General features: G+C 32.0%; 34 protein-coding genes, 6 tRNA genes and 2 pseudogenes (1 of these 42 running past the window's edge). 20 read left to right on the top strand and 22 right to left on the bottom strand.

Going from position 1 to position 43,751, the window contains the following annotated elements; translation table 4 throughout:
* From cysS to ABWU82_RS02125, 9 genes are all read left to right on the top strand, one after another.
* Nucleotides 1-151 carry the 3' end of a cysteine--tRNA ligase gene (cysS, locus tag ABWU82_RS02085; protein ID WP_353289849.1) on the top strand. It extends 1,160 nt beyond the left edge of the window, so only the last 151 of its 1,311 coding nucleotides appear in the window; its start codon lies off the left edge, out of view; its stop codon occupies nucleotides 149-151.
* Nucleotides 151-873 carry a 23S rRNA (guanosine(2251)-2'-O)-methyltransferase RlmB gene (gene rlmB, locus ABWU82_RS02090; protein ID WP_353289850.1) on the top strand — a complete coding sequence of 241 codons (723 nt, stop codon included), beginning with the start codon at nucleotides 151-153 and terminating at the stop codon, nucleotides 871-873. Before cysS ends, rlmB begins: the two co-directional genes overlap by 1 nt.
* 88 nt (nucleotides 874-961) lie before the next feature.
* The gene (locus ABWU82_RS02095; RefSeq protein ID WP_353289851.1) at nucleotides 962-1,555 is read left to right on the top strand and encodes a hypothetical protein; all 594 of its coding nucleotides are present in this window, start codon (nucleotides 962-964) and stop codon (nucleotides 1,553-1,555) included.
* Nucleotides 1,556-1,703: 148 nt separating this feature from the next.
* Entirely contained in the window at nucleotides 1,704-3,200 is a 1,497-nt protein-coding gene (locus tag ABWU82_RS02100) for an APC family permease (protein WP_353289852.1), read from the top strand.
* Nucleotide 3,201: 1 nt separating this feature from the next.
* Nucleotides 3,202-3,348 carry a 50S ribosomal protein L33 gene (gene rpmG, locus ABWU82_RS02105; RefSeq protein ID WP_353289853.1) on the top strand — a complete coding sequence of 49 codons (147 nt, stop codon included), beginning with the start codon at nucleotides 3,202-3,204 and terminating at the stop codon, nucleotides 3,346-3,348.
* Between the two features lie 40 nt (nucleotides 3,349-3,388).
* Entirely contained in the window at nucleotides 3,389-3,928 is a 540-nt protein-coding gene (gene secE / locus ABWU82_RS02110) for a preprotein translocase subunit SecE (protein WP_353289854.1), read from the top strand.
* A 20-nt stretch (nucleotides 3,929-3,948) separates the two neighbouring features.
* The gene (nusG, locus tag ABWU82_RS02115; RefSeq protein ID WP_353289855.1) at nucleotides 3,949-4,689 is read left to right on the top strand and encodes a transcription termination/antitermination protein NusG; all 741 of its coding nucleotides are present in this window, start codon (nucleotides 3,949-3,951) and stop codon (nucleotides 4,687-4,689) included.
* Between the two features lie 6 nt (nucleotides 4,690-4,695).
* Nucleotides 4,696-5,583: a ZIP family metal transporter gene (locus ABWU82_RS02120; protein ID WP_353289856.1), complete on the top strand. Its 888-nt coding sequence runs from the start codon at nucleotides 4,696-4,698 to the stop codon at nucleotides 5,581-5,583.
* A gap of 4 nt (nucleotides 5,584-5,587) precedes the next feature.
* Entirely contained in the window at nucleotides 5,588-7,735 is a 2,148-nt protein-coding gene (locus ABWU82_RS02125) for a Tex-like N-terminal domain-containing protein (protein WP_353289857.1), read from the top strand.
* Between the two features lie 66 nt (nucleotides 7,736-7,801).
* Here the strand turns inward: ABWU82_RS02125 and ABWU82_RS03645 are convergent.
* The 4 genes and pseudogenes from ABWU82_RS03645 to smpB form a co-directional block, all read right to left on the bottom strand.
* Nucleotides 7,802-8,542 (bottom strand): annotated as a pseudogene (locus ABWU82_RS03645) (ABC transporter ATP-binding protein); the annotation flags it as partial.
* 468 nt (nucleotides 8,543-9,010) lie between these two features.
* Nucleotides 9,011-10,042 (bottom strand): annotated as a pseudogene (locus ABWU82_RS03650) (ABC transporter permease); the annotation flags it as partial.
* Entirely contained in the window at nucleotides 10,026-11,855 is a 1,830-nt protein-coding gene (locus ABWU82_RS02135) for an ABC transporter ATP-binding protein (RefSeq protein ID WP_353289859.1), read from the bottom strand. The gene ABWU82_RS02135 and the pseudogene ABWU82_RS03650, both read right to left, overlap by 17 nt.
* A gap of 25 nt (nucleotides 11,856-11,880) precedes the next feature.
* Nucleotides 11,881-12,309, bottom strand: coding sequence for an SsrA-binding protein SmpB (smpB, locus tag ABWU82_RS02140; RefSeq protein ID WP_353289860.1), 429 nt, complete (start codon nucleotides 12,307-12,309; stop codon nucleotides 11,881-11,883).
* 239 nt (nucleotides 12,310-12,548) lie between these two features.
* Here smpB and ABWU82_RS02145 point away from each other — a divergent pair, with 239 nt between their 5' ends.
* Nucleotides 12,549-13,082, top strand: coding sequence for a hypothetical protein (locus ABWU82_RS02145; RefSeq protein ID WP_353289861.1), 534 nt, complete (start codon nucleotides 12,549-12,551; stop codon nucleotides 13,080-13,082).
* Nucleotides 13,083-13,190: 108 nt separating this feature from the next.
* Nucleotides 13,191-14,372 carry an iron-containing alcohol dehydrogenase gene (locus ABWU82_RS02150; protein WP_353289862.1) on the top strand — a complete coding sequence of 394 codons (1,182 nt, stop codon included), beginning with the start codon at nucleotides 13,191-13,193 and terminating at the stop codon, nucleotides 14,370-14,372.
* 58 nt (nucleotides 14,373-14,430) lie between these two features.
* On the opposite strand, the gene rnr is transcribed toward ABWU82_RS02150, so the two are convergent.
* On the bottom strand, nucleotides 14,431-16,590 hold the full coding sequence (rnr, locus tag ABWU82_RS02155; protein WP_353289863.1) for a ribonuclease R: 2,160 nt from the start codon (nucleotides 16,588-16,590) through the stop codon (nucleotides 14,431-14,433).
* A complete protein-coding gene (gene secG, locus ABWU82_RS02160) occupies nucleotides 16,590-16,823 on the bottom strand; it encodes a preprotein translocase subunit SecG (RefSeq protein ID WP_353289864.1) in 234 nt (77 codons plus the stop codon). The genes rnr and secG overlap by 1 nt, the downstream gene beginning before the upstream one ends.
* A 311-nt stretch (nucleotides 16,824-17,134) precedes the next feature.
* On the opposite strand from secG, the gene ABWU82_RS02165 reads away from it, so the two are divergent.
* From ABWU82_RS02165 to ABWU82_RS02180, 4 genes are all read left to right on the top strand, one after another.
* Nucleotides 17,135-18,610, top strand: a complete 1,476-nt coding sequence (locus ABWU82_RS02165) for a hypothetical protein (protein ID WP_353289865.1) — start codon at nucleotides 17,135-17,137, stop codon at nucleotides 18,608-18,610.
* A 105-nt stretch (nucleotides 18,611-18,715) separates the two neighbouring features.
* Nucleotides 18,716-19,429: a hypothetical protein gene (locus tag ABWU82_RS02170; protein ID WP_353289866.1), complete on the top strand. Its 714-nt coding sequence runs from the start codon at nucleotides 18,716-18,718 to the stop codon at nucleotides 19,427-19,429.
* 223 nt (nucleotides 19,430-19,652) lie between these two features.
* On the top strand, nucleotides 19,653-20,357 hold the full coding sequence (locus ABWU82_RS02175) for a hypothetical protein (protein ID WP_353289867.1): 705 nt from the start codon (nucleotides 19,653-19,655) through the stop codon (nucleotides 20,355-20,357).
* Nucleotides 20,358-20,430: 73 nt separating this feature from the next.
* A complete protein-coding gene (locus ABWU82_RS02180; protein WP_353289868.1) occupies nucleotides 20,431-20,991 on the top strand; it encodes a hypothetical protein in 561 nt (186 codons plus the stop codon).
* Between the two features lie 98 nt (nucleotides 20,992-21,089).
* On the opposite strand, the gene ABWU82_RS02185 is transcribed toward ABWU82_RS02180, so the two are convergent.
* The 16 genes from ABWU82_RS02185 to ABWU82_RS02260 all read right to left on the bottom strand — a co-directional run bounded on the left by ABWU82_RS02185 (nucleotide 21,090) and on the right by ABWU82_RS02260 (nucleotide 37,515).
* Nucleotides 21,090-25,403, bottom strand: coding sequence for a PolC-type DNA polymerase III (locus tag ABWU82_RS02185; RefSeq protein ID WP_353289869.1), 4,314 nt, complete (start codon nucleotides 25,401-25,403; stop codon nucleotides 21,090-21,092).
* 15 nt (nucleotides 25,404-25,418) lie between these two features.
* On the bottom strand, nucleotides 25,419-26,507 hold the full coding sequence (locus ABWU82_RS02190) for a 1-deoxy-D-xylulose 5-phosphate reductoisomerase (RefSeq protein ID WP_353289870.1): 1,089 nt from the start codon (nucleotides 26,505-26,507) through the stop codon (nucleotides 25,419-25,421).
* A gap of 3 nt (nucleotides 26,508-26,510) precedes the next feature.
* Entirely contained in the window at nucleotides 26,511-27,548 is a 1,038-nt protein-coding gene (locus ABWU82_RS02195; protein WP_353289871.1) for a phosphatidate cytidylyltransferase, read from the bottom strand.
* Nucleotides 27,549-27,598: 50 nt separating this feature from the next.
* Nucleotides 27,599-28,288 carry a polyprenyl diphosphate synthase gene (gene uppS, locus ABWU82_RS02200; protein ID WP_353289872.1) on the bottom strand — a complete coding sequence of 230 codons (690 nt, stop codon included), beginning with the start codon at nucleotides 28,286-28,288 and terminating at the stop codon, nucleotides 27,599-27,601.
* A gap of 18 nt (nucleotides 28,289-28,306) precedes the next feature.
* Nucleotides 28,307-28,861: a ribosome recycling factor gene (gene frr, locus ABWU82_RS02205; RefSeq protein WP_353289873.1), complete on the bottom strand. Its 555-nt coding sequence runs from the start codon at nucleotides 28,859-28,861 to the stop codon at nucleotides 28,307-28,309.
* A 20-nt stretch (nucleotides 28,862-28,881) separates the two neighbouring features.
* Nucleotides 28,882-29,583 carry a UMP kinase gene (gene pyrH / locus ABWU82_RS02210; protein ID WP_353289874.1) on the bottom strand — a complete coding sequence of 234 codons (702 nt, stop codon included), beginning with the start codon at nucleotides 29,581-29,583 and terminating at the stop codon, nucleotides 28,882-28,884.
* Between the two features lie 74 nt (nucleotides 29,584-29,657).
* The gene (tsf, locus tag ABWU82_RS02215; protein WP_353289875.1) at nucleotides 29,658-30,545 is read right to left on the bottom strand and encodes a translation elongation factor Ts; all 888 of its coding nucleotides are present in this window, start codon (nucleotides 30,543-30,545) and stop codon (nucleotides 29,658-29,660) included.
* A gap of 254 nt (nucleotides 30,546-30,799) precedes the next feature.
* On the bottom strand, nucleotides 30,800-33,568 hold the full coding sequence (locus tag ABWU82_RS02220; RefSeq protein WP_353289876.1) for a transglutaminase domain-containing protein: 2,769 nt from the start codon (nucleotides 33,566-33,568) through the stop codon (nucleotides 30,800-30,802).
* Between the two features lie 10 nt (nucleotides 33,569-33,578).
* On the bottom strand, nucleotides 33,579-36,062 hold the full coding sequence (locus ABWU82_RS02225; protein WP_353289877.1) for a hypothetical protein: 2,484 nt from the start codon (nucleotides 36,060-36,062) through the stop codon (nucleotides 33,579-33,581).
* 51 nt (nucleotides 36,063-36,113) lie between these two features.
* Nucleotides 36,114-36,821: a hypothetical protein gene (locus ABWU82_RS02230; protein ID WP_353289878.1), complete on the bottom strand. Its 708-nt coding sequence runs from the start codon at nucleotides 36,819-36,821 to the stop codon at nucleotides 36,114-36,116.
* A 94-nt stretch (nucleotides 36,822-36,915) separates the two neighbouring features.
* Nucleotides 36,916-37,000: transfer RNA gene (locus ABWU82_RS02235), tRNA-Leu, on the bottom strand.
* A gap of 1 nt (nucleotide 37,001) precedes the next feature.
* A tRNA-Lys gene (locus ABWU82_RS02240) sits at nucleotides 37,002-37,077 on the bottom strand.
* 91 nt (nucleotides 37,078-37,168) lie between these two features.
* Nucleotides 37,169-37,244: transfer RNA gene (locus tag ABWU82_RS02245), tRNA-Thr, on the bottom strand.
* A gap of 3 nt (nucleotides 37,245-37,247) precedes the next feature.
* Nucleotides 37,248-37,323, bottom strand: a tRNA-Val gene (locus ABWU82_RS02250).
* A 36-nt stretch (nucleotides 37,324-37,359) separates the two neighbouring features.
* Nucleotides 37,360-37,436, bottom strand: a tRNA-Glu gene (locus ABWU82_RS02255).
* Between the two features lie 4 nt (nucleotides 37,437-37,440).
* Nucleotides 37,441-37,515, bottom strand: a tRNA-Asn gene (locus ABWU82_RS02260).
* 491 nt (nucleotides 37,516-38,006) lie between these two features.
* Between ABWU82_RS02260 and ABWU82_RS02265 the strand changes: the two genes are divergently transcribed.
* The 5 genes from ABWU82_RS02265 (at nucleotide 38,007) to ABWU82_RS02285 (ending at nucleotide 43,334) form a co-directional block, all read left to right on the top strand.
* A complete protein-coding gene (locus tag ABWU82_RS02265; protein WP_353289879.1) occupies nucleotides 38,007-39,746 on the top strand; it encodes a hypothetical protein in 1,740 nt (579 codons plus the stop codon).
* Between the two features lie 18 nt (nucleotides 39,747-39,764).
* Nucleotides 39,765-40,862, top strand: coding sequence for an iron ABC transporter permease (locus tag ABWU82_RS02270; protein WP_353289880.1), 1,098 nt, complete (start codon nucleotides 39,765-39,767; stop codon nucleotides 40,860-40,862).
* Complete coding sequence (locus ABWU82_RS02275; RefSeq protein WP_353289881.1) at nucleotides 40,862-41,950, top strand: iron chelate uptake ABC transporter family permease subunit; 1,089 nt, start codon at nucleotides 40,862-40,864, stop codon at nucleotides 41,948-41,950. The genes ABWU82_RS02270 and ABWU82_RS02275 overlap by 1 nt, the downstream gene beginning before the upstream one ends.
* A 5-nt stretch (nucleotides 41,951-41,955) precedes the next feature.
* On the top strand, nucleotides 41,956-43,032 hold the full coding sequence (locus tag ABWU82_RS02280) for an ABC transporter ATP-binding protein (protein WP_353289882.1): 1,077 nt from the start codon (nucleotides 41,956-41,958) through the stop codon (nucleotides 43,030-43,032).
* Nucleotides 43,033-43,106: 74 nt separating this feature from the next.
* Nucleotides 43,107-43,334: a hypothetical protein gene (locus tag ABWU82_RS02285; RefSeq protein WP_353289883.1), complete on the top strand. Its 228-nt coding sequence runs from the start codon at nucleotides 43,107-43,109 to the stop codon at nucleotides 43,332-43,334.
* The last annotated feature ends 417 nt before the right edge of the window (nucleotides 43,335-43,751 follow it).

Raw genomic sequence — 43,751 nt, forward strand, 5'->3', positions numbered from 1 at the left:
CGGTTTAGATCTTTTAGGTATTAATTTCCCTAACTTACATACAGCAGAAGTTAACGAATTAGTTTTAGCTTGAAACACAGAAATGAAAGCTAAAAATTACAGTAAGTCTGATGAAATCAGACAAGAATTAATCAAAAAAGGTGTTATGTAATGAATCAGAATTACTACTTTGGTAAAAAGGCGTTGTTAGACGCTTTAAACCATAACCAAGAAATTATCCAAGTTTACTTATCTAAAGCTAACGCTAACTTGCTAAGAGAACTGCAAGTTAAAAACATTAAGGTGGAATTCAAAGATGCCAAATTCTTTAGTCAATTCAACACTGAATTAAACCACCAAGGTATTGCTTTTTTAATTAAACAAAAAGCTAAATTAAACTTCAAACAGTTAATGAACCATTTAGAAGCGCAAACTTCTTCTATCGTGTTAATTTTAGATAGTATTGAAGACCCAAGAAACTTCGGGGCTATCTTAAGAACTTGCGATGCGTTCAAAGTAGATGCTATTTTCTACAAAAAGAACAACCAAGTCGGTATTACTGATTTAGTTAATAAAGTTAGTATGGGTGCCAGTAACTATTTAAATACATGTGAAGTTGCTAACTTAACACAAACTATTGAAAGCTTACAAAAACAAGGTTACTGAGTGTATGCCACTACTTTAAATGACAAAGCAATTCCGTACTTCAAAGAAAAGTACCCAGCCAAAGTGGCAGTAGTTGTCGGTAACGAAGATAAAGGCGTGAGTCCATTAGTGATTAAAAACTCAGACATGAGCATTTACATTCCAATGTTCGGACACGTACAATCTTTAAATGTATCTGTGGCAACAGCGATTGTATTAAGCCACTTATCAATGCTTAAAAATAACTAACCACATTAGGAAAACAAATTAAATAAATTGAGACTCACCGCTCAATTTATTTTTTTATACTGATGGTAGAAATAAGGAGGTACCACCCATGACCCTTATCACATTATCAGAACCCTATACATCCGCTTGAGAACAAGAAATAAACCGGTTGTATAGTTTATACCATGATAGCTTAGTCAATTTAGCCCACTATATTATTAGGCACAATTTGTATTACTTAAACTTCCACGCCGATGATTTAGAGTGTGAGGTGTTAGCTTCAATTAAGCAGCTGAGAAAAATTAACCCTACCACTTTAGAAAAATATGGCACTTATAATGTTTTAAAGAAAATTTTTGTCAGAAACATTATTGGCCTAAACCGGCATTACTTAACTTATAAACACCGTATTTTAACCACCTGTTATAACGAAGGTGATTGTAACCACAGTAACTTAATGGCGCAAAGTATCTGCCCTCATGAACATTTCAATCTCCACTTTGATTATGAAATGGTGATGCATAAATTACAGCAACAGTTAAAAAATACTAAAGCATTTCAAACTTTTGAATTATATCTACATGGTAAAAAAGTGCAAGAGATTACTCAATTAACCCATCTCAACAAAAAACAAGTTTATAACCACTTAGCTAATATCAAAAGATATTTGCAAACGAAATTTAAAAGAGAATTCTTTAATTAACAAATTATCTTAATTTAGAATGTTCTTTTTTTCCGTTTATAAAGATTGAGAAAACGACTGATTAAATTTCTATCGTTCATAAAATCATATATAATTTTTAAAAAAGGGGCTTGGCTCCTTTTTTTTAAATGTAAAAGGAGGTTCATTCATGTCGTCGGTAAGCATGAAAACCGCTAAAAAAATTGGCCTTTTTGCTGCTATCAGCGTTTTAATTGGTTCAATTATTGGAATTGGTATCTTTTTTAAAAATGGTACCGTATTCGCAAATAACGATAATAACGGAATCGGAGTTTTAATTTCTTGAATCTTAGCTTCCGTTATTGCTCTGACCACTGCGTTCTCATTTGCAGAAATCGGTTTTAACCACAGAGATGGAGCTGGGTTAGCTGGTTGTGTTGGTAGAATGTACGGTCACAAATTTGAAAGATTTATTTCGTTTAATAATAGTTTCTTTTATTTTGCTATTTTAAACCTTTCAATCGCTATTTTTAGTGCCGAAGCTATCGTTAATATCTTTGATAATAGCGGTAGTATCAAAATGCACATGGGTTGAGTGATGTTAATCGCTCTAGCCTTAATTGTCATCTTTGTCTTATTTAACTATTTATCACTTAAGTGATCAAACAGATTCCAAATGGCTACAACTATATTAAAGTTCATTCCTTTAATTATGGTTGCTGTTGCCGGAATCGCTTACGGGGCAATGCACCCAACTGCTTCATTATTTACAAATGGTAAAGCTGGTCCTTTATCAGTGAACGGAATTCTTTCTTCAATTCCAGCCATTTTATTTGCATACGACAGTTTCTTAGGAGTTGCTTCTCTTCAAGGAGAAATGGAAAATCCTAAGAAAAAAGTTCCTTTAACTATTATTTTAGGGATGGGGATTTGTATCGCATTCTACTTATTAGTTACAGTCGGTCAAATCATGGTATCTCAAGGTTCAGCTTACGCTGTCTTTGAAAAGGTACTAGAACATAACCAAAAAGCTGCTTATGCTTTACGGGTTATTATTTCAGTCTTCATCCTAATTTGTGTTTTAGGAGTATTAAACTCTCTTGTTTTAGTAGGTTTAAGAACCTACCAATACAGTATCCAATACAGAATTTTCTACGGATACTGATGATTTAATAGATTTAGTAATAAAAACATGAAAGCCGGAATGTTAATTGCATTACTTATTTACGGCTTCTGGTGAACAGTCTTCTTAATTCCATCTGCAATTTTAAATACAGATGCCTTTGTCGACGGTTTCAGTAACTTCCCAACACTATTCATGTTCGCGATTTACGGAACTGTAATTTTAAAAGGTTGAATTAACAGATTCTCTAAAAAAGTTCACGTTACTAAAATGCCTGGATTTATTTGAATTGCACCAATCGCAGTGTTAGGTTGTTACTTAGCCTTCGGTTACCAATTCTTCTACTTCTTTAGTATTAAAGCTTTCATTGATCCAATGGCTATTGTTAACTGAGGATTATTCTCACAAGGCGGCTTTGTGACAAGAGCATACATGTCAGCAATTTGCTTCTTTGTGATGATTGCTGTCTTCGTACTAACACCGTTCATCAACGACGCTTTCTTAAAATTAAAGTACAATAAAATAGATCAACACAAAATTCTTTCAAAGGAATTACTAGTTTAATATGGCTAAAAAAGTTACATTAGTTTGTGAAATTTGTTTAGGACGTAATTACCATACATCTAAAAATCAGTACAAAACTGAACGTTTAGAATTAAAAAAATTCTGTCCCAACTGTAACGCAGTTACTTTACACAAAGAAACGCGTTAATCCATAAAACTATTTTTATCAGGAGACTTAGAAGACTTACATGAAAGATAAAGTTAAACGTCGTCGTATCTTAGAAGAAAGAAAAAATCGTCATTCTAAAAAAGTTGATGAAAAACAACTTAAAGAAGAAGAGATTGAAGCAAACAGACAAAGACAAGAATACGAAGAAAGAAAATTAGATTTCGAAGCGTTAGAAATTTTAAGAAAAAAAATTGAGCTAGCGAAAGAACACAACAGTGAATTAGATAAAAAATTCCAAACAAGGGAACATGAGTTTCAAGACCATAAGGCCTTTGTGGAAGCATTTAAAGAAAACAAAGCTAAAAGACAGTTGGTTATTGACAAGTTAGAACTTGACTATGAACAACAAAAAGAAGCTTATAACTTTAAATGAGAAGTCGGTAGCTTTAAATTTAAAAGATGATTCTTCGGAATGGGAAAAGAATTTAGTCGGGTAAGTTGAGCTAATAAAAGAGAAGTGTGAGAGGGATTCTTAATTGTAGTCTCTATTGTCATCTTCTTAGCGTTAGTCTTCTTAGCTATTGAGGCTATTTTCTCTGTCGGATTATTCCACAGTTAATTAAAATCGAGGTAAAAATTATGTCTAAATTAGAAATTAGCCCGATTACTGGGCCGCAATGATACATTATTACAGCAGTAAGTGGAAACGAAGATTCTGTAGTAAACAACTTAAAAGGTAAAATTGCATCTTACGGTTACTCTGATAGAGTTGAAGATATTAAAATTATCAAAGAAAAAGTTGTAACCATTGAAGAATTTAACGTTGACAATGCACCTGCTAGCTTAGGTAGAAAACAAAAAAACGTTATTTGAAAAACAATTGAAAAAAATGGTAAAACTGTTTACCAAAAAATTAAAACCGAAGAAAAGAACAAATTTAACGGTTATATTTTTATCAAAATGTTAATGGATGATGAAATTTGATTTATTATCCGTAACACTCAAATGGTCACAGGGATTATTGGTTCTTCTGGTAAGAACACTAAACCAATTCCAGTGTCATCTGAAGAAATTGAAAGAATTCTAAATGCTAACTCTGAAAATGCAGCTGAAATTATTGAAGCTGAAAAAGAACGTGGCAAAAACGTTATGAACGTTTACCAAGAAGCAGATGCAGTTATTTTAGAAACAAGTTTATATGAAGCGCCATTTGGTGTTGGCGCTCAAGTCAAAGTCATCGGTCAACACATGACTGGTGATGTCGGTTACGTTAGATCATTAAACGACAACAAAGGGATTGCTACTGTAGAACTAGAAATGTTCGGTAGAAACTCTTTAGTCGACTTTGACTATTCTGATCTAGAAGAAATCGAAGAATAAAAATAAATGATAACAAATCAACTAAATGTATTTATCAATATTCTGATACTTTTAGCTATTAGTGTAGGAGCGCCCACAATTGCGGTGGGAATTCTGGCGCTTTTCAAAATTAAAATTACAAAAAATAGTCGGATTTTCCTATACTCATTTGCTGCTGGAATTATTTTAATTCTAGGAACTATCGGCTTCATTGCTGAAGCTATTCATCATTCTAAAGAACACTTCTCTGATCCATCGAAGGCAATAAATATCCTTCAAGTTGTCGGTATCGTTGGTGGAGGTATGGCCCTTGGGCTAGGTGGTGTCTTGGGAATTAGATACCTAATCACTCGCAATAAACACGAGATTCATGAACATCATGAAATGCACGATCACAACGACCATATTTTCAACAGTAGTGACGTGGATAATAAAAAAATCAAATGACTTCCAATTCTATTACTTATCACGCATAGATGTGTGGATGGTATTACTTTAGGATTCATGGCTAATACTCACAGTGGTGCTATTGGCACCTTTGATAACTGGGGTATGATTATTGTTTTTGCGATTCATTTAATTCCGACAACAATTATTATTTACTTAATTCAATTAGATATTCAAGATGGTAAGAGATGAAAAGCCTTTTTAGTAACAGTCGGAATGCTGTTATTAATGGTACCGTTCACATTAATCGGGGGCTTCTTAATTACCAACATTCAAAAAATTTGATGATTAATGCCGTTACTATTCTCTATTTCTGGAGCAATCTTAACAATTATGTCAATTATGGAATTACTTCCAGAATTCATTCACTTCAGAAACAGTAAAACTAAAACCTGAATTGGGTCAATTGGTTTATTTGTAACAGGTATTCTTCTCGCAGTTATTTTAATTTGTATTCATACGCACTAAAATTATGACAGAACAAGAATTAATTTTAAGAACGAGCAAATTATTGAACTTATCAGAAAAACAGGTAACGGTTACTCTTTCCTTATTAAAGGACGGGGCAACCGTTCCTTTTATCTCTCGTTACAGAAAAGAGTTAACACACAACTTAAACGAAGACCAAGTTCAAGCAATTTACGAAGTTTTTCAATACCAAAATAATTTACAAACTCGCAAAGAAGCGATTTTAAAAGCTTTAGACACTAAAGGAATATTAACTCCTGAACTTAGTCAAAATATCAATCAAGCTGAACGTTTAAGTGAGTTGGAAGCTATTTATAAACCTTATAAAGATAACAAAAAAACAAGAGCTTCCATGGCGATTGCAAAAGGTTTAGAACCATTAGCACAATGAATCTTACATTACGACTCTAAAGCAGGCGACTTATCAATTTATGCTAAAAAGTTTTTAAACGCTGAAGTCACTTCTGTTCAAGAAGCTATTAACGGAGCTTTAGATATTATTGCACAGATGGTAGCTTTAAATTCTCAGTTAAGAGAAACGTTAAAAACTACTATTACGAAATATGCCGTACTAGAAACTAAGCTGAAACCGAAAGCTGAAGACGAAAACGAAACTTATAAAGTTTATTATGACTTCAGAAAAAAATTAACTAGCCTATCTAGTTATCAAGTAATGGCGATTAATCGTGGGGAAAAAGAAAAAATCTTAGCAGTAAAACTAAACTATAAATATGATTTTTGTTTAGCAAAAGCGCAAAGAATTTTCTGTAGACCTTTTAAACATTCCATCAATGATTACATTAACCAAGCAATCGAAGATGGCTTTAAGAGATTATTGATTCCCTCTATCGAAAATGCGGTAATGAACGAAATTACTGAACAAGCTGAAGAAATTTGCGTTAACCGTTTCGGTCAAAACTTACAACAACTCCTATTACAAGCACCAATTAAAAATAAAAATGTTTTAGGCTGAGACCCAGGTTTTAGAACTGGTTGTAAGTTAGCTGTGGTTTTACAAAATAACGAAATGCAAACTGTCGATGTGGTTTATCCGTTTGAAAAAAACCATATTTCTGCAGACGAAACTGTGGTTAATTTAATCACAAAATACCAAATCGAAATCATTGCAATTGGTAACGGTACTGCTTCTAGAGAAAGTGTTGATTATATTTCTCAACTTATTAAACAATACCATTTAAACGTGGAATACTGTGTAGTAAGTGAAGCCGGCGCTTCTGTGTATTCAGCCAGTAAAATAGCCCAAACAGAGTTCCCGGACTTACCGTTAGAAAAACGTTCAGCTATTTCTATTGCTAGAAGAATTATTGATCCGCTAGCAGAATTAATTAAAATCCCTAGCTTATCAATTGGTGTGGGCCAATACCAACATGATTTGCCTGAAAAATCTTTAAATAACAAAATTGATTATGTGGTTGAAAAAACTGTCAACTTAGTCGGCGTTGACGTTAATACTGCCTCAGAAATCTTGTTAACTCATATTTCAGGTTTAAACGCTAGCTTAGCTAAAAATATTGTGGCTTACCGTAATAAGCAACAAAAAATTACTACTCGTCAGGAGTTAAGTAAGATTAAAGGTTTCAGTGACCAAAAGTTCTTGCTTTCTGCTGGTTTCTTAAGAATCGTAGGTTCAGAACCATTAGACATGACTAGCATTCACCCTGAAAGTTATAGTGTCGCTTACCAGTTATTAAACTTATTAGGTTTAAGAATTCAAGATATCAACACTAAAGCCTTTAAAGATAGTTTAAAGAGCGTTAATCCCGAAGTATATCTAAATACCTTAAAGACTGATATTTTTACGTTAAAAGATATCATTAAAGCGTTATTAGAGCCGTTAAGAGACTACCGTGACAGTTATGATCAACCGATTTTAAGAAAAGATATTTTAAAACTAGAAGATTTACAAGTGGGCACTAAATTACAAGGTGTCGTGAGAAATATTTTAGAATTTGGTGCATTTATTGATTTAGGCATTAAAGAATCAGGCTTATTACACGTGTCTCAAATCCCACAATTAAAAGCAAATAATAATTTAACAATTTACGATGTTTTAGAGGTGGGACAAATTATCAATGTGAGCGTTTTAAGTATTGATTTAAAAACTAGAAAAATTCAATTAGCTCGTGACTAATCAACCAAATTAGATAAAAAAATACCGAACCAATTTAACCTGGTTCGGTATTTGTATTGTGCAAAATTAGATGTCTTGTTCTCCGTAGAATTGTGAGTTAAATAATTGTGCATAGAAGCCTTCGGCATCTAATAATTCTTGGTGAGTACCTCTTTCAATAATGTGACCGTCTTTTAAAACTAAAATTTGGTCAGCGTTTTGAATTGTTGATAATCTGTGGGCAATAACAAATGAAGTTTTGTTTTTCATTAATCTTAACATTGCGTTTTGAATTTCTAATTCAGTCTTAGTATCGATTGATGAAGTAGCTTCATCTAAGATTAAAACGTTAGATGGTGCTAAAGCTGCTCTAGCAATTGCTAGTAATTGTCTTTGACCTTGAGATAAACTTTCACCGTTATCAGTTAAGACAGTATCATAACCGTGCGGTAATTGCATGATGAAGTTATGTGCGTTAGCAATTTTAGCTGCTTGAATAATTTCTTCATCAGTGGCTTTCATATTACCGTAGCCGATGTTAGTCTTGATTGATTCATTAAATAAGTAAGTATCTTGTAACACGATAGAAACATTATTTCTCATTGATTCTTTTGTCACTGATTTAATTGATGTTGAACCACCCATTAAGATGTCACCATCTTCAATGTCATAGAACTTTGTTAACAAGTTAATAAATGTTGATTTACCTGAACCGGTTGGACCAACGATGGCAATAGTTTGACCTTGTTTTACATCGATGTTAATGTCATGTAAAATTTGTTTGTCTTTAACATAGCTAAAGTTTAAGTTTTCTACTTTAACTGAACCATCTGTTTCAATATATTCTGGTTTTTGGAATGGTTTAATATTAATACCATCCATTAATTCAGAAACTTTTTTATTAGAAATATCTTCAGCTTCAGTTTCTTTAGATCAAGCATCTGATAATTCATTTAAGTCAGCTTGACGTTTAGCGTCATGTTGTCCTTCTAAAGCAATTGATAAAATAACGTGTTCGTATGGTGTTACTTCATCCATTTCTTTGAATACAGTAAAGGCACGGTTTGCACCTGCTAAAGCCATTTGTAATAAGTTACTAATGTTACCTACTTGAGCAAATGGTCTTAGGAAGGCTGAAGCCATAATTGTAAATGTTGCAATTACAGCAATCCCTGACATGTAATGAATCATTTGTGCGTTGTGTGCTTGCATTGGCGCTAATTGACTTGCCGGTGGCATGTGTGCACCTTGAACGTTTGGTAATGTTACTCCAGCAAATGAAATTCCTTTAATTACAAACACAATACCAATAACTGTTACAGCCATTGTAACAAGGTTAGTAAAGAAGTTTGTGTAAGGGAAAATAATTGATGACATTCCTTGAGAACGTTTAGTAACATTGTTTAATTTTTTGTTGATTTGTTCAAATTTTTCGTTAGCTAATTCTTCTTCATTAAATAATGTAATGATGTTTTGTCCTGAAACCATTTCTTCAACAAACCCATTCATTTCTCCAAGAGTTGATTGTGTTTGTTTAAATAATGGTTGTGATTTTCTTGTAATAAACATAATTGGCACAAAAATTAATGGTAATAAAGCCAATGTAATTAAAGCTAAGTAAGCACTCATTAAGAACATTGAAATTAGCATTGAAACTGCCATGAACATAGCATTTAATAATGTTGCAATATTTTGTGATAATCCGTTTGTAACGTTGTTAATATCGTTAGTAAACTTAGACATTAAATCACCTGATGAATTTTGGTCAAAATATTTAACAGGTAATTTTTGAATTTTTTTGAATAATTTTTGTCTAATCTTATAACCGATGTTTTGTGATAATTTAATGCAGTATCTATTTTGTAATCACATTAAGAATGCCATCACTAAATAGAACACTAATAAAACAATTGCATAAACTGATAATACGTTAAAGTTTGATCAATCAATATCTACAACATGTGGATTATGTGGGTCTGGAATTTGTGATAAAGCCACTAATTGCGTTAAGGATTTTAAACCAAATGTAGCAAGTGAGTTTAACACAGTAATACAGATTGTAGAAATAATTAAGAAAATTAAGATCGCTTTGTAATCTCTGATGAAACTAAAGATAGTTCTAATGGCTTCTCTAGCTTCTTTTTTGTTGTACATTCTTCTTCTTCTCTTAATAATTTTTTCCATCTTTGGACTCAAACAATTTGTTTGAATTTGGTTATGGTCTAATAAATAGAAGAATTTTTCTGGATTATTTTGAATTAATTCGTTATATTGATCACTTAGTTGTTGGTTAGGTGATACGAACGGTTGTCTATTGCGCAAGCTCATTTCTTACCCCTTCTTCACCTAATTGTGATAAGGCGATGTCTAAGTATTCTTTACAGTTGTTTAATAATTCTTTATGTGAACCATCACCAACGATTTGTCCCTTAGATAATACTAAGATTCTGTCGGCATCTTTTACTCCAGAAATTCTTTGACCTACAACAATTGTAGTTCTGTTGTGGTTTGTTTTTTTGATGTATTCGTTAACTTTTCTTTCAGTAATCATATCTAATGCTGAAGTTGATGAGTCCAAGATTAAAATCTTTGGCTTACCAATTAAAGCTCTAGCAATTGCTAATCTTTGTTTTTGACCACCAGAGAAGTTTCTTGCACGTTGTTCTACAACTGAATCGAAACCAGCTTCTTTTGAGTTAACAAATTCCATCGCTTGTGCACCTTCACAAGCTTCAATCATGTCTGCTTCTGTAGCATCATGTTTACCATATTTCAAGTTGCTACCGATGGTACCTGAGAATAAAGTTACTTGTTGTGGTGACATTGAAATATCTTTTCTTAAACTTTTTTGGTTGATGTCTTTTACGTTTTCGTCAGAGACAATAATTTCTCCTTCTTTAACGTCATACATTCTTGCAATCAATGAAACAAAAGTTGATTTACCTGAACCAGTTTCACCGATAATACCAATAGTTTGGTTTGGATCAATTTTTAAGTTGATGTCTTTTAAGACATATTCAGAAGTGTCTGAATATCTGAAATTTACATGTTTAAATTCGATTGATGGATTTTCAATTGAAGCTCCATCTTCTTTGTAAGTGATTGATGATTTATGTAACATCACTTCTTTAATTCTGTGAGCTGATGATAACGCGATACCCATTTGTAAAATTACGTTAATCAATAAAACCATTCCTAATAAAATGAATGATGAAATTGACATTAAAGTACCGACGTTAGCTACTGTAATCGCTTTAGTTGGTGTCCCAACTCAAAGAATCGCTACAATCGCTCCGCTCATTACGAAGTTAATAATTGGCACTAAAATCATGCCGATTAAATAACCTTTTTCAGTAATTTTGTACATCTTAGTGTTAACTTTTTCAAATCTTTCAATTTGGTTTTCACTCAAGTTGAATGATTTCACAACTCTAACACCTAAAACGTTTTCTCTCATGACTGAGTTTACATCATCGGTTGCATATTTAGCTTGTCTAAAGTATTTAGCAGCGTAAACTACGATGATAATCAGTGTTACTAATAACACTAAACTTAAGATAACCATTAATACTGGTACTGATCATGGTTGTGAATTAAATGAATGGTTTGTGCAAACAACAACGATTGTTCCAATAATACCACCCACGTATAACATAGTTGCTCTTACCCCAATTCTGAAAATTGAGTTGAAAGAGGCTTGTAAGGTTTGTGTATCAGTTGTAAATCTAGTAATTAAAGATGAAGTCTTAAATTGTTCTAAATCAGCAAAAGATAAACCTTGGACTTTTCTGTATAAGTCACTTCTAATTTTAGTTGTCATCATTACTGCTAATCTAGCAGCAACAGAAGCAGCTAACATACCAGCAACTACTTCGATTAAACAAGCCGCAAACATTAAGGCCATAACGATTAATGTATAGTGAATTCCACCGGTATATAAATCCGAATAATGAACACCTTCAATTATTCCAGGACCATGTACATTCGGACTTGCTGCCATATCAACTAACACATTGTTCATTGACGTTAATAATAATGGAATGATAACATCCATCGCCACTTGAGCAATCATTAGGAAAATTGATAGGAAGAACCAACCTAAAATTTTACCTTTTAGGGAGTTCCTAATCAGATATCTCATGTTTTTTCCTTTCTAAAGTTATTAACTAATACTTATTAATCTCTCTGGAAAGGTCCCGTTTTTTCATATCTTCTCTCTTATCAAATAATTTTTTACCACGTGCCAAAGCAATTTCAATTTTAATCTTTTGGTGGTTTCAATACACTTTGGTCGGAATCATTGTTAAACCCGCTTTTTGTGATTGGAATACCAACTTTTGAATTTCTTTTTTATGCAAGAGTAGTTTTCTTGTCCGATAAGGATCGACATTGAATTGGTTACCCTCTTCAAAAGGCGAAACATGCATATTGATTACAAATAGTTCGCCCTTAGAATAAGTAATGTATGCTTCGTTAATCGAAGCTTGCGAATGAGAAATTGATTTAACCTCAGTTCCTGACAAAACCATTCCGGCCTCATATGTATCTAAAATTTCATAATTTCTGAACGCATTTTTATTTGTAATTAATGACATAAAATTCGCTTCCATTTCTATGATTAAGTATTGTCAAACTACCTAACTCGTCTAGTAGATAATTTAACTAATTATTCTACTTGAATTAATAGTTATTTCCCCAAAGAAACACTATTTTTTAAAATAAAAAATATTTATAAAAAACGTCTTTTTTACACTTACACAAAATAAAAAGATAGGTCTCTTACTTGGAGTTTTGTGTTAGGACTGATATAACTTAAAGGAAGGTTAACAAACTTATGAAAAGTTGAAAAGAATTTTTTATTAATTATTATGAATCTAACGAAGATTACTATTTAAACAACGAATGAGATAAATGTTACTTATTAAAAACGCATACAGATAAGCAATTATTGAATTACATTAAACAACAAATAGATGATAGTAGAGTCTATTATCGTCGGTTAGTTAAGGCACGTGCTAACTGCTTGTACGCTTTAGTACTTACCTTATTTTCAGTAGCGATTGGTTCTGTTTTAGTGAGTGATAATAACAACTTTGGATTTTTCTTTATCGCTTTAGGTTGTTTAATTTTTGTACTTGCACCATTTTTTTATATCTTGTACTTAATATTGTTGTCTAAACAACTGTTTCTAAAAAATGATGTGCAAGACATCAATGTTTTATTGAACAAGATTTTAGCAGTCACTGACCAAATTCCACCCACACAATTAGCCAGTCCTTTAGTTTCTTTTTGAAAAATGAAAAATACTTTTCAATTTAATCAACAAATTAATTCATTGTTCTTTATAATCAATTCATGCGATTATTAACTGTTACAGATGGTTAACTTAAGTCTTTAGTGATTTAGTCACTAGAGACTTTTATTTACCGTTTAAACCTTAAAATATAAGTAACGTTATATTAAAGGACTAAAAAATATGCAAAAATTATCATTAAAAACAGAATATGCTTTTGGCATCGATTCTTTACAAACTTTAAGCGATTATTTACTAAAGCACGAACATAAAAAAGTATTGCTAGTTTGTGGCAAACATTCCATTAAAGTAAGTGGACTATTTGATGAAATTAGTAACTTATTAGCTCAAAACCACATTGAAATGGTAACTTATTTCGGCATTAAAGGTAACCCTGAAGATACTGATGTAATGAAAGCGGCTGAACTTGGCTTCAACGAACAAGTAACCGCAATTATTGCTGCCGGTGGAGGCTCTGTTATGGACTCCGCTAAAATTATTGGTATTATGATTGCTAACAGAAATATTCCTAGCGTAAGAGCCTTAAATGATAATTATCAATTAGCTCAAAATCCGTGTTTACCAATTGTTGCTATTCCCACAACCGCTGCAACAGCTAGTGAAAATAACGGTAATTCAGTAATTAATTTAACTGATGGAGCTAAAGTGGAAAAAATGCCTTTCTGATTTGCATCCGGTATTCCACAATTAGCAATTGAAAATAGTCAATATATTGGTAGCAATAGTGATTGAAACTTAGCTTCAGGTATGTTTGATATCGTAGCCCATATCATAGACCAATATTTAGGTGTAAAAACTTTTGGTTGAACTCAAGAATACTTATTCGCTAATTTAAGAAACTTATTAAAATACGCAAGAAGATATTTAAACGACCGTCACGATACAGAAGCTGCTGATAACGTTTTATGAACATCTACTATGGCATTAAACGCATTCACTTCTTTTGGTGGTCAACAAGACTGAAACCTACACTGTATGGAACATGAATTATCAGCCAAATGAGATGTAACTCATGGAGCTGGTTTAGCTTTATTAACACCAACCTATTTAAGGGTTTGTTTAGAATTAGGTGATAAATATCGTGTTAAACTAACCACTATGGCTCAAGAAGTCTTTAAAGTAGACACACCAGAAGCTATGATCACAGCATTAGAACAATTTATCCGTGATTTAGGTTTACCAATTAATTGACTAGAATTGAACAATATGGACCATAATCCAACTAATGCTGAAATGCGCGAAATTGCTCATTATGTTGGAACTATGCCAAGAAATAAAGAGTTATACGTAAACTTAACTGAAGATTTAATCTACGAAATCTTAACTAGAGTACCAAGAAACTAAGAAAAAAATACTAACGACTTTCTGAGTAATTCAGAAAATCAGTTAGTATTTTTCTTTATTAATTTACTAATTTAAAGTCAATCTTACGGTCTTGTTTACTTGCAGAAACCACTTTAATTCTTACTTCTTGGCCTAAAGTGAATTTTCTACCAGTACGGTTACCAATTAACATCATTGTTTCTTCGTTGTATTTGTAGAAGTCATCAGTGATGTTTTTAATTGAAACTAAACCTTCGATTGTGTTTTCAAGTTCCACAAAGAATCCAAATGAAGTTACAGCAGAGATTACCCCGTTGTATTCTTCACCAATTCTAAACGACATGTATTCTGCAAATTTAGCAGCGTTTACATCTCTTTCAGTAGTGACTTGTCTAGCTTCACACAAGTTACATCTGTCAGCAATTTCGTTTAAACTTGATTTTAATTCAGCTCTTTGAGCGTCAGTATAACGTTCTTTATCAAACATGTACATTCAGAATAATCTATGCACGATTAAGTCAGAATATCTTCTAATTGGTGAGGTAAAGTGTGTATAGTTTTCTAACGCTAAACCAAAGTGACCGATGTTTTCAGTTGAGTATTTTGCCTTTTGCATTGAACGTAACAATAACTTATTTAACAATGATAATTTTGGTGAATCTTTATTAGCTTCAATTCAACCAGCAATTTGTTTTGAATTTAAGTTATCGTAGTCGATATCAATTTTGAAACCTAATTTCTTCGTTTCGATTAAGAACATACCAATTTTCTTTAAATCAGGTTTATCGTGAGTTCTGTAAATGAATGGTAAGTCATTTTCTTGTGCGTAACGAGTGACTGTTTCGTTCGCAGCTACCATGAAGTCTTCAATCATTTTTTGAGCAGTACCAGTTGTTTTGATTACGATGTCTACTGGCACACCTTTTTCATCTTGTACGATTGAAGCTTCTTTAATATCAAACTCAATGTAACCTTGTTGTTCTTTTCTGTGTCTTAAGATTTCGTGTAGTTGTTTAGCTTCTGATAATTGTTGGTAAACATCAGAAGGAATACTTGGATTAGTTTTTGCATTATTAAAGAAATCGTTTACTTCATCGTAACTGAATCTGTAGTGGTTTCTCATAATTGCTGGATAAACATCTCATCACATGATCCGTCCATCAATGTCCACAATCATGTCACAAGTAATACACATCTTATCTTCATTAGGGTTTAATGAACATAAGTTATCTGAAATATTATGCGGTAACATTGGAATTACCCGGTCCACTAAGTAAACAGATGTTCCTCTGTCAAACGCTGAATCGTTTAACGGAGTGTCTGGTTGAACATAAGCTGATACGTCAGCAATCGATACTCCTAAGAAGTATTTACCATTTGCTAATCTTTCTACATAAACAGCGTCATCTAAGTCTTTAGAAGAAGCTGGGTCAATTGACACAATCTTTCTATCTGTAATATCACGTCTTACTTGTCTGTCGTGATCAGTGATTTCAAATTTTAATGTTTTGGATTGAGCCACTGCTGTTTTGTCGAAGTCAATTGGAACACCGTTATCGTATACGATTGATTCAATGTCGACCCCGATATCATTTGCGTGTCCTAAAATTCTAGACACAGTTCCGTAAGCTTTTTTGTCATCGAAGTGTGCGAACTTAATTAAGATTTTTTCGCCATCCACTAAGCCTGAAATTGAATCTAATTCAATTTCTAAATGGAACTTAGCGTCGTCAGGAATAACTTCATAACTGTTATCTGCGTAGTTAATTTTAATCGTTCCGACAATAAAGTCTTTACTTCTTTCACAAACTTCTAGAACCGCTGCTTCTAAATGTCCTCTCGGAGTTGGTTCTTTTTGTAATAAAGCAAATTTAACAATGTCGTTTCTTAAAGCACTACCTACATGTCTTTTATTAACGTAATAATCTACTTCAGAATCATCTTCTAAAATTCTTTTGATAAAACCATCACCGACTGAATTGATGGAAATTACACCTTCATAAACAACAGACATATCAATTGGTGCATCAATGTACCCTAAGACATATTTGTCGTCGTAAAGTTTTTTCAACTCTTCGTTTTTTTCCATTAAATCAATACAAGTATAAATTTCTCTTTTGTTTACACCGTAATGGTTATTCATTACGTTTCTTACAATAATTCCTGCAGGAATTTTGCGATTACCATCATCTTTAATTGTTTGGATGATGTATTCTCTAATTTTCTCTAAATTTGCCATTATTTCACCGTAAAGTGAACCACGATTGCAATAATGATTAGTACTACTGTCATAATAAACATCAGTACTTGGAACCATTTAATTCAACCACGGTCCTTCGTCTTCTTAAAAATTTCTAAATCTTGACCAGCCAAAGTAGCTAAGCCACCACTTGAACCAGATTTAGACAGTAATAATCCGATAATTAAGCATAAAACCGCCATTATCGAACAAACAATTACAATTGCTAACATCTTGTGATAGTCTAAACCTTTCCTTGATAAAGTCTTACATTTTATTAATTATATATAAAAAAATAATCTACTATAATACGCGCGAAAAAAAGTGTATTTTTTTCTTTAAGATTCTTTTTGTGTTTTTGTGTTCTAAATACCTAATTTACTTACAGATATGGGAACTATTTTTTAAATCTCATTCAAGACAAATTCACTTTTTATTGGTATTTTCAACCAGTTGAAAGTGTGTGTAATTTTTCAAAAAAATGAAATTTATTTATTATAAATAAATTACTCCAAGGTTTTCAAAAGAAAAGGTATAAATATTTATGATTAAAAAATTAAAGTGAAAATGAGCGCTCTTTGGGCTACTAGGTGCAACGGCTGCTGTTGCTACACCAATCGTATTAACTAGCTGCAGTGCCACTACAAGCACAACAAATAACGACCAATTAGTGGTACAAACATTAAATGATAGGGATATTCAACCAATCGTTGTGAATAATGACATGTTCACGAAGTACCGTCCAATAGGTACTAGAACTCAAAACAGTTCAGCAAATATTTGAAACAAACAAAACCAAGTTTTTAAATATCTGCTAAATAATAAAAACAACGCATATCTGAAGATGATTCAATACTATAATACTCATCCAATGAATCTTGATAACTTACTAAATAATAAGTTTGGAAGTCAAATCACTTCATTACAAACACTGCAAAATGTATTAAATTACAAATCAATGTTTGGCACATATCTAGCCAACCCTGATACGCAAACATACAACATTGCAACCGCTTTTAAGTTTGGTAGTGCATACTCATTAAATAACTATAGTGAGTATTTTTCTGAAGACAAATTCGGATTAATTAATTCTTTTATTTCGTATTTTCCTAGTTTCCAAATAGATAAGCACGAAGGCTCTGTTAATATGCAAAACTTTCATTTCTTTGACAATTTTACAGAAAATGCAGACAGAACAATTAACTTTACAGTTTACGGCACTACTGTTATTCAAATCAGTAACCAAAAGTTAAACAGTAAATTAAATATTGAAAAATATAAATACAATGATGGTAACTTTAAAGGGCCCCAATATGACGAATTATTTAATTTAGGTCACTCAGAATTGAATCAAAATGTAATTATTTTAAATTGAAAAACGCAATATAAAAATGTTACTTTTGATCAAACAATCAACGTTAAACCTGATAATATTACTAAGCAAAATTATTATGTACAAACCGTTTTATACAATAATTTAAATACTTATAAAATGCAAGAAATTTTACAAGATCCGACTTCTGTAACACATTTTGTCAAATCAGGATTATTAAAGTCTAACACTAATACGACTTTAAGTACAACTTACCAATCCGTATATTACAAATTACAAAATTCTACACAAAACAATTTACAAGAATTTTTCAGTCAGTTATTTGATAAATCTCCAGAAAAAAATCAACCAAAAATCTTTAACTCTACTCCCATTCCTCTTCAACTAGATTTGGGTAAAAGTGAACAATTAAGCAAAAACGTTTCAGACGTAATGAATGTTTATGGCGACATTAACTTGCCATCTGATACTTTGTTTAACCATTTAAGTGACATTATTAACGCAATCAACACGCATACATTGGTTACTTCAGACATTAATGTCCAAAAATTAACTCAAGAAGCTCAGGCTAAGAAAATTACTTTAAGCAATTCTAGTACTTTTGATACAGGTTTTAATCTTATTAGTAACCAGCAAGATTATGTGAACTCTTGCATGGATTGTTTAGGATTTTTAACTCATCAATAATTAATCTATTCCTTATTATCTAGCCATAATTCGCTTTTATATTTAAATAATTCTTAAAGATAAAAGCCACATTTTTAATTTGGAAATATGGTATATTTATAAAATATGAAAAATATAATTAATAATCAAGAAACTAATAACGAAACAAAAAAGAACAAAGATAAGAAAGGCTTTGTAAATAGCGTCAATAGTGTTATCGGGTTAAGTGCGACCGCTATTGTCTTAGAAATTATAGCAATTGCGCTATTAATTTATTTAATCCTAACTTCACTTAACTACAATAACGCTCAACAGGCTTATGCTATTGCTATTAACTCAGCAAATTCTGGAGGACCATACTCAGCAAATGATGCTCTTACATACAAAGAAATTGCTGATAGTTTATCAACCATAATTACTCAAACTTGAATTGCACTAGTTGTTATTGGCGTCATTGCTTTAATCATTAAAATTGTGAATGCCGTATACGCTTCTAAAGTTAACTCATGATTATCATTAAGAAATTACATACCTTCTGATGGTAAAGTAATTTCTATCTGTGCAATCATTGCAATCTTTATCGCACCCCTTATTTTATTTTCAGTAGTCTTGGGTTATGCATGTAGTTTAAGAGCTAAAATTGATGGTGAAACTTGAGCTGCACAATTTGGACAAATGAATTTTAACCCTTATCCATATGGACCTTACCCATATTACCCTCAAAATAATTTTGGGCCAATGAATCCAAATAATCCAGGATTTAATAATAATGGCAACCCTTACCAACCAAAAGATAACAACAACAATAATAATCCCGATGGTTGAAACGACATTAGATAATTAACTCTGATTCCAAATATATCTCTAACCAAATCTTTCCTATTGGAAAGATTTTTTATTTCTCTTCACAAACCAAAATCTCTAAACTTTCTCATTTCGTTAATAAACGTGATTTTTTAAAAAAATTTAATTTGTTTCTTGAGACATTAATTATTAATTAATCGTTTTACTTTTCTTGTGTATGTTTCAAGTTTCTGTAAAAAAATAATGTTATATTTAAAATATGGACAATTTAATGAATAAACCTAACAAACATGTAAAAAAAGCGCAACAAGCTTTCTCAACTTATATCAAATCAGTTATTGGATTAAGTTCTATATCCATAATTTTTGGGATAGTTATTGCTGTTTTCCTTGGTTTAGCCATTTGATCTTCAGTTAACTTAAGTAATGCTGAAACAACATACGTTTATGCGACAAATGTAACTAATGGTGTAAGTCATTGAAATGATATTTATGGACCACAAACCACTAAAACTGAAGTGGAAGATTTTATCCATCGTTTATCAAGACAAACCGATAACTTCTGAATTATCGTTGTAGTACTTGGTGTAATTAATTTTGGTTTAAAAATTAGTAATGCTATTTTTGCTTCTAGAGCTAATACTTGATTATTAAAACATAACCATTTAAACCACGATGGCAAAGTAATTTTTATCTGTTCAATTGTTGCCGTCTTTATTTTCCCAATTATTCTACAAGCGGTAGCATTAGGATTTGCTAGTGCATTATTAGTCAAATCTGGTGGTGAAGAATGATCTGATGATTTTGGACCAATTAAATTTAATATTCGTCCTCGTGGCAAACACGGACATTATCCATATTATCCACAAAATCACCATTGATTCGATAAAATCAGCCATTCGCGTTCAACAAAGAGACCTAAATCTGATGTTCAAACCAACGATACAGAAACACAAAAAAATTAATATTTCTTATTTTCAAACCAGATAATCTCTCTTTAATGAGAGATTTTTTTCTGCCGGTTATATACTTATATTTATGGATAATTTTCAAAATAACCCCACATGAAATAATTATTACAATCCTGAAACTACAAACTTTCGTAATCATTTAAAAAAAGTAATTAAATTAAGTGCATCTTTAATTATTCTTAACATTGTCTGAATAGTTATTTTAATTATTAACTGCGTTTGAAACGTAGAGCAAAAATCAAACGGACAAATAGACTACGCTACACAACAAACATTAATTACTTGAATTTGCATGTTAATTACCAAACTTGCACTTTCTATTGGTAATGCTGTTTACAGTTCTAAAGTAAACGATTACTTAAACAAATGACAATGCGTTGACCAAACAAGCGGAAAAGTAATTTTTATCTGTTCAATTGTGGCAATCTTTATTGTCCCAATTACATTAAATGCCGTTATTCTAGGATTTGCTTGCAATCTAAACAGCAAATGAAATAATGGTACTTTAGGATTCAAATTGAATCCAGGAACTCCTCCAGGATTTAATCCTTATTCTGGTGGTAATGGTGGACCTAACACTCACGACAGTGACTATTTAAGCCAACCGCATGATTTTAAAAACGAATAAATATATTTCATAATCTAACCAAACATAGAAAGAAAAAAACTACGATTTGGCCATTAACTTATGGCTAAACGTAGTTTTTCTTTGTTAAATTTTAGTAATTAAAAATCAAATAAACTCATTTGGTTGCTTTCACTCAATGAATCTAAAACTTTGTAATCTTTTAGAGTTTGAATGTGAGTTTTCGTGATTTTTGTCCGTTTAGTTAAATCTTCAATTGAAGTAAACGGCGCTTCTTTTCTAGCTTGTACGATAGATTCAGCAACAGATAAACCTAAACCATCTAATGATGAGAACGGACAGTAAATCGCTTTTTCTTCCTTATCAATTACAAAGGTATCGATTTCAGATTTTTCTAAATCAATCATTTTTAAAGTGTAGCCCCGAGCATACATTTCTAACGCAATTTCATAAATTGGTAATAAATCTTTATCTTTGTTAGATACAGTCCCTTTAGTCTTAGGATTATTTAGTAATTTAGAAATTTCTAAATATCTTTCTTTTACTGCAGAATAACCGGCTGTCATAACTTTAACATCAAAGACTGGTGGACGGATTGAGAAGTAAGTTGCATAGTATTCTAATGGGTAGTTGATTTTGTATCACGCAAATTTTCAGGCGTGCATTACATAAGCTGTGGCGTGGGCTTTCGGGAACATATATTTAATCTTGTTACATGATTCAATGTATCATTCCGGAATCTTGTTATCCCTTAACACCGCTTGCGCTTCTGGTTTAATTTGTTTACCCTTTCTTACATCTTCCATGATTTTGAAAGATAATAACGGTTCAATACCGTGGTTAATTAAATACACCATGATATCATCCCGACAACCAATTACGTCTTTTAAAGTTTTACCTGAATCAATTAATTCTTTCGCGTTACCTAACCATACATCGGTACCGTGACTTAATCCTGAAATTCTGATTAAGTCAGCAAATGATTGTGGATTAGTGTCTTTTAACATTTCTCTAACGAATTTGGTACCGAACTCAGGAATACTAATCGCTCCTGTTGTTTCACCCAATAAGTCGTCAGGAGTAATGCCTAACGCTTCTAATGAATTAAATAAACTCATAGTTTTAGGATCGTTGTTAGGAATATCTTTTTCATCCACACCCGTTAGGTCTTTCAGCATTCTTAAAGCGGTCGGATTATCGTGCCCTAGAATATCAAATTTTAACAAGTTATCGTGAATGTATTCGAACGCGAAGTGAGTAGTATATCAGTCTTGAGTGGTATCATCGGCCGGGTAATTATACGGTGTGAAATCAAACACTGACATATCTTCTGGGACTACAACAATCCCACCAGGGTGTTGTCCAGTAGTTCTTTTTACATCTTGACACTTAATAGCGTATCTTTCTACTTCTGCGTTAGTTGCGTCTTTTTCAATTTCTTCAAAGTAAGCTTTTACATTCCCGAATGAAGTTTTTTCTGCAACGGTACTAATCGTTCCCGCTCTAAAGGCTTTAGATTCTCCAAACATTTCTTTAATAAAGTTATGAGCCTTGTTTTGGTACACCCCAGAGAAGTTCAAGTCAATATCTGGAACTTTGTCTCCGTTGAAACCTAAGAAAGTTTCGAACGGGATTTGGTGTCCTTCACCACTCATCATTTCACCACATTTAGGACAAACTTTATCTTGTAAGTCAAAACCATCTTCAAATTGTAATTTATCGATATCAAAATCACTGTATTTACAATGTTTACATAAATAGTGCGGTGGTAAAGCGTTTACATCGGTAATGTTTAAGAAAGTGGCCACTAGTGAAGAACCTACTGACCCTCTCGAACCAACAACATAACCATCTTTAATAGATTTTTCTACTAGTAAGTGAGAAATTCAGTAAACTACTGCATACCCATTACCAATAATTGAGTTTAGTTCTTTTTGAATTTGCTTTTCCACAATTTCAGGTAAATTTTCCCCATAAATTCTGTGCGCATTATCATAAACCGTTTGAGTAACTTTGTCGTTTACGCCATCAATGTGTGGTGGATATAATTTCTTTTTTAATGGTTCAATACCCATGTCAATTTGACTTGCAATTTTTTGCGTATTGTTAATAACAATATCTTGAATTAATTGGCCATCATTTAAGAAACTAAATTCTTCTAGCATTTCATCTGTAGTTCTGAAATGGGCTACTGGACCACAATTATATTTATAGAATCTGTGTTTTCTTCTGTTCAATACTGGAATATGAATATACACTTCATGGTATTGTTCTTCTACCGGATCTAAGTAGTATGCATTCGATACTGCAATCACATCTTTTTGCGCTTTTTGTGCAAACTTAATGATTCTTTCTAATGCGATTTCTACTTCATGTGGTTTGATATTTAAAGCTTTAATTTCGTGTTGCAAGCCACTGACAGGTGCAATAGTGATGAAATCATATTTAGCAATTGTCGTTTCTAAAATATGGTCATCTTTAGAAATGGCAGCATTTAGAACATCTGATTCAATTGGTGAATTGGCCACCAATAAGTTATCTCTAAATTTTAATAAATCACTTTCAAATAAAGTAGGTCTATCAAAGAATTGTTTTGAGTGAGATAGTGATACTAATTCGTAAATATCTCTAATACCAGTTTGGTTTTTAGCGTACACTAACACAAAATCACCACGTGATTTGCTTCTCAAGTTCTTGTTTTGTAACACTTGGTTAATTTCGTTAATTTTATGACAACCTAATTCGCTTAAACGGTTGATGAATACGTTTCAAACATCAGTTAAAACTTTAGCATCGTAATCCGCTCTATGGGCGTCTTCACGGTCGTAAGTAATCTTATTTTTCTTACAGATGTATTCTAGAGTGTTAGATTTATATCCTTCATTGATAGCTCTAGAAATTACCATGGTATCGATAATTGGGTTAGTTAATAACGGCAATCCGTATTGTTCTAATTTCGTATTTAAGAACGTAAAGTCGAAGTTAATCCCGTTGTGAGCAACTAACGGATCATCTTTGATGTAATCTACAATCATTTGTAAACCAGTTTTTTGGTCTACGGCATTTTCTACATCCTTAGCAGTAATCGATGTTAATTCAGAAATTTTTGGCGTAATTGCTTTTGTCGGTTTAATGAAAAATTGTTTATTTTCTACGACAACATTGTTTTCGTAAACGACAGCCCCGAATTCAATCACATCTTCGTTTTGTGCGTATAAACCAGTGGTTTCCAAGTCAAAGACAATGTATCTTGTATTCAATAGTGGTTTATCAGATGGATTTAATACTGCTGGAATTTCATCAGGTAATTTTTCAAATTCAATCCCGTAAATTGGTTTGATGTTGCTACCCTTTAAATTTTTCATAATTTCAGGGAACATTTGCACGTTATATCTATCTGTAATCGCTACAGCAGAATGACCATAATCAGTTACCTTTTTAATTAAATCACTTGCACTAATTAAACCATCAAACGCCGTCATCTTACTATGAACACAGAATTCCACTCTTTTGTTTTCGTTAAGATCACTACGTTGTGATTTTTTAGAATTAATTTTGCTTCATTGTCTCAACTTACCAGATAGTTGAATTTTGCCATCATAACTGTAGTTTTCTAAGTTGATTTTCATTCTGATTCAGTCGCCCACTTTGATGTCATCTAAGTCAGTTTGGGCATCAGCTTTAGCATACTGTTTCACAAAAATCGATGAAGTGTAATCAGTTACACCAAATGTGAATAATAAACTACCACTTCTTAAAACATCTTTTTTCACGGTGAAGATTTCACCTTCAATGACAGCTGTTTGGTCTTCGGCTACTAATTTAGCAATTGCTGTAGCTTGGTCTTTAAAACTAGGTTCATATTTACTTGAATATGATGTCTTGTACGGTGTAGGTTGTTGTTTTTGTTGTTCCAAGTGTTGTTTTTCTGCTTTAATTGCAGCTTCTTGGTATTTCATTTGTTGTTCTTTTAACACTTGGTGGTACTCTTCATTCAATTCGTATTTCACTTCTTGCAAGTAAACGTATAACGCTTCATTAAAATACTGAATTAGTTTATTTTGTACCTTTAATCATTCAGATTTTTCGTTTTCTGTAATGTAACGAATTACTAAAGTGTTTTTATCAAATAAAAAATCGTTCCGTGTTCAAGCTTTTAATAATATTTGTGCATCCACAGTCTTTAAAAAACTGTGCACATAAATTTGAATTAATTCCCGGTCCAGTTTTTCTAATTCAATTTGAATGTTGAATTTTAGACCGTTGTTCCGTTGGTTAAAATCGTAAATCTTTTCGATTAATCCGATTCTTAATCCTCCGTTTAAAAATAAAGAGATAACAATGTCAGTACCTTCACGGTAGTAATCACAGTCACGAACATTGGCTAAAATCTCTTGGACTTCAAGATTATCAAACTTTTGTACTGACGCTAATACTGAGGGTAATTTATGCATATTCATCTCCTTTAATTATTGAAAATATGTACTTTGTAATTCCTGTACGATTTGTTTGTGTAGGTTTTCTAAATCGTTTCATGTATTCACAACTATATTACGATATTTTTGAATATATTGTTGAATAATTGCTGTGATGTCATTAAAACCAATTTGGGCATTCTTAAACAGTTCAATTACGAAATCATTAACGGTGTTAATAATAATGCCTAAAGTGTGATTTTTTTGGGCCACTACTTCATAAGCTCAACTAATTGGTAATCATTGATTTGGATCAATTTCTGCAAAAGTTAAGTTTAAATGCTTGAAAGATAACGGCTGAATTTTAGGTGCTTGTTTGTTAAATTCGTGCAAGGCTAAATCAATTGCAATCTTCATATCCGGTGTGGACATGTTAGCAAACACTGAATTATCTTGAAATTCGATTAAAGAATGGACCACGGATTGTGGATGGTATAACGCGGTAATTTCTTTATTTGGAAATAAATAACCAGCTTCAATAATTTCAAAGCACTTATTAATTAATGTAGCAGAGTCAATTGAAATTTTGTAACCCATACTTCAATTGGGGTGTTTGATTGCTTCGGCAAAAGTTTTTTGTGCCTTTTCTTCAGCGTTTAAATGATAGAACGGTCCGCCAGAACAAGTGATATAAATCTTTTGTACCCGCGTTGGATCAATAGCGTTCAGTTGGTATAAGCTAGAATGCTCGCTATCTACTGGATATAACGCTACTTGTGGATGAGCTTTTAATAAATCCATCAAAAGTTTACCACCCACTACTAAAGACTCCTTGTTAGCCAAAGCTAAATCAACGTCTTTTTCAATCACCAACTTTGATAGATATACGCCGTCAAAACCAACGACGCAGTTTAGTACTAAATCTGGTTGAGTTTTATCTAATAATTCGTCATAACTAAAAACAGTATTTAGCCCACTGTTAGATGGACTAAATACTTCTAATGACGGAAATTGTGCCAAGATGGCACGCATCTTGTCACAATTTTTGTTAAAACTGACACCAACGAGTTCACAGTCCGCCAAACAACTTAATGCTTGGGTGCCAATCGAACCGGTCACTCCTAAGATAACAACTTTTTTCATAATTTAATTATTAAAGAACACTACAGTTTTTGCTGCTAGAGCAATGAAGAAACTTAAAACAAAGTAGAAACTAATCACGACAGAATGTGAATCGATTCTATCAATAATTCCTCCATGTCCAGGAATTAAGTTACCGTAGTCTTTAATTCTATATTTTCTTTTAAATCAACTAAAAGCTAAATCCCCAAAGACACTTAATAAGCAAATGCCGATAGTAATAAAGAACATTGATACTCATCAGTATGGTTTATTAGCCATTTGGTTGCTATTGATATAGCTAGTAGCGTGTTGGAATTGTACTCCTAAGATTTGTGATAAGACATCAGGAGTGTGTTTAATGAAAGAGAATCCTAATAAAATCAATAAACCACAACCAACAGTAACTACTAAACTAATTCCAAAACCTTCTCAAGTTTTTTTCGGACTAATTTTTGGTGACATTTTGTGTTTTCCAAACATAACCCCACCGAAGTAAGCGAAAATGTCTGAACCAAACACAAGCAACATTAATCATAATAATGTTAAGAAACCTCTCGTTAGCATAAAGAAGTAGGTTCCTAAGAAGAATCCAGAAACTACCCCAGTTAGAAGGTTTAGAATTACTCAGTTTTTAAAATTAATAATTCCGTATACTGCAAGCAAGATTGTTGTGTTAATTACTACAAACACAATTGCTGCAGCTAAAGTAATTGCAAAGATATTAGTAATTGTAATTGGAATATAGAATGTTCCAATCGGCAAAGAAATATAACCGTAATATTTTAAGAAATAAACTAAGGTTGGAGCGTACACCAACACAATCATATTTATCAATACTACAAGATATGGAATTGCTTTAAATTTAAAGAAAATATTACAAATTTCTTTGGCTGCTACGAAAATTAACGGTAGCAAGAAAATTAGAAATAACCAGCCGCAGATGGTTTGACCCAAGGTGTTAATTGGTGACCAACCACTGACTCTATCTGCCAGCACCCCCAAAATATATAAGACCACCAAAAAGACAACCATTACCAAAGAAGAAGTTACTCTTTGTTTCATAGTTCTTTTTGCGGACTTTGATAAATGGTTTGCTTGGACTTTTAACAAAATTATAATCCCCCGAAACGTCTTGAACGTTCTTTATAGATCTCGATATCGTGTTTTAATTCTTCAAGATCATATTGTGGTCAGTAAACTGGTGAGAAAATCAGTTCAGCATAACTTAATTCTCACAACATAAAGTTACTAATTCTTTGCTCACCACTAGTTCTAATTAATAAGTCTAATGGTGGTAAATCGTATTTATTGATTGCTTCGTTTAGTGAATCAATCGTAATTTCTTTTTCTTGTGTAACTAATTTATTAGCTGCATCAACAATTGCTAAACGACTGCTGTAATTAAACATAATTTGGACAGTCATAGCTTTACAGTTTTGAGTTTTTTCCATTAAGTTTTTAAAACCTAAAGTAATTGTTGAACTCAAGTTCCGGCTTTGACCGTTTCAAACAAATCTCACATTATTATCTAAAAATCATTTTAAAGTGTCTGGATTAGTTAAATTGTCTTCCACTAACTTCATAATGTGATTTACTTCTAGTGTAGGTCTTGATCAGTTTTCTGTTGAAAAACAGAAAAAACTTACACACGGAATGTCTAAATCTAAACAGTCATGTACGATGTCTCTTAAAGCTTCTGCACCCTTTAAATGACCGTAAGTTCTAGGCATGCCTTTTTCTTTAGCTCAACGGCCGTTGCCATCAACGATAAACGCAATATGGTTTAAACAACAATTTTCCATTGTAATCAAACGACCAAATTAAATAGTCATGATTTCTTTTTCACGTTTAGCTAAAGCTTCTTCAATATCTTTATTGATTGCTTTAGTCATAGTATCTAATTGTGTTTGGAAGTATTTTTTATCGTCTTCAACTGCAGTAGCATCTTTTTTGAATAAATCTTGGATGTCTTGACGTGCACGTCTTACTTTAACTTTTGCATCTTCTGAGATACTCTTAGCTTTTTTTACAAGATCTTTTCTTGCAGCTTCAGTAGGAGCAGCAAAAGTAATTCTAATTAAGTCAGCGTCTACTTGTGGGTTAACACCTAAGTTAGCACCATTAATAGCACCAGCTAAATCTTTTAAAATTGATTTGTCGTAAGGCTTGATAATTAAAGTTCTTGCATCAGGAATACTAATGTTTGCCACTTGAATAATTGGCATTTCTTCACCGTAAGCTTCAACTAAAATACCATCAAGGATTGCAGGAGTTGCTCTTCCCATTCTTAACTTACCGAATTCGTGTTGCATTCATTCGATAATTGGTTCAACTTCAGTGTTGAATGCTGATTCATAATCTTTTCAGTTAATCATAAATTATTTCCTCGTTTTATCTATCTACTAATAATTGTAGTTTTAATTTCATGTTTCATTGCTTTAACAAATGAATTTGGTTCATCAATATTGAAAACAACGATTTCGACATTGTTATCTTTACATAAAGTTAAAGCGGAATGATCCATAATGGTTAAGTTTTTTTCTAAAACTTCACTGTATGTTAATTTATCAAATCTTTGTGCATTTGGGTTTTTTAGTGGGTCAGAGTCGTAAACGCCATCTACACCATTTTTACCCATTAAAATCATGTCTGCACTAATTTCAGAAGCTCTTAAAGCTGCTCCTGAGTCAGTTGTAAAGAAAGGAGAACCAGTACCGGCTACAAAGATACATACAGTATCGTTGTCTAAAGCTTGTTTTACGTTTCTGATACAGAATTCTTCACAAATTTTGTTCATAGAAATAGCACTATAAACTTCTGTAGGAATTGCGTTTTTTAAAAATACGTTTTTAATTAACAGACCGTTCATAACTGTAGCTAACATACCAATGTAGTCAGCATTATTTCTATCTAAGTCAAAATCTTTAGCTACGTTACCTCTAAAGATGTTGCCACCACCTACAACTAAACCAATTGAATAATCTTGTGATAATTCTTTAACTTGGCTCGCTAGGTTTTGAATTTTTTGTAAATCGAATGATGAGCTTTCGCCCTTTAAAGAAGCACCAGAAACTTTAATTAAAATTCTTTTTTTCATATTTTATTTAGGACACTATAAAAATGAAGAAAGGGTTTTTAGTCACTCTTTCTTCATATTTATCAAATATTAAATTATTTTTGACCCATTTGTTCTGCTACTTCGTCAGCAAAGTTTGAAACTTTCTTTTCAATACCTTCACCTAAAACGATGTTAATCATCTTAATAGCTGATGCACCGTTTGATTTTAAGTATTCAGCTACTGTCATTGATGGTTCTTTAACGTATGGTTGAGAAACTAAGCAAACTTCTTTTAATAATTTGTTAACTCTACCGTCAACAATTTTGTTTAAGAATTCAGCTGGTTTGTTTGATTCAGCTTTAGTTTGTTCAACAATGATTTCTCTTTCTTTGTTTAATCATTCTTGGTCAACTTCAGTTTCATTTACATATTTAGGGTTCATTGCAGCGATGTGCATTGCAATGTTAGTTGCTACTTCTCTGTCTACTTTACCTTCTAATAAAACAGCTGTAGCTACTCTGTTATTCATGTGAGTGTAAATACCAATTGTTTGGTTGTCGTTAGCTTTTAAGATAGCACCACGACGGAATGCAATTTTTTCACCAATTTTTGCTGTTAAGTCTTGAGCAGCGTCTTCTAAGCTAACACCGTTAATTTTTAAGTTAGCGATTTCTTCAGAAGAGTTTGCTTCTTTTAAAGCACCGTCAATAATTTCGTTAGTGTATTTAACGAAGTTTTCGTTTTTAGCAACGAAGTCAGTTTGACAGTTAACTTCTACTACAACAGCTTTGCAGCCACATTGTGATAATTTTGCTAATGCTAAACCTTCAGCAGCGATAGCGTTAGCTTTCTTAGCAGCTTTAGCTACACCGTTTTTTCTTAATCATTCAACAGCTGATTCAACATCATCATTTGATTCTTTTAAAGCTTTCATACAGTCGCTCATTCCAGCTCCTGTCATAGCACGTAATTGTTTAACTAATTCAGTTTTACTTGCCATAAAATTCTCCTTTTTACAATATATTTGTAAGCAAAAATATAGAAATATCTTATTAATTATAAGATAATAAATTATAAAAATAAAAGTTATTAAACTATAACATTTCTTCTAAGAATTTTACAAACAAAAATAAAAAAATGCTATTAATTTGTGGAATCAGTTTAGAGAATTTGTTGACACATAAAAACCTTCATAAGTTCTACAAAACTTATGAAGGTTCTGTTTTTATAAATCGTTACTAATTCATTTGTTAATTATTTAGTTTTGTTTCATTGAATACTAAAGAATTGGTTGCTTGACGCTGTACTTGCTTTTTTGAATAAAGCTGTTAATGCACTAGCATAAGCTGGATTATAGTAGTTAGCATATTTTCTACCAGCTTGAATATAGAAGTATCTACCACAATCCGTTAAGGCTTGATCTTCATGACCTTTAAAATATGAGAAGTAATCAGTACCACGTGGTCATTCTACTAAAGCTACATAATTATTACTTCTGTGGATGCTAAAACCAGATTGTACTTGTCCTAAAGGACCGTATCAGCTTCAAGTTGGGTCAAGCGTTAATCATGTTCCTAGGCTTGGAATTCAAGCTTGGGTTCAAGCGTGGTCAATAATCCCGTACATTGAATTTAATCCAGCTGGATCTAAAGCATCACCATAAATTACTCTAGATACAATTCCAGAGTCACTTAACATGGTTGCAGCTAACATAGCAAAGTTGCCACAAATACCTTGTAAATGTTGGAAAGTGCCGTTAACAGTATGTCCATAAGTATATTTGAAGGTATACTTCATGTTTTGACTCACTCATTCTTCAATCGCTAAAGCTTTATTTAAGTCTGAAGCGTAACCAGTTGTAATTTGTTGTAATACTTTTTTAAAAGTTGCGTCCGGATTATTGAAGTTAGAATGCATACCACCCATTTCTAATGAACCACGACCACCAAATCCAACAAAGCCATCACCACCGTAAGTGAAGGTATGTTTAAATCAATCAGGATTACCTCATTGATCATTAATGTCTCTTTGGTTTGGTGAAATCAATGATTTAATTCCTTCGCTATTAATAGATAATTTAATACATCATAATTTTTCTTTAGCTTTTGTAGCAGCATTAGTAGTTTCTTGCGTTGTTGAACCGTAAGAAATTAACTTAAAGTTACTATCAATATTTTTTACATTAATTCCTTGAGTTTGAATTTCTAATGTTTCATTATCGCTATAAGGTAAGCCGTTAATAAAACTTTCTAACTTAGAAATTGATTCACCTTTAGTTCATTGGCAAGTATATTTTGCACCATTGATAATAATGTTTAATAAACCTTTATCAGCAAAAGTTGTTTTAGAATCGAGTCCTTTAGGTAAATCGTTTTGAGCGTAAAGATTTTCGAAACTTGGGAAGCCAGTTCTACTTTGTGAATTTCAAACATACATTTTGTTGCTAAAGCCATTAAATAATACATTAAAGGCAGTAGAACCTTTTTTACCATTACTAGCAATTGTTGGCACATTCATACCGATTGCACTGTCTAATGGATTAAAACCTGTTACATGTTGATTGAAAATACCAACGTTAGCAATGTTCAATGTTACTAAATTAGTTTGTGCTTGTTGATTTGTAGAACTAATGTTTAGCTCGAAGTCTCCGTTAGAATCACTATGCAATTCATGTTGTTTACCTAAATAACTAATAGTAATTGTTTTATTAGGTAAAGTAGTTCCACTTAATTGGACTTGACCGTCACGGTAGTAACAGTTTTTAATGTAGTAACAATTATGCATTTGATGTAAACCGTCTGGTTTAATCACAAAGTAAGTCATCATGTTATTTACTGATGTTCATGCAAACGGAATTTGTTCGTAAGTATTTAAATCCTTTAAATTCATTCCTGGTGTATAGTTAGTTGAAATGAAACTTGAACCATTATGTCAGAAGACAGTTTGTTTCAATCCAATAATATCACCGTAATTAAATTTGGCTCCGTTTAACACTTTGCTCATTTCTTCTGAAACAAAAGTATCACCTTTATAAGTTTTATTAATGATAGTTTGATTATTTTTTGGACTGTAAATATATATGTTTAGGTTTTGTCCTTTATTAAATAATCAGCCACCTTTAAAGACTTTAGACTCTAAAGTCATGGTTTTAGTGTTGAAACTAATCAATCCACTCACACCATTTCAAGCATTTTTAAAACTAATGCAAGTTTTAGCTAACGAAGTTGCTTCAACTGGTGTAATATCTTGCTTATTAATTTCTTTGTACGGCGCTTGTTTTACTGGTTCTTCAATTTGTTTACTAAATTTTTTATCAGCATTTACAATTGTAAATTCATTATCGTACGCTGTAGCGTTAGACAGATATGAAGTGATAACTCATTGTCTTTGTACAGAACTATAAGAATAAACTGCACCATTTTGAATGATAGTTTGCACTCCATCAGTCAATAAACCCGCATTGTTTAACGTTCCGAACGGAGCTCTCATTCAATCTTTGTATCAAGTGGTTTGAGGTGGTAAATAAATTGTGGCGTTTCTACCAAAACAGTTACCGACAAACGCATTAATACCTAAGTTTTTTAAAAATTTTGGTAATTTTACTTGCGTTAAATTGTTGTTAGCGAAAGCATAGTTACCAATAGTTTGTAGACTATCTGGTAATACAACACTACTCAACTGTTGGTTGTAAAAAGCTCCGGCGTTAACAGTGGTTACAAAATATAAATGGTTTTGGTAGCTTACTGTACTAGGAATTTCTAAATTTGGAGTAGCATTGTTTGCACTAAACCCCGTAATAGAAACTGTTTTACTTGTTGTAATTTCGTAAGTAAATAATCCGTTAACAAAACTGTGACCAATGTTAGCTTGTTGCGCATTATTCATTACATTTACAGTACTATTTTGATTTAACAGTTTAGAGTGATTTTTATTATTACTGAAGATTACAGTTGGAGTAATTACAGTTGTCGCTAAAATTGCTACGCCTAAAGTACTAGCGATAATTTTGTTAGTTTTTTTCATAATTTACTCCTTATTTAATTACTGAACCATTTGAAACATTCACTGTTCAAACAGGACTCTTAGCTGTATGTGTAATGGCACCAATCTTGTAAATGACTTCACATCAAACTTGGTAACTCTTTAATTCAGTTGGATTATTAATTAATTGTGATAAGTCTGCAGACGCTTTATTAAAACTTAATTTTGTAGCGGTTGGTTGCCCCACTTCTTGAACATATCAAACATATTCAAAATGCGGTTGGTTACCAACATTGGCAATCTTTGGATCTGGATTTAACGTTGTACTACTTAATTTATTCTTTGTTAAGTTATATGTTGTAGCGGTTTGGTTTCATGAAACTGTTTGTACTTGATTTAAATAGAAGTTTGGTAACAATGAGTTTAAATAATTCAATTGCAATCCGGTATGGTTGGCATTAGTTGGTAAATCTCAGTATCAGAACGGAATAGTGTGGTTAGCATCTTTCTTGTAACCTCATTGATTCATGTTATCAGTTACTGTATCATTCATTAAAGTTTTATTGGTTTTAGGATTTAATAATTGTAAACCAAATGGATTTGGCGTTGCATGTTGGCCATCTGTATTAATTGTTTCTTCAGACACTCATTTAGGGTTCAATAACTCTAAACTATTTAAACCTTCATCATTTACGGTATAAGCAATGTTATCTTGCGTAAATGGTAACGTTCATATTAATTCTGTTCCTACTGGAATAGCCACAACATTAGAACCACCCATTAATTTCAACGGAATTTTATTGTTTGCCGTTAATTGTAGATAATGGTCTTTTGTATAATTTCAAGTCAACGATAAATTAGCAAAAATTTTATCAAATTCTTCGTTAGAATTAGCCCCTTTAATTCTGTAATTAAAAATCATGTCACTAAAGGCAATTTTAGTTAACGTATTGGTTTCATTAAATGAATCCGTTAAGAATTTTGTTAAACCACCATAATTTTTAATTCATTTTTCACTCTCTTGTTGGTATTGAGTTTGTACATTTGCTGGCATTGGGATGAAAATGTGAATTTCATTAGAAATTAAAGAATGAATTCTTCAGTTGTTATTACAAATGATGGTTGCTCTAATTGCTGTAGCTACATAACTTTTTGTCATGTAATCTAAACTAAAAGCGTCTGAACTACTAGTGTTAGTTTGCTTAATAGTTTTTCATTCCCCCGAATTAAATTCTTGTCAAATTACTTCTGTATAAGGATTCTTTTGAAAATTAATTGTTTCGTTCTGTGGAGTTACTGTGAATTTAATGGTTTCATCTAAATTAGCCTGCACAGTAACTTGATTATTCTTAGTAGATGTCGGCTTATTTACAACCATGTTTAATTTAAAATTAGCAGTTGGTGTTACGTTTAAATTTACAACATCAGAGACAATACTTTGGTTTGGATTATCTTTGTTGGTAATGATTAATCTATAACTTACACCGTAATAAGTGTTTTGTGTGTTAACGGTATAATTAGCTGCATTACCATCCTTTGTAACATTTTGTCAAACATTATTGGTAGTCAAAGCACTTAATTCTTGTCATTGGTAAGTACAATCTTTAAAGTTGATATTAGAATTGCTGGTTGCAACACTTAACTTTAAAGCTTGATTAGGGTTAGTGTTAATGACGTCCGTCGCTAATTTACCATTTACATCTAACTTACAATCACCCAAAGTTTTTGTTGTTAATGTGATTGAATTTGAATAACTCACTTTTTTCGTAGTAGTTGAAGTTACTTCTAAACGGTATTGGCTATATCCGATATCAGCATTAGTTACAGTTAATTGATTATTTGTGGCTCCAGCGATATTTTGTCAAACACCGTTAATATATTGTTGTCATTGGAAAGTTACACCTGTGACTTGTGCGTCTAATAATTGTAATTTTACATTTTTAACCTGACGGTAAACTTGAGTTAGTGCCGGCTTGTTATCTTGGTAAACACCAATTGCATAAGGATTAGTACTTGCTACATAGAAAATTTTACTTGTAGTGTTATAAGTTTTTTCGTTAGTTTGAATACTAAAACTTACACTATATTGCGATCATTCATTGTTGTAAGATAAATCATTTAACACAGTTAATAAGTTAAATTTATTAGCCATCAATGTAGGTAACGCTTGTACATCAATTGCGTATTGATAATTAGTAAATCCGTTACCATTTACCACTAAATTCACTTTAGTAATATCTGTAGGGATTGCTTGTTCATCATTTCAAGTCAAACCGATATTTGCGTGTTGATTGTCTAAAACCGTTTGTTGAGCATTAAATAATAGTTTATTGTTTAATACTGCTGGATTTTGGTGTGGCTTAGTAGGTTTGGCATGAGTATTATGTGAAGAAGTAGTATTATCTTTAGGAAAATCTTTATTACCACTATTATTAATATTTTCCGAAACTGTACTGCCGCATGATGTTAAAGCGATAGGAGTAGCAACAACTACTGCTGCTAAACCTAAAATACCAAATATTCATTTTTTCTTCATTAATTAGTTAGATCCTTTCGAGATATTTATTGTTCAGTTTTGAAATTACAATTAATCTAAATTTCCGTAGACTTGTTTTAATGTTTGTAACACCAAATTAGTTTGGTATTGCACATTTTCATTTTTTTCAGACAATAGTTGAACGGTTTCGTGATTAAATGTATTACCCGTTAAAACACAATAGTCTTGTTCCAAATTAAAAATTTGTCGATTACTCTTAATCAAACCGTCTAGCATTAAATAATTACCTAAACTTAAAGCAGACAAAGTATTTACGCCTCGTTGTAAATTTACTTCGCAAACGTTAGGTAAATAAAGTTTTTCTGCTATTGACTGTTGAGATAATTCCATTCCCAAATTAATAGACACAGAATATAAATTATGTTGCTTTCAAATTAAGCAAACATTAGCGCTACCGCAACTAATTAGTAATGCATTTTCGAAATTATTGATTTTTAAATACAACATTAAAATTAATAAATCTAAACCGATTTCAGCTTTATTAAATTCATCGGATAGATTTAATTTACTTAAAATTTCTGTTGTTGTAATTAGGTGAATTTGTTTATATTGTTCAGCAAGTTGTTCCAAAATCTCTTGTAAAACAACATTATTGTTCATTATGTATATAAAATTATTGTTTTGTGCAAGTTTAATAATTTGTTGTAAGTTATCCTTACTAACTGAATAAATTTGTAAATCATGTTCTGAGGACATGATTTTTATATTTGTGTAACCAATGTCTACATAAAATTTCATAATTACATTAATTTTATATAAATAATACATTTTTGTTAAATTTGCTTCGTATAGAATAAAAAAACACCTCTAAAAGAGGTGCTTTATTATAAAGTGGTGCGCATGAAGAGACTTGAACTCCCACTCCGTAAAGAATCAGATCCTAAGTCTGACGCGTCTGCCTGTTCCGCCACATGCGCATGGTGCTCCGTAAGGGGTTCGAACCCCCGACCCACTGATTAAGAGTCAGTTGCTCTGCCGACTGAGCTAACGGAGCGTATAAATACTAATAAAAAATTATTAGTATTGTAATAAAATGCTACAAATTAGTCATACTAAATCGTAGCATTTTTAATATGATTTAAACATGGTGCCGACTATAGGAATTGAACCCACAACCTACTGATTACAAGTCAGTTGCTCTACCTATTGAGCTAAGTCGGCAGATGGTGGAGTGTGAGGGGCTCGAACCCCCGACCCTCTGCTTGTAAGGCAGATGCTCTCCCAGCTGAGCTAACACTCCATATGTTGACGAACTATCATCAACAATATTTAAAGATGGTGACTCGTACGGGATTCAAACCCGTGAATGCACGCGTGAAAGGCGTGTGTGTTAAGTCGCTTCACCAACGAGCCATGATGGCGGCCACAGTAAGGATCGAACTTACGACCAACCGGTTAACAGCCGGTTGCTCTACCGCTGAGCTATGTGGCCATGGCTTGTTATCACTATCTTTATTTAATAACAACATATAAAGTGTATCAAAAAAATAACGTTATTGCAACATTTTTTTAAAAATTTTTTTATTTTTTTTAAAAAAATATTTTTTTACTGCTTATTTTGCTTTTCCCTACTATATATATGTATATTATTTTTAATTTAATTATTAGTAATTTTAGTGCTATTAATGAACAAAAATATATGAAAAGCCTATTTTTTAACCAAAAAATAAATTTATTAATGAATAATTTCTATTTTTCTGTTGTTTATTTGAAAAACACTAATAAAAAGTTGGAAGAATATTTTACATTAATTAATTGTTTAAACGGGCCTTACGAAAGAATAAATTATGTTTTTATTTAATAACTAAAATTACATATTAAAAAAATATAAATTTCTTATACCTTTTACAAATATTTTTTGTGTAAACAGTTTAAAATTAGCATGGTATATTAGACGAATTTTCAATAAAGAGGTATATGTATATGAAAATTAACAAAAAAGCTCTAGGAATAGGGCTTGGTATTTTTGCTACTGTAGCATTAATCCCTACACTTGCAGTTACACTAACATCATGTGGTAGTCCTGCAACTTCTACAACAAACGCTAAAGCGCCAAAAAATTTCTTTAACGCTTTAAACGACCCATACAAAGAATTAAATATGTTTGCGGCTACATTAGATGCAGCTCACGAACAATACTCACAACCAGCAGCTGCAAAACCAGTAAGCAATGGATTAGCAACTCGTGCAGCCGCAGAATCAGAAACTGCTCCAGCAGCTTCAGCATCAAGCGAAACATTTACACAAAGAGCTAAAAAAATTAACGATTCTCTTAGAAACTTTGTAACTAAATTAGCTGAAAGCAAATCTATTAAAGATTTAACAGACAAAAACAGTACAGTTTTATTCGTTAAAAATGACCGTGTATCTTGAAATGCTAACGGTAGCAACGATAACTCACGTTATAACGATTTCCAAATTGAACAACCAATTTTATACTCACAAATTTACTCAACTCCATCAGTAAAAGAATGTCCTGGTTTTGGTTTTAAATTCCCAACTCCACGTAATGATGAAGCTAACAAATTATTCGATGACTGATTCGAAATTGGCGCAAGTGACCAAGCACAAGGTTGAAAAGATTCAACTGTTGCTAAATTAACTGATGCCTTCCAAGGTACAGCTGATTTCGTATTCTATTTATACGATTCTAAAAACTTTAAGAGTGAAGCTGATGTACAAGCTTTCACAAAAATGATTTATGACCAAAAAGTGGGTTCTTCAAGTGAATTCAACGCTGGTAAATTAGTAAATCCAAACAGCCCTGTAAAACACGTTATTCCTTTAGATATCGAATGAATGTACAACGGTAACTGAGATGTAATGGGCCAATGAACAATGGATTACTTATTTGCTCAAATCTTTGCTAACATCAACACTGAAGGTGGAATTAACCAATTCTACAACTCAAGTGCATTTGACGTTAAAAACGGATCTATTAATACAGTAACTCCAGCTTTAACTGATAAAGCTAGTGCTGCTTCTCAAGATATTTTAAATATCGCAAACGAACAAACTTGAAGTCCAATGAAAGCTACTGAAGCTTTAAAAACAATTCGTCCTGTAAAACCAACTAAAGAAGAACAAGCTGTTATTGACAGAAACAAAGGCAAAAACGAAAAATTCATGACAACAATGTTCAATACTACAGGTTTATCATTAGCATTAGGTATTGCACCAGATAAAATTGTTTCTTATGATGCAAACGCTTCAATGGAACAATACCACAACTTATCATTATATTTAGCTGGTTACACTAGCAAAATTACAACAGCAAATGGAACTCAATCAAAAGATACATTTGTAGAAAATGCAACAACTAGTCAATTCTTATCATTATTAGATTCAAATAACGTTTATGCATTAGCTGACAACCGTGACTCATTCGGTAAAGGCAACACAACCGGAGAAGATTTAGCTCCATGACCATTAAAACAAACAGCTACTGAAACACAAGCACAAGGTATCCAATTACAACACGAAGATGTTGGTACTACTAGTGCTGTTAAAGGACACTGTATTCCAGTTTATACTGAAAGAAACGATACTGCATTCACTCAATATTCAGAAGCAGATAACAAAGACTTTAATTTACAACTTTGAAACACAGTTACTCAACAAGCAACAACTTACACTAGTTGAATTAATTCATTTAAAAAATAATCCAAGCTTAATTATTTAATGATTTCTGATTCAAACAGTAAGTTAAACAGTAACACTCATCGTTTAACTACTATTAAAGAAATTCAATTAAATGAAAAGAAGAAAAGGTTTTCAACTACTAGCGTTTTTAGTCTAAAAGGTTGAAAACTTTTTTTGCTTATCTTGGGTATTTGTGTAGCCTCACTTATCATGGTGGGGTTAATTGTTATGAGAGTATTTCACTCAGGATCACGTTGACTTGCTCCTGAAGAAATTGCTCCACATCAAATTTACTATAAGTCGCAAGTCTTATATGAAGCAGCTTGTATTTTAGCTGGTATCGGGTTACCTTTAGTGGGAGCTTCTATGCAAGTTACCACTAGAAATAAATTAGCTGAACCCACTACTTTAGGTTTTTATCCAATCATTTATATGGGCCTATTGCTTAGTCAATTATCCCTTTCTAGTAATGGAACCGATTTTGGTTTTTCATTCTTGTTAAGTTTTATGGTTGTATTTATTAACTTTATTGTCTTACGCGGTAAAGCTAGTAAGCAGACTTTTAAATCTATTTTAATTGGGTTTGCATTAAACGCCATTATTACTGGCTGTAACTATTTAATCATTACTTATAGTCGTGCCAAAGGTGATCCACTATCATGACTAACTGGTAGTTTCGGAAACGTTACTTTAGAACGGATTTATATCAGTACCGGTTTGATTTTATTCTTCACCGTTGTATTACTATTCTTAATTCCTTATTTCAACATTATTCAAAAAGACTACATTATCGCTAAAACATTAGGCATTAAAGTAGATTTAATTTACTGAATTGTTGCTTTTTCTGCCGTTGTTATCACAGTCTCTTCTGTTTTAATTATCGGTGGGGTTGTTTTAATCGGGATTGTAGTACCACACTTAGTCAGAATCAGTTTTAGAACTGATGATAACCGGATTGTCTTACCGTTCTCCGCTTTATTTGGGATGTTCTTATTAAGTATGTCTTCATGAATGGTTTCAGGCATTAGTTCAGAATACGGTGTTTCTTTAAACATCAACTTATTGATTGCACTGATTTCTGTGCCAATTTTCTTCCTTATTTTAAGAGGAAGCAGAAAGGGTAAGAGTGTTAATTAATGAACCAATCTACACCGTCTGTAAATACAAAAAAATCTAAGCATCTAACTTTAACTAAATTAAATAAGCAAAGTCTTTTAAAGATTAAAAATAGTTTTTTTCTAAATAATGATCGAGTAAACCATTTAACTATTGCTTTAATGGTGGCGTTTGGGATTGTCTTTTTCTTTTTAGTTATGAACGTTGTTATTTGATTAAAACCTATTGGAGCCGATCAAATGATGCGCAACAACTGAATGAACGCTTCTCAAATGGTTTTAACCGGTTTCGCTTTAGGAATTTCTAGTTATTTATTACAAAGAGTTACTAACAATAAATTAGCTGATACTGCTGTAATGGGGTTTGGAAACTTTAACTTAATCCCAATCGCTATTTTAGCGTTATGTACCAACTTATCTATGGACCCTAGTTCTACCAAAATGGACATTAACACCTATAAAACCGTTATGCCTATTGTGGTAGTATGTACATCATTACTTTTATGTACTGTATTCAATTTCGCTTCCAAAGAAAAAGTTAACTTTAACTTTAAGAAATTATTATTATCAGGTATTATCTTAAACTTTGTGTCTGTAGCTATTGCTTTCAGTATTGTGGCGAACGCTGATCCCAAATCACTTTCAATCATTGAAAGAAAAACCATTGGGTTTATTGGCGATGAACCATTTATCTTTAACTTCTACTTCAGTGGTGCTTGTATTTTAGTTGGGTTTATCTGAATTATGCTTAACTCTTGAAAACTCAAATTAATTATTCAAAATCAACAAATTGCTACTCAAGTTGGAGTAAAAAATAAATTTACTTTATGCCAAATGATGTTAGCAATTGGATTATTAGTCGGCGCCTCATACTCTTTAAGTGGTGACTTTGTCTTCGTTGGATTAATGGCTGGCAACATTGCGTTTAAAATTTCTAAAAATAAAGTACATTATGGAGTATTAACTAGTGGTCTAACTGGTGCATTAATGGTTTTAATTACGTACTTTATCTTCTCTAACTTAATCAATGTGCCAGGCAACATTATTGCTCCTCTAATTCCGTTATTAATCTCACCATATTTCATTTATCTAGTCATTGTTTGGAGATAAGTTTTATGAACGAACAAATTAAAGAATTAACTTCAGAACCCTCTAATTACGATTTCTCAACCAACCACCATAATAACGTGTTGTTTAATGTGGAAAACTTATCTTTTGGTTATAACAGTAGTAGAAAAATTTTAGATAACTTTACAACACAATTTAATGAAGGTGAGTTTGCTGTTATTATCGGTCCTAATGGTTGTGGAAAATCAACATTAATTAAATCTTTAGTAAGAGTAAACATTCCAGATGCGGGGCATATTTTCTTCAAAGACAAACTAATTTATGCACCCAACCCAATTGAAGCAGTATTATTGCAACTAAAATATGGTCTTTTTAAATTATGAAAAAAAGATGTAAGTCAAGAATTGAGCTCATTGCAATGATTTAAAGCGAACAAATCCAAATACAAAGTCTACGGTAGTAAAAAATTAGGAGCAGAAATTTCATACGTGCCCCAAATTAGTAATTTTCCTGAATCTACAACTATTTATGAATTTGTGAAAATGGGGCGTTTTCCACACAGTAATGCTTTAGGTATTAACACCAACAAAAAGAAAGAAAAAGAAATTATTGATGGCGTTTTAAAGCAAGTGGGTATTTACGAATTCCGTAACGAAGACATTAATGGCGTGTCTGGTGGTCAAAGACAAAAAGCGTTAATTGCGATGAGTTTAGCGCAACAAACTGACACCATTATCTTAGATGAACCTACTAACCATTTAGATATTAAAGCACAGCTAGAAATCATGAGTTTGTTACACCGTTTACACCACGAACTACATAAATCTATTATTTTAGTCATTCATGATATTAACGTTGGCATTAAATACGCATCTACTTTATTTATTATGAAAGACGGCAAACTGCTAGCCAAAGGTAAGCCAAAAGATATCATTAACTCTGAAATCTTATTGGAAGCATTTGGTATTAATGCCGTTGTTAAGACAGAAGATGGTGGAGAAATTAAAATTACCGAATTTAGTTTACCATTATCAGAAGAAACGGTTTTAGAACAACAAGCTCAAGATTCGTGAAATCAACATTTAGAACACCACCAAGAGTTAGATTCTCACTCTAACAAGTAAATCATCAAAGCACATTTTAATGGTATATAATTTATAAACTATATAAATTATCATTTCAAAAGAAGGAAATTTTTATGGAACAAGAAAACAGCCAAGTTGTTGTTAAGAATGAATTACCTCAAAAAGATTTCGCTTTATTAATCCTTGCTGTTGTAATGTGATTAATCGGCCCTATCTTATACTTAGTGTTCGGTAACATTCAAGGAAACACAAACAAGATTTTAACAATTGTTGCAATCTTCTTCCCTGTTATTCCAGCAATTTTATTAGTATTAAATACTTTTAAAATTATTAACATTTAATAATGAAAATTAAAGAACAATCTTAACGATACCGTTAAGGTTGTTTTTTTTAGGTTGTGTTAATAAACTTCCTTAGATGGTAATATCTTATCAATTATATAAATAGTCAGAAACGTTGTGTATTTACGTTTTTAGACGTGTAATAAACAAAATAATATATTTAATATTACTGTATGTAATTTAGAACCTAAAAACTAGTTTAATTCGTTTAATTGCGATATATTCATGCACATTCTGCTTTTGTCATTTACAGAATGTTAATGAAACAGAAAAAAACCCACCGCTGACGATACAGAGGGAAATAAAAATGGGACACTCCTTAAAAAGAAAGGAGTGTCTTTTTATATGTCTAGACACCTAAAATGAAGTGAATGACTTTATTATTTTCAATTATTTGAAACTAATACTAAAAAATTT

Source organism: Ureaplasma ceti, assembly GCF_040369755.1.
GTDB classification, from domain to species: Bacteria; Bacillota_I; Bacilli_A; order Mycoplasmatales; family Mycoplasmoidaceae; genus Ureaplasma; species Ureaplasma ceti.